The 57,360-nt window shown below is 61.8% G+C and carries 49 protein-coding genes and 1 tRNA gene (2 of these 50 running past the window's edge); 23 read left to right on the plus strand and 27 right to left on the minus strand.

Translation table 11 applies throughout. The features are described from left to right. The 3 genes in view from AB5Y81_RS13645 to AB5Y81_RS13655 are tightly spaced (at most 45 nt apart) and all read left to right on the plus strand, a layout consistent with a single transcriptional unit that may run on beyond the window. Positions 1–327: the 3' portion of an HBL/NHE enterotoxin family protein gene (locus AB5Y81_RS13645; protein ID WP_095592553.1), read on the plus strand. 792 nt of this gene lie to the left of the window's left edge; the window shows 327 of its 1,119 coding nt (coding positions 793–1,119); its start codon lies beyond the left edge, outside the window; it ends in the stop codon at positions 325–327. A 24-nt stretch (positions 328–351) separates the two neighbouring features. Further along, complete coding sequence (locus AB5Y81_RS13650; protein WP_005302109.1) at positions 352–1,431, plus strand: HBL/NHE enterotoxin family protein; 1,080 nt, start codon at positions 352–354, stop codon at positions 1,429–1,431. 45 nt (positions 1,432–1,476) lie between these two features. Next, complete coding sequence (locus AB5Y81_RS13655) at positions 1,477–2,277, plus strand: hypothetical protein (protein WP_095592552.1); 801 nt, start codon at positions 1,477–1,479, stop codon at positions 2,275–2,277. A 91-nt stretch (positions 2,278–2,368) separates the two neighbouring features. Here the strand turns inward: AB5Y81_RS13655 and AB5Y81_RS13660 are convergent, their stop codons facing one another. Both AB5Y81_RS13660 and ycfP read right to left on the minus strand, forming a co-directional pair. Beyond that, entirely contained in the window at positions 2,369–3,661 is a 1,293-nt protein-coding gene (locus tag AB5Y81_RS13660) for an NAD(P)/FAD-dependent oxidoreductase (RefSeq protein WP_010633673.1), read from the minus strand. 78 nt (positions 3,662–3,739) lie between these two features. Next, positions 3,740–4,279 (minus strand): alpha/beta hydrolase YcfP, encoded by a 540-nt coding sequence (gene ycfP / locus AB5Y81_RS13665; protein ID WP_005302119.1) that lies wholly within the window; start codon positions 4,277–4,279, stop codon positions 3,740–3,742. A gap of 468 nt (positions 4,280–4,747) precedes the next feature. Here ycfP and AB5Y81_RS13670 point away from each other — a divergent pair, with 468 nt between their 5' ends. Next, entirely contained in the window at positions 4,748–6,163 is a 1,416-nt protein-coding gene (locus AB5Y81_RS13670; RefSeq protein WP_279484197.1) for a nucleobase:cation symporter-2 family protein, read from the plus strand. 52 nt (positions 6,164–6,215) lie between these two features. Here the strand turns inward: AB5Y81_RS13670 and AB5Y81_RS13675 are convergent, their stop codons facing one another. The 4 genes from AB5Y81_RS13675 to AB5Y81_RS13690 all read right to left on the minus strand — a co-directional run bounded on the left by AB5Y81_RS13675 (position 6,216) and on the right by AB5Y81_RS13690 (position 11,136). Then, positions 6,216–8,024, minus strand: a complete 1,809-nt coding sequence (locus tag AB5Y81_RS13675; RefSeq protein WP_279484196.1) for a M3 family oligoendopeptidase — start codon at positions 8,022–8,024, stop codon at positions 6,216–6,218. 92 nt (positions 8,025–8,116) lie between these two features. Beyond that, the gene (locus AB5Y81_RS13680) at positions 8,117–9,895 is read right to left on the minus strand and encodes a M3 family oligoendopeptidase (RefSeq protein WP_279484195.1); all 1,779 of its coding nucleotides are present in this window, start codon (positions 9,893–9,895) and stop codon (positions 8,117–8,119) included. A 181-nt stretch (positions 9,896–10,076) separates the two neighbouring features. Beyond that, the gene (locus AB5Y81_RS13685; protein ID WP_017778848.1) at positions 10,077–10,994 is read right to left on the minus strand and encodes a DUF808 domain-containing protein; all 918 of its coding nucleotides are present in this window, start codon (positions 10,992–10,994) and stop codon (positions 10,077–10,079) included. Between the two features lies 1 nt (position 10,995). Next, a complete protein-coding gene (locus tag AB5Y81_RS13690) occupies positions 10,996–11,136 on the minus strand; it encodes a hypothetical protein (protein ID WP_017778847.1) in 141 nt (46 codons plus the stop codon). 204 nt (positions 11,137–11,340) lie between these two features. Between AB5Y81_RS13690 and AB5Y81_RS13695 the strand changes: the two genes are divergently transcribed. Beyond that, positions 11,341–11,943 (plus strand): DUF924 family protein, encoded by a 603-nt coding sequence (locus AB5Y81_RS13695; RefSeq protein ID WP_017778846.1) that lies wholly within the window; start codon positions 11,341–11,343, stop codon positions 11,941–11,943. A gap of 49 nt (positions 11,944–11,992) precedes the next feature. Here the strand turns inward: AB5Y81_RS13695 and AB5Y81_RS13700 are convergent, their stop codons facing one another. The 10 genes from AB5Y81_RS13700 to hinT form a co-directional block, all read right to left on the minus strand. Beyond that, positions 11,993–13,612 carry a methyl-accepting chemotaxis protein gene (locus AB5Y81_RS13700; RefSeq protein WP_017778845.1) on the minus strand — a complete coding sequence of 540 codons (1,620 nt, stop codon included), beginning with the start codon at positions 13,610–13,612 and terminating at the stop codon, positions 11,993–11,995. A gap of 315 nt (positions 13,613–13,927) precedes the next feature. Further along, positions 13,928–14,842: a protein translocase subunit SecF gene (secF, locus tag AB5Y81_RS13705; protein WP_005302136.1), complete on the minus strand. Its 915-nt coding sequence runs from the start codon at positions 14,840–14,842 to the stop codon at positions 13,928–13,930. A 112-nt stretch (positions 14,843–14,954) separates the two neighbouring features. Beyond that, positions 14,955–16,757, minus strand: coding sequence for a protein translocase subunit SecD (secD, locus tag AB5Y81_RS13710; protein WP_279484194.1), 1,803 nt, complete (start codon positions 16,755–16,757; stop codon positions 14,955–14,957). A 147-nt stretch (positions 16,758–16,904) separates the two neighbouring features. Beyond that, positions 16,905–17,411 (minus strand): hypothetical protein, encoded by a 507-nt coding sequence (locus tag AB5Y81_RS13715; protein ID WP_279484193.1) that lies wholly within the window; start codon positions 17,409–17,411, stop codon positions 16,905–16,907. A gap of 67 nt (positions 17,412–17,478) precedes the next feature. Then, positions 17,479–18,336, minus strand: coding sequence for a DUF6279 family lipoprotein (locus AB5Y81_RS13720; RefSeq protein WP_005302145.1), 858 nt, complete (start codon positions 18,334–18,336; stop codon positions 17,479–17,481). Between the two features lie 62 nt (positions 18,337–18,398). Continuing rightward, on the minus strand, positions 18,399–19,253 hold the full coding sequence (locus AB5Y81_RS13725) for a phosphotransferase (RefSeq protein WP_279484192.1): 855 nt from the start codon (positions 19,251–19,253) through the stop codon (positions 18,399–18,401). After that, positions 19,243–19,839, minus strand: coding sequence for a penicillin-binding protein activator LpoB (gene lpoB / locus AB5Y81_RS13730; RefSeq protein ID WP_005302153.1), 597 nt, complete (start codon positions 19,837–19,839; stop codon positions 19,243–19,245). The genes AB5Y81_RS13725 and lpoB overlap by 11 nt, the downstream gene beginning before the upstream one ends. Next, entirely contained in the window at positions 19,839–20,237 is a 399-nt protein-coding gene (locus AB5Y81_RS13735; protein ID WP_010633660.1) for a YcfL family protein, read from the minus strand. The genes lpoB and AB5Y81_RS13735 overlap by 1 nt, the downstream gene beginning before the upstream one ends. Positions 20,238–20,305: 68 nt before the next feature. After that, positions 20,306–21,739, minus strand: coding sequence for a hypothetical protein (locus AB5Y81_RS13740; protein ID WP_279484191.1), 1,434 nt, complete (start codon positions 21,737–21,739; stop codon positions 20,306–20,308). After that, positions 21,739–22,089: a purine nucleoside phosphoramidase gene (gene hinT, locus AB5Y81_RS13745; protein WP_010633658.1), complete on the minus strand. Its 351-nt coding sequence runs from the start codon at positions 22,087–22,089 to the stop codon at positions 21,739–21,741. The genes AB5Y81_RS13740 and hinT overlap by 1 nt, the downstream gene beginning before the upstream one ends. A gap of 262 nt (positions 22,090–22,351) precedes the next feature. Here hinT and AB5Y81_RS13750 point away from each other — a divergent pair, with 262 nt between their 5' ends. After that, a complete protein-coding gene (locus AB5Y81_RS13750; RefSeq protein WP_279484190.1) occupies positions 22,352–24,352 on the plus strand; it encodes a methyl-accepting chemotaxis protein in 2,001 nt (666 codons plus the stop codon). 69 nt (positions 24,353–24,421) lie between these two features. On the opposite strand, the gene AB5Y81_RS13755 is transcribed toward AB5Y81_RS13750, so the two are convergent. Continuing rightward, on the minus strand, positions 24,422–25,306 hold the full coding sequence (locus tag AB5Y81_RS13755; RefSeq protein ID WP_054544684.1) for a 6-carboxytetrahydropterin synthase: 885 nt from the start codon (positions 25,304–25,306) through the stop codon (positions 24,422–24,424). A 79-nt stretch (positions 25,307–25,385) separates the two neighbouring features. Between AB5Y81_RS13755 and AB5Y81_RS13760 the strand changes: the two genes are divergently transcribed. The 4 genes from AB5Y81_RS13760 to AB5Y81_RS13775 all read left to right on the plus strand — a co-directional run bounded on the left by AB5Y81_RS13760 (position 25,386) and on the right by AB5Y81_RS13775 (position 29,112). Next, the gene (locus AB5Y81_RS13760; protein ID WP_017764225.1) at positions 25,386–26,729 is read left to right on the plus strand and encodes a dihydroorotase; all 1,344 of its coding nucleotides are present in this window, start codon (positions 25,386–25,388) and stop codon (positions 26,727–26,729) included. Between the two features lie 226 nt (positions 26,730–26,955). Further along, positions 26,956–27,032 (plus strand) — tRNA-Pro (locus AB5Y81_RS13765). Positions 27,033–27,170: 138 nt separating this feature from the next. Continuing rightward, positions 27,171–27,647, plus strand: coding sequence for a hypothetical protein (locus AB5Y81_RS13770; RefSeq protein ID WP_042007789.1), 477 nt, complete (start codon positions 27,171–27,173; stop codon positions 27,645–27,647). Between the two features lie 205 nt (positions 27,648–27,852). Then, positions 27,853–29,112: a dicarboxylate/amino acid:cation symporter gene (locus AB5Y81_RS13775; protein ID WP_042007652.1), complete on the plus strand. Its 1,260-nt coding sequence runs from the start codon at positions 27,853–27,855 to the stop codon at positions 29,110–29,112. Positions 29,113–29,184: 72 nt separating this feature from the next. Here the strand turns inward: AB5Y81_RS13775 and AB5Y81_RS13780 are convergent, their stop codons facing one another. Then, the gene (locus AB5Y81_RS13780; RefSeq protein ID WP_279484189.1) at positions 29,185–29,631 is read right to left on the minus strand and encodes an isoprenylcysteine carboxylmethyltransferase family protein; all 447 of its coding nucleotides are present in this window, start codon (positions 29,629–29,631) and stop codon (positions 29,185–29,187) included. 190 nt (positions 29,632–29,821) lie between these two features. On the opposite strand from AB5Y81_RS13780, the gene alr reads away from it, so the two are divergent. Then, complete coding sequence (alr, locus tag AB5Y81_RS13785; RefSeq protein WP_011706424.1) at positions 29,822–31,048, plus strand: alanine racemase; 1,227 nt, start codon at positions 29,822–29,824, stop codon at positions 31,046–31,048. A 188-nt stretch (positions 31,049–31,236) separates the two neighbouring features. Here alr and AB5Y81_RS13790 read toward each other — a convergent pair whose 3' ends face one another. From AB5Y81_RS13790 to AB5Y81_RS13820, 7 genes are all read right to left on the minus strand, one after another. Further along, a complete protein-coding gene (locus AB5Y81_RS13790) occupies positions 31,237–32,181 on the minus strand; it encodes a TerC family protein (protein WP_011706425.1) in 945 nt (314 codons plus the stop codon). A 296-nt stretch (positions 32,182–32,477) separates the two neighbouring features. Then, complete coding sequence (gene oppF / locus AB5Y81_RS13795; RefSeq protein WP_005302185.1) at positions 32,478–33,473, minus strand: murein tripeptide/oligopeptide ABC transporter ATP binding protein OppF; 996 nt, start codon at positions 33,471–33,473, stop codon at positions 32,478–32,480. Further along, on the minus strand, positions 33,474–34,454 hold the full coding sequence (locus AB5Y81_RS13800) for an ABC transporter ATP-binding protein (RefSeq protein WP_005302188.1): 981 nt from the start codon (positions 34,452–34,454) through the stop codon (positions 33,474–33,476). Positions 34,455–34,572: 118 nt separating this feature from the next. After that, on the minus strand, positions 34,573–35,484 hold the full coding sequence (oppC, locus tag AB5Y81_RS13805; protein WP_005302192.1) for an oligopeptide ABC transporter permease OppC: 912 nt from the start codon (positions 35,482–35,484) through the stop codon (positions 34,573–34,575). A 14-nt stretch (positions 35,485–35,498) separates the two neighbouring features. Next, a complete protein-coding gene (gene oppB, locus AB5Y81_RS13810; RefSeq protein WP_005302198.1) occupies positions 35,499–36,419 on the minus strand; it encodes an oligopeptide ABC transporter permease OppB in 921 nt (306 codons plus the stop codon). Between the two features lie 97 nt (positions 36,420–36,516). Beyond that, the gene (locus tag AB5Y81_RS13815) at positions 36,517–38,136 is read right to left on the minus strand and encodes an ABC transporter substrate-binding protein (RefSeq protein WP_279484186.1); all 1,620 of its coding nucleotides are present in this window, start codon (positions 38,134–38,136) and stop codon (positions 36,517–36,519) included. 279 nt (positions 38,137–38,415) lie between these two features. Further along, positions 38,416–39,051 (minus strand): YchE family NAAT transporter, encoded by a 636-nt coding sequence (locus AB5Y81_RS13820; RefSeq protein ID WP_005302204.1) that lies wholly within the window; start codon positions 39,049–39,051, stop codon positions 38,416–38,418. A 269-nt stretch (positions 39,052–39,320) separates the two neighbouring features. On the opposite strand from AB5Y81_RS13820, the gene AB5Y81_RS13825 reads away from it, so the two are divergent. From AB5Y81_RS13825 to AB5Y81_RS13875, 11 genes are all read left to right on the plus strand, one after another. Then, positions 39,321–39,953, plus strand: a complete 633-nt coding sequence (locus tag AB5Y81_RS13825) for a 2OG-Fe dioxygenase family protein (protein WP_026139035.1) — start codon at positions 39,321–39,323, stop codon at positions 39,951–39,953. A gap of 295 nt (positions 39,954–40,248) precedes the next feature. Next, positions 40,249–42,912 carry a bifunctional acetaldehyde-CoA/alcohol dehydrogenase gene (gene adhE, locus AB5Y81_RS13830; protein WP_005302211.1) on the plus strand — a complete coding sequence of 888 codons (2,664 nt, stop codon included), beginning with the start codon at positions 40,249–40,251 and terminating at the stop codon, positions 42,910–42,912. A 109-nt stretch (positions 42,913–43,021) separates the two neighbouring features. Next, positions 43,022–44,257, plus strand: coding sequence for an HD-GYP domain-containing protein (locus tag AB5Y81_RS13835; protein WP_005302214.1), 1,236 nt, complete (start codon positions 43,022–43,024; stop codon positions 44,255–44,257). A 353-nt stretch (positions 44,258–44,610) separates the two neighbouring features. After that, positions 44,611–46,281, plus strand: a complete 1,671-nt coding sequence (locus tag AB5Y81_RS13840; RefSeq protein WP_017782973.1) for a sensor histidine kinase — start codon at positions 44,611–44,613, stop codon at positions 46,279–46,281. A 52-nt stretch (positions 46,282–46,333) separates the two neighbouring features. Then, entirely contained in the window at positions 46,334–47,038 is a 705-nt protein-coding gene (gene btsR / locus AB5Y81_RS13845) for a two-component system response regulator BtsR (RefSeq protein ID WP_279484185.1), read from the plus strand. A gap of 140 nt (positions 47,039–47,178) precedes the next feature. Continuing rightward, entirely contained in the window at positions 47,179–48,600 is a 1,422-nt protein-coding gene (locus AB5Y81_RS13850; protein ID WP_010633644.1) for a carbon starvation protein A, read from the plus strand. Between the two features lie 288 nt (positions 48,601–48,888). Beyond that, the gene (locus AB5Y81_RS13855) at positions 48,889–49,221 is read left to right on the plus strand and encodes a DUF3302 domain-containing protein (RefSeq protein WP_005302225.1); all 333 of its coding nucleotides are present in this window, start codon (positions 48,889–48,891) and stop codon (positions 49,219–49,221) included. 2 nt (positions 49,222–49,223) lie between these two features. Continuing rightward, a complete protein-coding gene (locus AB5Y81_RS13860; protein WP_005302227.1) occupies positions 49,224–50,261 on the plus strand; it encodes an HlyD family secretion protein in 1,038 nt (345 codons plus the stop codon). A 113-nt stretch (positions 50,262–50,374) separates the two neighbouring features. Further along, the gene (locus tag AB5Y81_RS13865) at positions 50,375–52,135 is read left to right on the plus strand and encodes a DEAD/DEAH box helicase (protein ID WP_279484184.1); all 1,761 of its coding nucleotides are present in this window, start codon (positions 50,375–50,377) and stop codon (positions 52,133–52,135) included. Between the two features lie 124 nt (positions 52,136–52,259). After that, the gene (gene dacB / locus AB5Y81_RS13870) at positions 52,260–53,696 is read left to right on the plus strand and encodes a D-alanyl-D-alanine carboxypeptidase/D-alanyl-D-alanine-endopeptidase (RefSeq protein WP_010633641.1); all 1,437 of its coding nucleotides are present in this window, start codon (positions 52,260–52,262) and stop codon (positions 53,694–53,696) included. A 142-nt stretch (positions 53,697–53,838) separates the two neighbouring features. Then, the gene (locus AB5Y81_RS13875; protein ID WP_010633640.1) at positions 53,839–54,102 is read left to right on the plus strand and encodes a GrxA family glutaredoxin; all 264 of its coding nucleotides are present in this window, start codon (positions 53,839–53,841) and stop codon (positions 54,100–54,102) included. A 57-nt stretch (positions 54,103–54,159) separates the two neighbouring features. Here the strand turns inward: AB5Y81_RS13875 and AB5Y81_RS13880 are convergent, their stop codons facing one another. Beyond that, on the minus strand, positions 54,160–54,372 hold the full coding sequence (locus AB5Y81_RS13880) for a DUF1653 domain-containing protein (protein ID WP_005302238.1): 213 nt from the start codon (positions 54,370–54,372) through the stop codon (positions 54,160–54,162). 380 nt (positions 54,373–54,752) lie between these two features. On the opposite strand from AB5Y81_RS13880, the gene AB5Y81_RS13885 reads away from it, so the two are divergent. Next, positions 54,753–55,967, plus strand: coding sequence for a pyridoxal phosphate-dependent aminotransferase (locus AB5Y81_RS13885; RefSeq protein ID WP_005302243.1), 1,215 nt, complete (start codon positions 54,753–54,755; stop codon positions 55,965–55,967). A gap of 130 nt (positions 55,968–56,097) precedes the next feature. Here the strand turns inward: AB5Y81_RS13885 and AB5Y81_RS13890 are convergent, their stop codons facing one another. Continuing rightward, positions 56,098–57,360: the 3' portion of a mechanosensitive ion channel family protein gene (locus AB5Y81_RS13890; RefSeq protein WP_201891342.1), read on the minus strand. 369 nt of this gene lie beyond the right edge of the window; the window shows 1,263 of its 1,632 coding nt (coding positions 370–1,632); its start codon lies off the right edge, out of view; its stop codon occupies positions 56,098–56,100.

Below are 57,360 nucleotides of genomic sequence, written 5' to 3' on the forward strand. Positions count from 1 at the left end.
GACAAGCTGGCCGAGGCCTACCAGGCGCTGGCCGCCACCAACACCCTGCTGACCGTGGCCAAGTCGGTACAGGCGCAAAACCAGCTGTTTGTCGACACCTACAGCCGGGTTGCCGATGCCGTCACCCAGCTGCCTGCTGGCTGGCAGAAGGTGGCCGATGCCTACCAAGGGGCGGTGCCCGTGGTCGCCGACCTCAACAGCCCCGACGACGTGCGCCAGCTGCGGCGCACCGTGGCGCTCAACACCCAGTCCTGGCTGCTGCTCGCAGGCCAGGTTGACGACATCAAGGCAGCCTACGCCGGCAACGGCATCCTGCCCGACGCTTAATCCCACCACGCAAGGACACGCCAAATGACCAACGCAACAACCATCACCATGGACCAGGGTATGGCCAACCAGGCTTCCCAGGCCCTGCAGATCCAGACCTACTGCAACAGCGTCAAGCAGCAGGTGCCGGTGGACTTCAGCCAGTTCCCGAACCTCAAGGACAACCAGACCCAGATCAACCAGGGGCTCGATCTGGCGAAGGGGCACGCCGACCTCTATCTCAATACCGTCCAGCCGCAGATCATCACCAACATCAGCAACATCTCCAACTACTTTGCCCTGCAAAACGCCATTCCGGCCGTGCTGCCGCCCGGCTCCACCAAGGCGCAATGGCTCAGGCAACTGAGCGTCATCAAGGAGCAGGCCACCGAGTATCAACGGCTCTCCGCCGACACCCGGCTGGTGATCGTCAATCTCAACAACAACCTCATCACCGACTCCAGCAACTTCCAGGGCATAGTGGTGAACCTCAACAGCAAGGTGCAGGGGGACAACGGGGTACTCGCCCAGCTCAACGGTGACATCGACAAGGTGAACGCGGCCATCGACGGCGCCATCGCCGGCATCGTCGCCGGGGGGCTGCTGGTGATTGGCGGCGCCTTCGTCACCGCCATCGGCGCCGTGGCGGACTTCGTCACCGCCGGCACCTCGACCCCGGTGGTCATCGGCGGGGTCGCCATGATGGTGGCCGGGGCCGGCGGCATCACGGCTGGCGCCATCGTGCTGCACAACTCCCTCGGTACCCGCCAGGATCTGTACCAGAAACGCAGCAACCTCAACAGCGAGGTGCTGATCGCCACCCAGATCGGCAACGGCTACAAGGGGTTGCAGGTGCAGGCGCAAAACGCCGTCACCGCGGCCACCCAGATGAGCAACGCCTGGGACGCCCTCACCTCCGATCTGGGCAGCCTGATCACCGATCTGGACAAGGGGATCACCAGCGGCGACGACATCCGCCAGCTCTGGCTGACCGCCGCCGACACCACGGTCAAGACGGTGCTCACCGACGTGACCACCATCAAGGCCCAGATGGCCGGCGTGAGCCCGCTGCAAGTGCCGCAGACCGACACCATCGCCAACTTCGTGGCGCGCCTGGCCGCCTAACCCCCGGGAGGGCGGCCTGGCCGCCCTCTTTCATAAGGAGACCCCATGAGCAACGGCATTCTTTCCCAATCCATTGCCAACATGCAGCAGGCCGAAGCGACCATTCAGTCCTTCAGCGGGTTGCCGCAAAACGCCGTCAACATCCAGCAGAACGTCGGTGAGGTGGTCGCCGCCCTGCTGCCCCAGGTGCAAACCATGCAGCAACAGGTGCTGGCGTTTGCTGGCCACCTGGAGACACAACTGACCCAGCAGCTGGCCAATAGCGGCCCCTTCAACCCCGACGCCCTCAAGGCGTTCGTCGATCAGGTCCAGCAGGAGATCGCCCCCATCCAGACCCTGACCGCCCAGACCCTGACTGCCAGCCAGGCGGCCAACGATCGCATCACGCAGGACAACATAGCGTTGCAGCGGATCGGCGTGGAGCTGCAGGCCACCATCGCCGGGCTGCAGTCCAACCTGGCCGGCGCCCGGCAGGAGCTGGACTCCCTCAACAAGAAGAAGCTCTACCTACTGGGGCTGGGACTGCTGGGGCTGCCTGGCCTCATCGCCCTGGCCGTCACCCTGACGCAGACCCAGAACAAGGTGAGCAGTCTGGAGGGACAGGTGAACCAGATTGAGGGGCAGATCCAGCGCCAGCAGGGCTTCCTCGGCCAGACGACGGCCTTCTCCCAGCAATTTGGCTCCCTCATCGATCGAGTGAGCAAGGTGGGCAACACCATCACCCTGCTCGGCGGCGACATTGCCAACGTCGCCCGCGATGCCGGGCAAGGGGATCCGGAGCTGGCGCGGCTCTTCTTCACCGCCGCCCTCACCGAGGTGCGCACCCTGCAGGTGGACGCCTCCTGATACGACCGCAACAAAAAAGGAGAGGCCAAGGCCTCTCCTTTTTCATGGTGCACGTGGTCATTGTAGTCCCGGCACGTTTGCCCCAGGCTGCTTAGTGCAGCTTCAGGGTCGGGCGCAGCACCCGGTTGATGCGGCCCACCAGCATGATGAGGCCGGTCTTGATGTAGCCGTGCAGAGCAATCTGGTGCATCCGGTAGAGCGAGATGTAGACCAGACGGGCGATATAGCCCTCCACCATCATGGAGCCGCGCATCAGGTTGCCCATCAGGCTGCCCACGGTGGAGAAGCGGCTCAGGGACACCAGCGAACCGTGGTCGTGGTAGAGGTAGGGCTTGAGCTCGCCACCGTTCATCTTGGCCAGGATGTTCTTGAACGCCTGGGTCGCCATCTGGTGGGCAGACTGGGCGCGCGGCGGCACGAACTTGCCGTCCGGCTGCGGGCAGGCGGCGCAGTCACCGATGACGAAGATGTTCTCGTCGCGGGTGGTCTGCAGGGTCTCTTTCACCACCAGCTGGTTGATGCGGTTGGTCTCAAGACCGGCGATATCCTTCATGAAGTCCGGCGCCTTGATACCGGCCGCCCACACCATCAGATCCGCTTCAATCAGCTCGCCATCCTTGGTGTGCAGACCATCGGCGGTCGCTTCGGTGATCATGGTGGCGGTACGCACGTCCACGCCGAGCTTGACCAGCTCCTGATGGGCGGCGCCACTGATGCGCTCCGGCAGAGCCGGCAGGATGCGGGGGCCCGCTTCCACCAGGGTCACCTTCAGGCTGTCGGTGGTGAGGTTCTTGAAGCCGTAGGCGTAGAGCTGCTCCACCGCGTTGTAGAGCTCGGCAGAGAGCTCGACGCCGGTGGCGCCGCCGCCGACGATGGCAATCTTCACCTTGTCGCCCGGCTGGTATTCGGTGGCGAACTGCAGGAAGCGGTTCATCATGCTGTTGTGGAAGCGGTGCGCCTGGGAGGGGCTGTCCAGGAAGATGCAGTGATCCTTGATGCCCTTGGTGTTGAAGTCGTTGGAGACGGAACCGATGGCCATCACCAGGTAGTCGTAGGGCAGCTCGCGCTCGTTGACCACGATGTCACCGTTCTCGTCGACGATCTTCGCCAGCACGATGCGTTTCTCGTCGCGCTTGATGTCGGTGAGGGTCCCGAGCTGGAAGTCGAAACCGTGGTTCTTGGCGTGGGACTGGTAGCTCAGGGCGTCGATGCCCGCGTCCATGGAGCCGGTGGCCACTTCGTGCAACAGGGGTTTCCACAGGTGGGTGCGGTTGCGATCAACCAGGGTGATCTTGGCCTTGTTCTTCTTGCCCAGCTTGCGGCCCAGGCTGGTAGCCAGCTCCAGACCGCCGGCACCACCGCCGACGACAACAATATTGGTCATGGTTAATTACCTCGGTTCCATTAAAGCGAAGGGAGCCATCGGCTCCCTTGATAGTTGAATCCATGACGTGACGATCAATCAGGCCTCTTTGAAAGCCTTCATCTGCTGCAGGTGATGAGAGATGTTCTTGAACTTGTGCGTCTCTCGTTCATCCCACACGATGTTGTAATAATTCTTCAATTCACGCTCAGTTTCGCCATTATCGCGCACTTCATCCTGAACGGAAAGGATGCAGAGGCAATTTCCTGAATTTTTACTACGAAACTCAGACACACATTTGGTGCCGATATCTTCGTACTCTTCCGGCCGGTCGATCTTGCCCTGCATGTTGATCTCGGGGTGCAGGTTGGGGTTGAAGATCACCTGCTTGATGCCGCACAGAAAGCCGATGCGCTCGCTCCAGTAGCCACCCAGTCCCACCCCGCAGATGAGGGGCTTGGGATCGGTACTCATGTCGAGCTGCTTCTTCACTTCCTTGAGCAGGTGGCTCATGTCGTGACGGGGGTGAACCGTGCTGTAGTGCACGAAACGTACATCATCATCGATAAACTGCAACTGCAGCACTTTCTCGTGATTGCCGGGGCTGGTGGCATCGAAGCCATGCAGATAGATGATCATGGATAAGACCTCAGGATCTGTGTCGGTTTTATCGAAACTACCCCAGCGGCAGGACCCTGCGCCACCAAAACATCCAACTTTCTTGCTTTGGATCACGCCCTCTGTTGCTGATGAAACCAGAGCGGCGGGGCCGGCTCGCCATCGGCTATCAATCTGAGAGCCAGACCGACCGAAATGATAACCGGGCTACCAATCTGACAGCCCTCCCCCGCCGGCAGGAAAACGATTGGCAGCCATCGATGCTGTCAAGCGTGATCCCGCCTGCAAAAATGCGCATGAACAGGGCCAACAGGCCCCATGCATGCCGACCGAGCACGGTTCCTGCACTCCCCCTGTGATGCAGCGCGAAGGCGACCTTCGTCTGCGTGGCCGGATCCTGGTCGACCCGGTCCTCATCCATGAACGGGACAGCCAGCCTGCCCCATCTTGCCCGGCCAGAGCCGCCGGGTCGCAAGGAGTGATCTGTTCATGCACCAGACCCAGCCCCCCGGGGCGGCCAAGGGCCGCGCCATCGACGAAGTGGAGCGCCTGCTCCCCCCCGGCCAGCTCTTTACCCTCGGCCTGCAGCATGTGCTGGTGATGTATGCCGGCGCCGTGGCGGTGCCGCTGGTCATCGGCGGCAGCCTGGGGCTGCCCAAGGATCAAATCTCGTATCTCATCAGTTCGGATCTCTTCTGCTGCGGCATCGTCACCCTGCTGCAGTGCCTTGGCATCGGCCGTTTTGCCGGGATCCGCCTGCCGGTCATCATGTCGGTCACCTTCGCCGCCGTCATGCCCATGCTGGCCATCGGCGCCAACCCGGCGCTGGGGCTGACCGGCATCTTTGGCGCCACCATCGCCGCCGGCATCCTCTCCACCCTGCTGGTGCCGCTCATCGGCCGCTTGATGCCACTCTTCCCCACCGTGGTGACCGGGGTGGTGATCACCTCCATCGGCATCAGCATCATGCAGGTGGGCATCGACTGGATGGCGGGGGGCAAGGGCAACCCCGAGTACGGCAGCCTGCGCTACATCGGCACCAGCTTTCTGGTGCTGGCCTTCATCCTGCTGGTGACCCGCTTCACCAAGGGCTTTTTCAGCAACATCTCGGTACTGCTCGGCATCCTGTTCGGCTTCGGGGTGGCCATCGCCATGGGGGAAGTGAGCCTGGACGGGCTTGGCGAGGCGGCCTGGTTCGCTCCCATAGTGCCGTTCGCCTTCGGCTGGCCCACCTTCGATCCCATCTCCATCGCCACCCTCACCGTCATCATGCTGATCACCTTCATCGAGTCGATGGGGATGTTTCTGGCGCTCGGCGACATCGTCGGCCACCCGGCCAGCCGGGGCGACATAGTGCGCGGCCTGCGGGTGGACGGCATCGGCACCATCATAGGCGGCATCTTCAACAGCTTCCCTCACACCTCCTTCTCCCAGAACATCGGGCTGGTGAGCGTGACCGGGGTGTCGAGCCGCTGGGTCTGCGTCATGTCGGGGGGGATCCTGCTCGCCTTCGGCCTGGTGCCCAAGATGTCGGTGCTGGTCGCCTCCATCCCCCCCTTCGTGCTCGGCGGCGCCGGTATCGTGATGTTCGGCATGGTGCTGGCCACCGGCATCCGCATCCTGGCCAGGGCCGACTACAACAGCAATCGCCACAACCTCTACATCGTCGCCATCAGCTTAGGGATAGGCATGATCCCCACCGTCTCCGGCGCCTTCTTCCAACACTTCCCCGCTGCCCTGCAGCCGTTGTTTCATAGCGGCATCCTCTTGGCCACCCTCAGCTCGGTGCTGCTCAACCTCTTTTTCAACGGCTACCAGCCGGACCTGCGCCACCAGCCGAGGCCCCTGCTGGTAGGGCCGGTGCGCCCGCCTGCTCAGCCGCAGCCAGGCAAAACCGCCCCATAAAAAAACCGCCGGACAGCATGGCTGCCCGGCGGTTCCATTCAGCAAGCCAGTGTTAACCGCGGGTCTGGGCGAAGCGCTCCACCGCCGCTTCCACCAGCGCCAGGCTCCCCTGCCAGAAGGCGGGCTCGCGAATGTCCTCCTCCAGGTGCTTGGCCACCAGCTCTTCTGCGCTCATGCGGCCGGTATCGCGCAGCAGGTCGCGGTAGGCCTGGGCCACATTCTGTTCTCCCGCCTTCTGGCGATGCATCAGCTGCTGATAGACGCCGAGGCTGAACAGATAGCCGAACAGGTAGGGGTAGTTGTAAAAGCCAAACCCGGCGATGGAGAAGTGCGCCTTGGCCGCCCAGAACAGGGGGTGATAGCGGCACAGACTCTGCTCGTACCAGCGGCCCCAGGCCTCGTCGGTCAGCGTCTTGAGCCGGGCCGGCGAGACATAGCCAGACGCCCGTTCCGCCACCAGGGCGCGCTCGAAATCGAAGCGGGCCGGGATGTTGACCAGGAAGGTGGCGGCGCCATCGGCTTCGGCCCAGGCGATGGCCTGCTGCTCTTCCGAGCTTTGCGCCTGCTCGAACAGGGCGCTGCGCACCAAGGTTTCGGCGAAGATGGAGGCGGTCTCCGCCAGCGTCATGGGGTAACGACGCTGGCTCATGGGCAGATCGCGAATGAGCCAGTTGTGCCAGGCGTGGCCCAGCTCGTGGGCGAGCGTGATGACGTTGTCCATGGTGCCGGCATAGGTGATGAAGACCCGCGGCTCCACCGGCTCGGCAAACTTGGTGCAGTAGGCCCCGGTGCGCCGGTTGGGGGTGGGCGCAGCATCGATCCACCCCTTTTCGGCCATCATTCGGGCAAATTCCCCCATCTCGGGATCAAAACAAGAGAACGCATCGGCGATGATCTCGATCGCCTCCTCGAACGGGATCTCGCGGCTCACCGCGGCCGGCGGCGGGGCAAACAAATCCTCCGGCCCCAGCTCCTTGATGCCGAGGCGCTCGGCCATCAGCCCCAGCGCCCGCTGACCCAGCCCGCGTGCGCGCCAGGTCTCCTGCATCAGGGTATCCAGGGTCGCCCGCTCGATGTGGCTCTGGTGACAGGAGAGGTCGAGCGCATCGAGCTGGCGGCTGCGGCCGCGCTGGCGCGAAAGCTCAAGCCGCCAGCCATTGAGGGCGTTCAAGATGGCGGCCACCGTCTCCTGCTCCCCCTCCCAGCCGGCGCTGATGGCATCGAACGCTTCCCGGCGCAGGGCCCGCAGCGGGCTGGAGAGCAGGTTGCTCGCCTCGGCCAGCCCCATCTCGCGGCCATCGATCAGCAGCCGGATCTTGCCCACCAGATCGTTGTAGAGATTGCCCCAGGCGTGCAGGCCGTCGGTGCCAAGGCCGATCACCAGCTGCTCCGCCTCCACCGGCAGGCGCTGATCCTGCAAGAGGCGCTCGTGGCGCAGCCGGTACGCCTCCTCCCCCAGCAGGGAGTCGGCCATCAGCTGTTCAAATTCGGGTTCCGGCAGGGCCAGCATCAGATCCTCGACCGGCGCCAGGGTCTTGAACAGATCGGCATTGAGGGCGCGGGCACGGGAGGCCAGCTGCTTGGCCAGCTCGTCGCGGGCATCCTGACTGCCACGGCAGGCCGCCAGCACGGCCAGGTTCCAGCCAATGTTGTGAATGTCCCGAGTCCGCAGCCGCACCTCGCGCAGGAAATCCTGCAGCGCCTGCGCATTGGCCCGGGCGGCGCCAAGCCCCTCGATAAACTGGCCGAGCTCGTCCAGACTGGCGCGCGCCAGGGCGAGATCCGCGCTCACCTGCGGGCAGTCGAGGGCGGGATAGATATGCTGGTTTTGCCACTGTTGTGGGTAGATTCGTTGCTGCATCAAACGCTCGTCATCAGGTTGCGGGGCCGGGCCCCGTTGAATGCGCGTGGCGAGCCACAGGCCCGCCACCAGGATAAAAACGGCCGGGCTGCCTACACCAGCCGCTCGAGGCGGGCGACCGCCTCTTCCACATAATCGAGGCTCTCCTGCCAGAAGGCGGGCTCACGAATGTCGACCCCCAGGTGCTTCTCCACCAGCTCTTCTGCACTCATGCGGCCGGTGTCGCGCAGCAGCTCCCGATAGGCGTGGACGAACTCGCGCCCCGCCCGCGCCTGCTGGGCATAGAGCCCCAGGCTGAACAGGTAGCCAAACAGATAGGGGTAGTTGTAGAACCCGAGCTCGGCGATGGAGAAGTGGCCCTTGCTGGCCCAGAACAGCTCGTCATATTGACTCAGGGTGTCACCATACCACTGCTGCTGCGCCGATTTCATCATCTGCCGCAGCTGGCCGGCCCCCACGTAGCCCTCCTCCCGCGCCGCCACCAGGGCCCGCTCGAAGGTAAAGCGGGCCGGCACGTCGAGCAGCAGGCTGGCGGCCCGCTCCCCATCCAGCCAGGCGATGGCCCGGCGCTGCTCCATGTTGTCGGTGGCCGCCAGCAGGGCATCGCGCACCAGCGCCTCGGCAAACAGGGAAGCTGTCTCCGCCAGCGTCTTGGGGTAGTCACGCTGCTCCAGCGGCAACTCCCGCATCAGCCAGCTGTGCCAGGCGTGCCCCAACTCATGAGCAAGCGTGATGACGTTGTCCAGGGTCCCCTCGAAGGTGAGAAACACCCTTGGCTCGGGCGGCTCGGCATACTCGGTGCTGTAGGCGCCGCTGCGCCTCTGTTCGCTCGGGGCGGCGTCAATCCAGCCATTGGCCGCCATCATGCGGGCAAACGCCCCCATCTCGGGATCAAACCCGGCGAAGGCATCGGCCACCAGGGTCAGCGCCTGCTCGAAGCTGATGAGGCTGCTCGCCCCGACAGGCGCCGGGGCATAGAGATCCCAGGGGGCGAAGTCGTTGATCTGCTGGGCGCAGGCCATGGCACGCAGGGCGCGCCGCCCCAGCTCCTTGTGCTCGCCGGCCGCCGTCATCAGGGTCTCCAGGGTGGCCCGCTCCAGGTGCCCCTGATGGCAGGAGAGATCGAGCGCATCCCACTTGTGTTCCTTGCCGCGCTGGCGAGCCAGCTCGTTGCGCCAGCCGTTGATGGCGTTGAGGATGGCGGCCACCGTCTCCTGCTCCGCCCCCCAGGCCGCCTGGATGGCGTGCCAGGCCGCGGCGCGCCGAGACCGCTGCGGGTGGGCCAGCAGGTTGTCCGCCTGGGCCAGCCCCATGGGCTGCCCCTCCACCACCGGCCTGAGCCTTCCTACCAGGCCACCGTAGAGATCCCCCCACCCCTGCAGGCCATCCACGCTCAGCCCCGCGATCAACTGCTCGCTCTCGAGCGACAACCACTGATCCCGCTGGCGCCGGTCGTGGCGAATGGCGTAGGCGAGCTCGAACAGCTCGGGATCCTGCAACAGGGAACGCACCTGCTCCTCGGGGGCACGCACCCAGAACAGGGCCACCGGTTTGCAGAGCTGGGCCAGGCTTGCCTGCAACTGCTGGCCGCGGGAGAGCAGCAGCCGGGCCGCCTCGTCGCGCCCGTCCCGGCTGAGCCGGTTGTAGCCGTAGGTCTGCCAGTTCCACTCCAGCTGGCGTACCTCGCGCCAGCAGGCCCGGATGGCCCGCAGCAGATGGCGCAAGGCATTGATGTCGTTGGTCTTGGGCAGTTCATCCAGCAGGGGTTGCAGGCGCTTCATGGCCTCGCGGGCACGCTGAAAATCGGCGTCGATCGCCGGGCAGTCGGGGGCGGCATAGATGTGATCATCCTGCCAAACGGGTGGTTTCATGACGTTCCTTGTCTGTTTGCATCCATGTGGGTTGACCCCGCCTCTGTGAGCGGGTGTCAACCGGATAGTACGAAAGGAGGCCGGCCCTTGCCTAGCCCCCATCCGAGGCAACAGACGAGACAGTATCTGACGGGATGACCCGCTATCGCGGAAATGCCTACCGACAATCAGGTCACTGGCACTATTTGGCGGGCTTGAGCTTGCTCACCAGGGTCATGGCCAGCACCAGCACCAGCCCGGCCACCACGCCGGCCACGGCGTTGAGCAGGGTCGGCGTCACCAGTGCGAGGGCGGCGCCGACCGCAGGCAGGGTGGCCACGGCAGCGGCAGCCCCTTCAATCAGGTGGTGCACGAAAGGCCAACCATGCACCAGGATGCCGCCCCCCACCATGAACATGGCGATGGTGCCGACCAGCGCCAGCAGGTGCATCAGCCGTGGCGCCGTCACCAGCAGCCCCTGCCCCACCGCCCGGCGCAGGGCGCCACCATCGGGCTTTTGCAGCAGGTGCAGGCCGATGTCGTCGAGCTTGACGATGAGCCCCACCAGGCCGTAGACCCCCACTGTCATCAATACGGCAATGCCCGCCACCACCGACAGTTGCAGTGCCAGGCTGGCTCCCTGCACGGTGCCGAGGGCGATGACGATGATCTCGGCCGAGAGGATGAAATCGGTGCGAATGGCCCCCTTCACCTTCTGCTGCTCAAAGGCAACCAAATCATCGGGAATGAGTGCAGTGTGCGCCTCCCCCTCGCTCGCCTCATGGGGCAGAAACTTGTGGGCCAGCTTCTCGGCCCCCTCGAAACAGAGGTAGGCGCCCCCCAGCATCAGGAGCGGGGTGATGAGCCAGGGCACCAGGGCGCTGATGGCGATGGCAGCAGGCACCAGAATAAGCTTGTTGCGAAACGACCCCTTGGCCACCGCCCACACCACCGGCAGCTCCCGCTCGGCGCGCACCCCGGAGACCTGCTCGGCGTTGAGGGCCAGATCGTCCCCCAGCACCCCGGCGGTCTTCTTCGCCGCCACCTTGGTCATCAACGCCACATCGTCGAGTACGCTGGCAATATCGTCAATCAGGGCCAACAAACTGGTTCCGGCCATATCAGAGAATCCTTATGTCAGTAGAAGAGAGCTTCCCGCAGCACACCACGCCCTTGTTGGCCACGACGTTGGTCATCAGCGCCACGTCGTCGAGTACGCTGGCAATATCGTCAATCAGGGCCAACAAACTGGTTCCGGCCATATCAGAAAATCCTCATCAGGGTAGTCAGGGTCCCACGGTTCACCGGCAGCAACTGCCGATGTCGAGAGCGATGCCGGCCGAAGGGGGATCCCTATTGCGGGAAAAGATGGCACAGTGTAACCAGAAGCCGCCCGTTCGGCAGCAACCACATCAGGGTCATTTGGCCTTGATTCATCCGGTGCCCGCAGGCCCAAGGAGTGTTCCATGCAACCCTGGCAACCGCTGCTCACATTCTGGTTTGGCGAAGAGAGTGACGACGTCACCCGCGCCAAACGCCAAGCGCCCCTCTGGTGGGGCAAAAACAGCGCCACCGACGCCCTGCTCGCCAGCCGCTTCGGTGACCAGGCCGCAGCAGCAGCCGCTGGCGAGCTTGCCCACTGGGCCGAATCGGCCGAGGGCCGGCTGGCCCTGATCCTGCTGCTGGACCAGCTGCCGCGCAACATCCATCGGGGCACCCCGGCCGCCTTTGCCCAGGATGCCAAGGCGCGGGATCTCTGCCTCAAGGGGCTCTCGCTGGGAGCGGATCTGGCGCTGCCACCGCTGGAACGGGTCTTTTTCTACCTGCCGCTGGAGCACGCCGAATCCCGCGAGCAGCAGGCCAGAAGCGTGACCCTGTTCGAGGGACTGGCGGCCGAACAGGCTGACGGCCCGGCGCGGGAGACCTTCGCCGGCTTTGCCGACTTTGCCCGCCGCCATCAGGTGATCGTCGAGCGTTTTGGCCGCTTCCCCCACCGCAACGCCATCCTGGGCCGCGCGAGCACAGAGGAAGAGGCAGCCTTCCTGCTGCAACCGGGGTCAGGTTTCTAACCCATAAAAAAATCCCCGCCATGTGGCGGGGAGCTGGCACCCATCGTGATCACTGGATGCGATAACGAGAGATCTGCTGGTGAATATTCTCGGTGGTCACATTCAACTCTTCCGCCGCAGCCGATGTCTCTTCCGCCGTGCTGCTGGTCTGCTGGACCACCTGGGCAATCTGCTCCACCTGATGGGCAATGGACTCCGCCGCCGAGCTCTGTTCGCGAATCGCGATGGTGATCTCACCGACCTGATCCATGACGCGATGGGAAGCATGACGGATCTGAGTAATGATCTCCCCGCTTTCAGTGGCCATGGCCACCCCCTGCGCAACCTTTTCTTCCACCTGAACCATCTTGGTCACCGTGAGCTGGGAGCCCTGTTGAATCGCCTCCACCGTCTCCGAGATCTCCCTGGTTGATTGGGCCGTCCGCTCCGCCAGTTTGCGTACCTCATCAGCCACCACGGCAAAACCTCGACCCTGTTCACCCGCTCGCGCGGCTTCAATGGCCGCATTCAACGCCAGCAAGTTGGTCTGCCCCGCCACATCGCTGATCACGTTCACCACGCCACCGATCCGGGAAATGCCATCACCCAATGCCGACACTTCACTGGAAGCCTGACGAATGGCCTCTGCGATCTCGTTGATGGCTTTCACCGTTCTGTCTATCGTGGTCCCCCCATCGCTGGCGAGCTTGCCGGATTCATTGGTGATGCGGCTGGCCTCCTGGGTTCGCTGGGAAATATCCGTGATGCTCACCGTCATCTCTTCCACCCCGGCGGCAATGAGACTGGTGGCATCGTTGGCCTGGCTCGCCGACGAGGCAAGGTGATGAGCCGCCTGGGAGAGCGACTCGGCCGTGCTTTTTATCTGCAGGCTGCCCACTGAAAACTCGGTAAAGGTTTGCTGCAAGGTGTCCAGCAGACGGTTGACGGCCGAGAGGGTCAGGCCAATCTCATCTTGCTGGGCCACCTTGGCCCGCAAGGTAAAGTTCAAATTGTGCTGAATATCGGAGAGCGTCGCCATTGCCAGTCGCAGTGGATTGGCGACCTGTCTGAACAACCAGATAAACAGCACCAGGGTCAATATTCCGGTACCGCAAGAAATAAACAGCATGGTCTGGAGGCTATTGTCGTAGTTCTTTTCACCCTGCAGTTTGACTGCCGCCCCCAAATCAATGTTGAATTTCACATGTTTATCTATGGCCTTGGAAAACTTCTCGAACAGTGGCATGACATTGCTGGCGATAAAGTCTCTGGCCTCGGTGTTTTTATTATCGCGAGACAATATCAGGACCTTTTCTATCTCCTGATAATATTGCTCGATGATGCGCTGATCATCCGTCGTCAGTTGCCGATCCTCTTCATTGGAGAGCATCTCTGCTTGGTATTTTTGCAACAGAGAGCGGATTTCAGTACGCAGATCTGCAATGCCCGTCTCAATCTGATTCATCTTGCTGTTGTCGGTATTGAGCACATGGGTCTGGATCAAGGCATGCAATGCGTAAAAATCGGCTTGTACCTGTTTGATGAGGGAGATGCTGGGCACCGTATTGTCGGTGACATAACCGAGATCAGTGTCGGCAGCAGAGAGTCGATTGATGCTGAACCAGCTGAGAAAGGTCAGGGCCAGCATAACCAGCAGGGCAATGAGTTGAAGCCGGCGAGCAATGTTCATAAAGGCATACTCCGTTAATAAACTCCATTGCAGTGTAGACGATGGGCAACCTCCGGATGGCCCGTAAAATGTGCGCTTCCTTGCACATCTGTCACTGCTGTCAGCCCTCGCGTTTCACCCGCTGCCGATGGTCAGATCCAGGTCCGAAAATAACCTCGCTGGCTGAATGTGAATGCGAAAAAGACCCGGCTACGAGGATACGGCTGTGCCGGCCAGCCAATAAAAAAGAAGGAAGACATGTCGTCTTCCTTCTCGCTATTTATCTTCGCTCGGGATGACCCGGCAGGCCCACAGTTTGGTGGCCGTCGATAAAGGTCACGCCGCCTCCGCCAGCTCCTCTTCTTTTTTCTGGTAAGCCTGCGGCGTGAGCCCCAGCAACTCCTGCACGGTGGAGGCCACCGTAATGGAGGAGATGGTGCCCACCAGGATGCCGGCGAACAGGGTGAAGGAGAAACCGTAGAGGGCATCGCCGCCGAACAGCAGCAGGGCCCCCACCGTGAACAGGGTGGTGCCCGAGGTGATCATGGTGCGGCTGAAGGTAGCCTTGATGGCCACGTCCGAGCAGTCGTGGATCCCCATCTGGGTGCGCGAGCTGAGCAGGTCCCGCAAGCGGTCGGAGATGACGATGCTGTCGTTGAGGGAGTAGCCGATCACCGCCATCAGGCCGGCGATGACGTTGAGATCGAACTCGATGTTGAACAGCGCCAGCAGCCCCAGCGCCACCAGGCCGTCGTGCAGCACCGACACCAGGATGCCGATGGCTTGGCGCCACTCGAAGCGCACCGCCAGGTAGGCGGAGATGGCAAGCGAGGCCACCAGCACCGCCAGCATCCCCTGCTGGAACAGCTCGGCGCCCACCTGGGGGCCGACGATGGTGGTGCGCAGCAGCTCCACCGGCAGGTTGAGCTGCTGACCCAGCATCACCGCCAGCTCCTCGGCCGGCCAGGGCAGCTCGTGGGGCGGCAGCTTTATCAGCCACTCGCCGGGCACACCGGCGCCATGCAGCTCGACTACGCCCGCCAGGGGGGCCGTCAACAGGGCGTTGAGCTCATGGGCCTCCTTCAGGGTCTGGATGCGAAACTCCAGCAGGATGCCACCGGTGAAGTCGAGACCGAGGGAGAGGCCGTTGATGGCAAGCACCGCTATGCTCGCCACGGTCAGCAGCACGGAGGCCCACAGGCCGATGTAACGCCAGCGGGTCAACCCCATGGCAATGATCATTCTCAGCATTCTTCTTCCCTCGACAGCAGATGGCTCTGGCTTCCCGCAGGGAAGCGCGTGACGCGGGCGCGGAGCAGGCTCGAACGCGCGGCGCGATGACACAGGTGGTGATCCGTCATGGTCACACCCTCAGCAGCTTGGCGCTGCTCTTGCCCCACAGGGGGTTGATGATGGCGCGCGTGCCCCAGATGCCGGTCACCATGCTGGAGATGAGACCCAGGATCAGGGTGATGGAGAAGCCCTGCAGCGGCCCGGAGCCAATGGCATAGAGCACCACGGCGCAGATCAGGGTAGTGATGTTGGCATCGAAAATGGTGCGAAACGCGGAGCGATAACCAAAATCGATGGCGTTGGCCAGCGAGCCCCCTTCCCGCAACCGGTCCTTAATCCGCTCAAAAATGAGCACATGAGTATCCACCGCCATGCCGACGGTGAGCACCAGGCCGGCGATCCCCGGCAGGGTCAGCACGGCCCCCGGCAGCACTGCCAGCATCCCAACCTGCATCAAGAGGTTGGCGATGAGCGCGGTGATGGCGACCCAGCCGAACTTGCGATACCAGGCCATCATGAACAGCATCATGCCCGCCATGCCGAACGCCAGCGCGGTGAAGCCCGCCTCGATGTTCTGCAGACCCAGGGTCGGGCCTATGCTGCGCTCTTCCAGGATCTTGAGGGGCGCGGTGAGGGCGCCGGCCCGCAGCAGCATGGCCAGCTCCTGAGCTTCCGGTACGCTGCCAATCCCGGTGATGCGGAACTGGTTGCCAAGGGCGGTCTGGATGGTGGCGACGTTGATCACCTCGCTCTGGGCCCGCAGCTTGCCCTGGGCGTTGGTCTTGTACTCGGTGAAGACGGTGGCCATCGGCTTGCCCACGTGCTGGCGGCTGAACTGGTTCATCTTGCTGCCACCCAGGCCGTCGAGCACGATGTTGACCTGGGGTTGCCCCATCTCGCCCATGTTGGCGCGGGCATCGACGATGTGCTCACCGGTCAGCACCGGCTTGCGAGCCAAGCCAATCGCCTGGCCGCTGCGATCCGCCATGAAGAAGCGGCTGTCGGCCTGGGCTTCGTAGAAGGCCAGCGAGGCGGTGGCCCCGATCACCTCTTTCGCCTGCTTGGGATTGTGCACCCCCGGCAGTTCGATGCGGATGCCGTCCTGCCCCTGGCGCTGGACCGAGGCCTCGACGATGCCAAGCTCGTTGATCCGCTTTTTCAGGATCGACAGGTTCTGGGTCACCGCGTTGTTGGCCAGCAGGGTACGCTCGGCCTCGCTCATCACCAGCCGCAGCTCGTTGCCGCTGCGCTTGAGGGTCCACTGATCCTGGCGGGTGCCGGCGGAATCCTTGATGATGGTGAGCCAGGGCGCCTGATCGGCCACCTCAGGCAGAGTTACCCTCACCTCCCCTTCGCTCACCCTGGCCACGTTGGCGCCGCGCAGGCGCGCCTCGCGAAACTGGGTGCGCAGCATGTCCACCAGGTTCTTGGTCTGGTTGTCGATAACGAAGCTCAGATCGACCCCGATCAGCAGCTGGGAGCCACCGCGCAAGTCCAGCCCGAGCTTGATGGGGGCGGCGCCGAGCTGGCTGATCCAGCCCGGGGCGTTGGAGTAGAACTCCAGGGTCAGCGCCGAGCTGTCATAGCCCTGCTGCTCCAGCAGCTGCTTGGCGCGCTGCTGCTCGGCCTGGCTGGCAAACACCAGCTCGACCCGCTCGCCCTGCTGCACCTGCTTCTGCGGCTCGATGCGGTTGTCGGCCAGCAGGGTACGCTGCGCCTCGGTCAGGCTGGTCTGGCCGTGCAGACCGAGGGAGGGCTGCTCGCCGAAGAAGGTGGGCAGGGAGTAAAAGGTAAAAGTGAGCAGCATGAGCAGCAGCAGGGCGTACTGCCATCTGTTCATGCGGTTCAAGGTGATACGACTCTTTTTTCTCATGAAATCAGCCTCTGTCAGGAGAAGGCGGCGCACTCGCCACGCTGGCGGCACGCAAAAAAACAGGAATGAGACAGTGGCCCGTTCACGCGCGGTGATCAGGCATCAGGCGGCGATGAGGTGGTACGAAAGGACCTGACCCCATCGGGATCAGGCGAGGTAACTCTGACAGAAACGGTATTGCAGGTGCTGGCGTTGCAACCGGTGCCGATGGATGGTGGCAAACCGATCGCGGAAACTGTGTTTGCGATAGAAAAGAGCGGCATAGAACAGCAGGCCGCACAGCAGCAGCAGGATAGCCTGCTGGGACCAGCTGGTAACAAGCTCGTACACCACGCTGCCGGGCTGATGATCGCTGCGCAGGGAGTGTTCGAGCCGCAGCAGGTAATTCTGGTGGGAGCTGACAAACTTGACGATGCCGTCGTCGCTGTCGCTGGCACTGTGGATCACCTGGTCGCCATCGGACGGCGCCGCGGCGTCATCCATCAACTGACCATGCTGGGCGTGATACTGGGATACGGGCAGGGAAAACCCCTCCACCGGGAGGGTGGAGAACAACAGAGCGAGGGTGATGAGCAGGCTCATCAGCGCCAGTTTCACTTTGTCGGTCAGGTTCAAAAAGTTAATTCCCGCATAATAGAAAGGGCAAACTACCACAGGGGGCCCGTTGGAACAAGGATGAAGGGGGTCGCCAACCCCCTTCCCCACAGGCTGGCCGCAACCATTACCCCTCAGACATCTGCCTGAAATCGCGGGCATATCCCTTGAGCAGGCTGTAGAGATGGGCCCGCTGGGAGATGTCCAGCGACTGGCTGAGATCGCTCAGCCAGTTGACGGTGCGCTGGCGCGACTGATCGGTGTAACCGGTGAAGCGGCCATCCATCAGGCCGTCCCCCTGTTGCAGCAGGGCGGTGAGCTGGGCGCCGAAGTCCTGGCTCTGGCGCTGCTTCATCAGCCGATCCAGCTCTTTGGTCCAGGCGGTCTGAAACTCAAGCCAGGGGGCCTGCAGTTCGTACTGCCACTGGGCCCACTGGGCCACCAGCGGGGCCTGGGCCGGCTTAACCTCGCCAATCCAGAACACCAGCCGCTCGTTCATCTTGTCGCGAAACTCCTTGAGCATCTCCTCCCTGGGCTTGTCGGCAAACTCCTTTTCCCGCTCTGCCTGACGGGTCAGCCTGTCCTTCATGAACATGGCCACCTGCGCCTCGGTCAGGGTGCGCGCCAGCCGCACCGCCCGCGGCACCGTGTCTTCCAGAGTGCGAGTCAGGCTCTGCTGGGCCGCATCCAGATGGCGGGAGACCTGGGCCGGGGTCATGGGGCTCGCCACCGCCTTGGCCAGCGCATCGAGATCCTTGGCGTAGCGCGGCACCTCATGCTGGCGGTGCCAGGCCATCAGCCCCTTCACTTCGTTGTCCAGCAGCCGCTTCTGGCTGCGATCCAGCGAGAAGTAGTCGTCCAGCTGCCAGACGATGGCCACGTCGAGCCAGTAATAGACGACCCGGGTGGAGCAGCCGGCCAGCAGCAGACAGAGCAGCAGCAGACTCCAGCTACTGGGCTTGCGCCAGGAAAAGGTGGTCACCATGCAGGGCTCCAATGTTGATGAAACAGGGTTGTCGATACGAATGATTCACAATGCCTGACCCTCTACTCCAGCCGCTGCCGGTTGAGATCGATCAGCGCCTGGTAGTCAGGCCCCGGCTGCTGTTCGGCCATCAGCAGCGCCCACAGCAGCCCTATGTAGTCGACCCAGGGCAAAAAGGCCCGGCTCTGAAAGCCGCGCGGGCCGACCGGCTGCCCTGCCCGCTCGCAGTAGGCCTGCTCCAGCGCCTCGCGCTGGGCCTCCTGCCAGTTGTGGGTGCGCTGGATGCTGGCCACCTCGAAACCGGGATGCCCGGCGGCGCCATACTCCCAGTCGATGACCCAGGGCCGGCTCCCCAACAAATTAGCCGGATTGAGATCATGATGGCAAGGGAGCCAGCAATCGGCGGGCTCGCGGCTGGCCAGCAGCCCCCGCTCCAGCGCCGGCAGCCAGGTCGGCACTCGGGCCAGCCGGCCACGATAGCCGGCACTGTGGGCCCGCACCGCCATCACCACGGTCGGCACCGGCAACCGGTGCAGCCTCGTCAGCACCCCGGCCAGCAGCACTGGCTGCAACGCAGCCGGGGGCGGCGCCGCCAGCCAGTTCGGCTCGTCGCACCAGTCCAGCAGCATCAGGCCAGTGGCGGGATCGCTGTGATGGCAGGGCAAAGCCAGCCCCTGCCCCACAGCCCCCTGATAGAGCTGCCATTCGGTGGCCCGGTCGATGCCAAGGCGCACCGGATCGGGGTGGCCCTGGCGCAAAAAGTGACTGCGCCCCGAGGGGAGGCGCAGTCGATAGTTGCAGTTGGTCAGGCCGCTGGCCAATGGCTCCAGCTGGCCCGCGCGCCAGGGTGGCGGCAGGCGGGCCAGCAGGGCGCGCTCGGCGGCCGCCAGAGAGGCCTCGCTCGACTTACCAGCCAAAGGTGGACTTCTTGGCCTGCTTGCGGATCTCTTTCTGATCGGCCCACAGCAGTTCGCCGTTTTGCAGATCCATCAGGTTCATGGTCATCTGGTAGTAGACATCCTTCACCTTGCCGTTGTCCTTGACGATGCTGGCGAGGTTGCCATAGACCATGTAGCGAGCGCCGGTCTGCTTGCCCAGGCGCACCATGGAGGCAGGATCCACCATGCCGCTGCTCTGCTGGTATTCAAGCTGCTGCTTGACCGCCGCCACCTTGCTCATGTCGACGAAGCGGAACTTGCCGGCGCGCAGCAGCTTGGTGCGGATGGTGTCGGTGATGGCCTCGGTGTCGATGTGCTCGGAGGTCTTGTTGCGGATGGAGTCCATGAACATCACCGGACGGCCGCCGGCGGTGATCTCGCTGGTGGCCGGCGACGCCAGCATGGAATCCGCCATCTTGTCGGCGATGGCCTGCAGATCGCTTGAACCGTAATCGACGGTCACCGTCTCGGTTTCGGTCGGATCGCCATAGCTGACGGTGGTGCTGGAGCAGCCGCCCAACAGCAGGGCGCCGGTCAATATCAGCAGGGCATGATTCATTTTCATCAGTAGGATTCCTCAATCACTTCGCGTACGTAAATCCGGTAGCCCCGGGCGGCCGGGCTCGGCGCCAGGGCAGACAGGGTGCGGGTCTGATAGCCGTGCAGCTTGAGCGGCGTCCAGCCGCGGCCATCGCTGGCCACCTCCTGCCCCGCCTCATCATACCAATAGAACAGGTATTGCAGCTTGTTGTCACCGCGCTGGGTGCTGGCCGCCGCCACATTGACCTGCAGCAGGCCGTTCTGTTCGCGCCGGCTGAGCTCGGTCAGGGTGACATTGACGTTTTGATGCTGCTCCGCCACTGGTGCGGCGCCCGCCGCCCCATAGAGCGCCACGCCGGAGGTATTGGTGGCGCAGCCTGCCAGCAGCAGAACCAGGCCCAGAGCCAACCCGTGTGCTTTCATCTTGCTCTCCTTGCCGGCGACCCCGAGGGGCCCGACCGGTCACTCATGTGTATTGCCATCGTTCGCCGTCACAGCGGCATCACCCGGGTCGTCAGCCCGGCACCGAGGTGCTGCACCCACACCAGGGTGGTGCGTCCCTTGTGGATGGTGAGCGGCAATTGCCGCTGCGCTGCCCCCGCACCCAGGGTAAGGTTCACGTCACCCGCCGGCAGCATCCCCTGCCAGCTCGATGCCTGCGCCGGCAGCGTCAGCCAGCTGCGGGTGTCAGCCCGCTCCGAGAGGGTATTGAAGATGCCGACCAGAATGTTGCCCACATCGCCCCCCTCCTTGGCGGCGGTGCGCCGCACCTGCTCCTTGGCCACCAGCCGCAGCGCCTGGCGGGTCAGCATGCCGGGCAGCCGCTCCTGCAGATCTTTGGCCGCCAGCGCCTCCAGCCTGACCAGCTCGCTGGTCTGCTCGACCCGCTTGCCCACCGACACCGTGAGCGGCCCGGTGTCGCTGGCCCGATTATCGTAATAGGGGATGGCGACGGTAAAGGTGCGAAAATCACCGCCGGAGGTGGCGATGGGCAGCGGCAGGAACAGCTCGCGCCGTGCCGGGATCAGCCCATCTTCAAACAGTACCACCAGCTGGCCCTGATCCTTGGCCAAGGGCGGTGCCTTGCGGCCCACCTTTTTCTCGGTTTCGCGGATCTCGTCCGCGGCACCACGAAGCACAGCCAGGCGCAGCAAGGCATCCTGCAGGCTCCGGTTGTCCGGTGCTATCTGGTAGCCACGCTGATAGTCGACCCAGGCATCGTTGAGATCGCCGGCCGCCTCATAGAGCACGCCGGAGAAATAGAAGGTATAGGCGTTCTGGAAACCGTTCTTGACCCGCCCGATCAGCCGGTCGAGCTCGGGGGCGCCGCGCGACATCAGCTGGCGCATCTCCCCTTCAGTTGCGGTATCCGCCTCGGCCTCTTCGCTCTTTTGCTTTGCCTTGTGCACCTCGTCGGCCCGCCGTTTGAGGGCCTGCTCCTGCACCTGGTTGGCGCGACGCACCTCCACCAGGGCGCCCTCGGCATCCCCGCGCTGCAGGTAGTTGAGAGCCAGATAGTGGTGCAGCATGGTGCGCTCGTAATCGGGCGCCCGGTAGGCCATGGTCTGGTCGTTGGTGAGCAGGCTGCCCGCCTGGGCCAGCCCCTGGCTGACCCGGTACTCGGCCTGATTGTCTTCCCACGCCAGCCGGCTGTCGGCGGCGGCAAAGGCCTGCTTGCTGGCGGCGTCCTGACTCGCCAGCCAGGCGATACGTCCCTGCTCCAGTCGGTCCAGCACATAGGTATCGTCCCCCGGCGTGGAGTCACGCACCTCGGGCAACGCCTCGGCGGCATGACCCAGCAACAGCTGGTTGCGCAGCGGCACCATCTGATCGGAATAGGAGACGAACATGTCTTGCCAGTGGGAGGCGCAGCCCCCCAGCAGGGAACCGACCAGCAGCAGACCGGCCAGTGGCAGGCGCGGCATCACAGGCTGAGCAGGGGTCCCAGCGGCTGGCCGCCGACCAGATGCAGGTGGATGTGGTAGACCTCCTGCCCGCCGTGGCGGTTGCAGTTCATGATGAGGCGGTAGCCATCCTCGGCAATGCCCGCCTCGCTCGCCAGCTTGCGGGCCACGGTGAACATCCGGCCCAGCGCCAGCTCGTGATCCGGCTCCACGTCGTTGACGGTGGGGATCAGCACGTTGGGGATGATCAGGATATGGGTCTTGGCCTTGGGCTGGATGTCGCGAAAGGCGGTCACCAGGTCGTCTTGATAAAGGATGTCGGCGGGGATCTCTTTGCGGATGATTTTGCTGAAAATGGTTTCTTGCGCCATGGATAACTCCTTTATATGAAAAAGAAAATTCAATGCCTGTCTCAAGCGGTTCCAACGCCCGTCATCAAGGCCCGGCAAGTGTGACACAAGCCGACATTTGACACAGCCGTTGTCCCATTCTCTTCAGTTATTGTTAAAAATACCGATAGCCGGAAGACGTCTGCCGACGTTGCTCGCCCACAGTGGTAGCAGGGTATCAAATGGACGGGGTATTCAGGCAAGGGACTTTTGCATATACAGCGGGACAATAATGAAACAAACAATGTCAGACCTCTCCATCTTGCAGAGGGTCTATCTTGGCTTTGCCATCCTGGTGGCCGTGATGGCGGCCACCTCGGTACTCACCTTCCGCAGCCAGAGCGAGCTCAATCAGGCGCTGGATCAGGTCACCCGGCAGACCATGCCGCTGGTGATCGCCAGCAGCCAGACCCAGATCAGCCTGCTCAGCGCCAACAAGTGGCTCACCGACGTGCTGACCGAGCAGGATCTCAAGCAGATCCCGGCCGAAGTGGCCGAGCTGCAGCAGGCCAAGGCGCAGGTCGACCAGACTCTCGCCACCCTTGCCCAACAGGCGGCGGAACACCCGGAGCTGCAGGGGGAGCTCGGCGCGCTCAACCAGCTGGTCAAGGACTACCTGCAGCTGACCGAGACCCTGCCCACCGAACACCAGGCCCTGCTCAGCCGGCTCTACAAGGTGAACCAGGCCAAGGGCCAGTTCCAGGTCAGCCTGCCCCAGTTCAAGAAGAACCTCGGCGACATGATGATCACCATCGACGACAGCTTCATCAAGATGCTCTCCGAGACCCTGACCACCAAGCTCTCCGCCATTGAACTCTCCACCATGGATGCCCTCAACCAGAGCATCCCCGCCCCCATCGAGGCGGCGCTCAAGCGCAACAAGATGCAGATCGAGGGCTTCAACAGCACCATCAAGGATCTGCAGGGGGAGCTCAAGGAGTTCGACAACAACATGGGCCACTACGTGCACGGCTTCGTGCGCGACACCACCGCCAGCGACGGCGTGCTGGCCCAGTACCTGGCGCTGATGCAGCAGCAGGAGCGGATGCGCGAGCAGAGCAAGCAGGCCGGCAAGCTCATCGTCAACATCCAGAGCAAGCTCGAGCAGATCACCGCCCAGAGCCAGCAGCTGATGAACAACAGCATCCGCGCCTCCGGCAAGGTGCAGACCCAGAGCACCCTCACCCAGGGGGTGGCGCTGGTCATCGCCATCACCATCGCCATCCTGGTGGCCTACACCCTCGGCAAGGCCATTCGCCGTCCGCTCAAGGAGCTGCTGCGGGTGCTGACCGAGGTGACCCAGGGCGACATGACCCAGCGCATCGGTTTTCGCAGCAACAACGAATTCGGCCGACTCGGCAGCCAGGTCAACCTGCTGATCGAGCAGATGGGCGAGGTGCTGAGCCAGCTATCCCAGGCCTCCAACCAGCTCAACAACGCCGCCCATGACAACCGCCACACCACCGAGTCGGTGCGGGCGGATCTGGAGAAACAGCGCCAGGAGACCGCCTCGGTCGCCGCCGCCATGACCCAGATGGAGGCCTCGGTGCGCGAGGTGGCCCAGGCCGCCAACCAGACCCTGGAGCGGGTGATGGACGTGGAGAAAGCCTCCGAGACCGGCCGCAAGGTGATGGCCGGCAACATCACCACCACCCACCAGCTGGCGGGCAAGCTGCAGCAGACCGGCAAGGTGATTGGCGACGTGAGCGCCATGAGCGGCCAGATCGGCAACATCCTCGACGTCATTCGCGGTATCGCCGAGCAGACCAACCTGCTGGCCCTCAATGCCGCCATCGAAGCGGCGCGGGCCGGCGAGCAGGGGCGTGGCTTTGCGGTGGTGGCCGACGAGGTGCGCAGCCTGGCCGGGCGCACCGCCCAGTCCACCAGCGAGATCCAGACCATGATCGAGAACCTGCAGCAGGGGGTCGCCAAGGCGGTGACCGTGATGCAGGAGTGCTCCCGCGAGATGGACAGCTGCATGGATCAGAGCTCCCACGCCAACAACGCCATGGAGGAGGTGCAGGGCATAGTGGTGCTCATCAGCGACATGTCGAGCCAGATAGCCTCTGCCGCCGAGCAGCAGCAGGCCACCAGCGCCGACATCGCCACCAACCTCAACCGCATCTCCGATATCTCGGATCTCAACTACCAGGGGATCGAGCGGGTGGCCGAGACCAGCCAGCAGCTCGATTCGCTGGCCGAGCAGCAGGAGAGCCTGGTCAAGCGCTTCCGGCTCAGCGCCTGACGCCAACCCCAGCAACGACAAGGCCCCGCAGATGCGGGGCCTTGTTTTTTACTGGCAAGCGGTGGGGGATCAGGCGTAGGCGATGGCGCCCTTGCCCACCCCTTCATAAGCCACGATCTTGACGAACTTGTCGCCCACGCTCTTCTTCACCTCGCGGGCGATGTAGTGGGCCAGCAGCTCTATGGTGGTGTCGGTGTCGATCATCTCCACCTCCGCCGCCGGCATGGCCAGCTGGAACAACCCTTGCGGCGCCACATACTTGAAGCCGACGTAGTGTTCGCCAGCCTCTTGCAGGATGGCCTTGGCCTGCTCGCTCAACGCGAGATCGCCGAGGGCCACCCGATCCTCGTCGGTCCCCAGGTAGATGTCGGCCCAGCGCTCGGCCCAGTTGAGCTCAAGCTCCTGGTCACGCTCGCCGTCCACGTGGATCTCGATGGGAGAGCGGTGGCCGTGGGCGATACGCTGGCAGTTGCCGTCGTGCTTCTTGAGGCCGTGGCTGTAGTGATAGAAGGCGCCGTCGATGGCCTCCTGGCGCAGGGTCAGCGACAGATCTTTGATGTTGCCAGGCAGCCGCTTGGCCAGCACCGCCAGCAGATAGCGGGTGACGGACTCCTTGTCCACCTGGGGCGCCGGAATGAAGGCAAAGCCCTGGCTCGGGCAGCGCAGGTGGATGGAGCGACCCGGGCGCAGCAGATCGACGGTGCTCTCGTCACCGTCCAGCTGGGCCACCTGCACCAGGGGGCACTCGGTCGGCACCAGCAGCTTGTGATCCACTTCGTCGTCGATGATCGACTTGATCAGCTTCTTGACCCGGCCGAAGTCCAGCAACATGCTCATCTCGTTGAGCTCGCCGCTCATTTCGATGTCCACCAGCCAGCTCTCCCCCACCATACCGCGGCGTTCGCACAGGTAGCTGGAGTCGATCACGGTCAAATCTTTTACAAATAACTTCATCAGTCAGGCCTTGCTACAGAGAAAGGGCGGTTTGCGCTATTATGACCCGCGATTATCGGCAAAGGAACTGGAACCCCCCATGAACAAATTGCTTATCAAGAATGCCACCCTGGTCAACGAAGGCCGCATCTATGCCTCCGACGTGCTGATCGAGGGGGAACGGATCGCCCGCATCGCCCCGGATATCCAGGCGCCCGATGCTGTGGTGATCGATGCCGCGGGCCGTCATCTCATCCCAGGAATGATCGATGATCAGGTCCATTTCCGGGAACCGGGGTTGACCCACAAGGGGACCATCGCCAGCGAATCCCGGGCCGCCGTGGCCGGTGGCACCACCAGCTTCATGGAAATGCCCAACGTCAATCCCCAGACCACCACCCTCGATGCCCTCGAAGCCAAATACCAGATAGCCGCCAACTCCTCCGCCGCCAACTACAGCTTCTACCTCGGCGCCACCAACGACAACCTGGAAGAGATCAAGAAGCTCGATCCGAAACAGTCCTGCGGCATCAAGATCTTCATGGGTGCCTCTACCGGCAACATGCTGGTGGACAACCAGGAGACCCTGGCCGCCATCTTCCGCGAGAGTCCGGTGATGATCGTCACCCACTGCGAGGACACCCCCACCATCAAGGTGCTGGAAGACGAAGCCCGCGCCAAGTGGGGCGAAGATGTGCCGATGCGCGAGCATGGCCGCATCCGCAGCGCCGATGCCTGCTACAAATCCTCCAGCCTGGCGGTCTCCCTGGCCAAGCAGTACGGCGCCAAGCTGCACGTGCTGCACCTGACCACGGCGAAAGAGCTGTCGCTCTTCACCGCCACCCCGGATCTGAAGGATCTCAAGGACAAGAACATCACCGCCGAGGTGTGCGTCCACCATCTCTTCTTCAACGAAGCGGACTACGACACCCTGGGCAGCCAGATCAAGTGCAACCCGGCGGTGAAGAGCGCCGCCGACCAGCACGCCCTGCTGGATGCGGTACGCAATGACGTGCTCGACATCATCGCCACCGACCACGCCCCCCACACCTGGGAAGAGAAGCAGAACAGCTACTTCAAGGCGCCGTCCGGCGTGCCGCTGGTGCAGCACTCCCTGCTGGCCCTGCTGGAGCTCTACCACAACGGGGTATTCTCGCTGGAGACCATCGTCAAGAAGACCTCCCACGCGGTGGCCGAGCGTTTCCAGGTGCAGGATCGCGGCTACATCCGCGAGGGTTACTTCGCCGACCTGGTGCTGCTGGATCTGGGCAAGCCCTACGTGGTCAACGACAGCAACCTGCTCTACCTGTGCGGCTGGTCGCCCTTCAACGGCTACCGTTTCCACAGCACGGTGGAGATGACCCTGGTCAACGGCCAGATCGCCTGGCAAAACGGTCAGGTCACCAACGAGGTGCTGGGCAAGCGGCTCACCTTCAACCGCTAATCCCTCTCAATCGGTGCCACCGTCACCATCACAGGCCGCCCACCCGGGCGGCCTGCTTGTTTTAAGGGGTTCTCAACCCCGCGATGGGCGGTTTTTGGGCAAGTGGCGGCACTTTAAGCGCCGATTGTTCGCAAAGCAGGCGAACGCACCGCCGCCGCGGTTTCCTTGTTGACAGGTCGGGTCCATCTCCATAAACTCAGCCCCCGTCAGCTCAGACTGACTTCGTCGGCGTGTAGCGCAGCCAGGTAGCGCACTGTCATGGGGTGTCAGGGGTCGGAGGTTCAAATCCTCTCACGCCGACCATCATTCCCCGAGAAAGGCCTTGTCAAACGACAAGGCCTTTTTTCTTTCAGGCGCGCCATCGTAGGAAGCGGCCCCCCGATTGTGCCCCCCATGGCTTTGTGCTGTAGTGAAGCCCTCTGCTGCCAACCGGTGATCGAGATGCCCTCTCCCCGTCCCTCTGTGCTCGTCCTGCTGCTGGCCTGCCTCTGCGCTGCCCTGCTGCTCGGCTGTGCCACCCCCTATCACAGCAAGCCCTCGTTCTGGAACGGCCAGACCGGCTTCTCCCAGACCCGGCTCGGGCCGGACAAGTGGCAGCTGGAGTTTGTCGGCAACGATCTGGTGAGCCGGGAAACCGCCCGCAAGTACGTGCTGAAACGGGCGGGCGAAGTGGCGCAAGCCGAAGGTTATCAGTGGCTTGAGGTCAACGAGTTGACCTTGCAGCGGGATGCGGTCAGGGTGACACCGAGTCGCCCCCTGTTCGGGTTTGATGACGACGAGCCAGATCCCTTTCTGGATCAGCGCACCGTGGAGCATCGCATCTCGGCGCTGCTGGTCTTCACCCTCGCCAAACGGGCAAGAAACGACCAAAGCCTGAAAGCCGATTATCTTGCCAACATCAAAATAAACAGCGATTAATATAGACAAATTGCAAGATCCATATCACATACACCTAATAGCAAGATAAAATTCTGCTACAAGGCGCTGGATTTACCCCCCCGGATTAGGCATGCTGCCAGCACACCGGCTGTCAGGAATCTACGGCTCGGATCACAAAAACGGACTGAAGTGGCACCCTTGCCGCTTGAAATGCTCTGCACTTATCAAAACTGGGACCCACCCCATGAAAATGAACAAACTGACGGTTGCCATCCTCATCGCAATGCTGGTTGGCATCCTCACCGGTCAGGGTTATCGGATGTTTGCCCCTGACCAGGCCGCCGGCTTTGCCAGCGACATCACCCTGCTGACCGACATCTTCCTGCGTCTCATCAAGATGATCATCGCCCCCCTGGTGTTCACCACCCTGGTGGTCGGCATCGCCAAGATGGGCGACACCCGCACCGTGGGCCGCATCGGCGTCAAGACCCTCGGCTGGTTCATGCTCGCCTCCCTGCTGTCACTGACCCTGGGACTGGTGATGGTTCACCTGATGCAGCCTGGGGTGGGGCTCTCCCTCTCCCTGCCCGATGACACCGCCAGCTCCGGCGTGGTCGCCAGCGCCATCTCCCTCAAGGACTTCGTCACCCACGCCATCCCGAAAAGCGTGGTCGAGGCGATGGCCACCAACGAGATCCTGCAGATCGTGGTGTTCTCCCTCTTCTTCGGGCTGGCCGCCGCCGCCCTGGGGGACGCCGCCAAGCCGGTGGTGATGCTGATGGCCAGCGGCGCCGAGATCATGCTCAAGGTGACCGGCTACGTGATGAACTTCGCGCCGTTCGCGGTGTTTGGCGCCATCGCCGCCATGGTCGCCAAGGAGGGGCTCGGTATCCTCGCCACCTACGGCACCTTCATGGCCCAGTTCTACCTGGCACTGGGTTGCCTCTGGCTGCTGCTGATCGCCATGGGCAGCCTGTTCATCCGCCGCCGCATGCTGACTCTGCTGGCCCTGATCCGCGAGCCCATCCTGCTGGCCTTCTCCACCGCCAGCTCCGAGGCCGCCTATCCCAAGACCCTGGATCGGCTGGAGAAGTTCGGTTGTGACAAGCGCATCGCCAGCTTCGTGCTGCCCATGGGCTACTCCTTCAACCTGGACGGCTCCATGATGTACTGCACCTTCGCGGTGATGTTCATCGCCCAGGCCTACGGCATCGAGCTCTCCATGGCCCAGCAGATCACTATGCTGCTGTTGCTGATGGTCACCTCCAAGGGGATGGCCGGCGTACCGCGCGCCTCTCTGGTGGTGATTGCCGCCACCCTCAACCAGTTCCAGATCCCGGAAGCGGGCATCCTGCTGCTGCTCGGCATCGATCACTTCCTCGACATGGGTCGCTCCGCCACCAACGTGCTGGGCAACGCCATCGCCGCCAGCGTGGTGGCCAAGAGCGAAGACAGCCTGGGGGAAACCGCACCGCTCGGCGAGGTGGATACCGCCAAGGCGTGATCCTCGCCCTCCCATCAAAACGGCCCGCATCTGCGGGCCGTTTTCTTATGCCTCATGGCAACAGCACAATCCCTAGCACCAGCGCCGCACCCTCCGGCAGTAATTCGCATAGGCCTCACCAAAGCGCCCCTGCAGCGCCCGCTCCTCCGGTACTATCTGCCAGCGGCTGAGCCAGCCCCACAGCAGCAGCGGACCGAGCCACACCAGCAGCCCACCCAGATAACAGGCCAGCGCCATGGTCCAGCAGAGCAGCCCCAGGTACATGGGATTGCGGCTGACACGAAAGATCCCCCCGGTGACCAGCGCACTGGCCTGCTCAGGGCGCAGCGGCGTGACCGTGGTGCCCTGGCGGCGAAAGCGCAGCACGCCTCCCAGCCCGAACAGGCTGCCGAGCATGGCCAGCAACAGGGCCGGTAGCGGCCAGCCACCGTTCACGTCACCCGCGCCCCATCCCAGCATGGCCGCCACGATCAGGCCAAACAGCAGCAACGGTGGTACCCGACACTCAAGACTCATCATCTATTGGCTCCCGGAAGGTGCCACGATCGGCACCTTGCGTTACACTCCCCGGCGGGAAAGCGCCGTGGAAAATTGACAAAGTTCATAACGATAACAATGCCTTGGCTACACTTTATCCCATCTGCATGAAAACGGTCAGCCGCTGACCGTCATGCGCCTCAACCCAAACAATAAAGAAAGGAACCACCCCATGCACAAGAAGACACTGCTGGCCACCCTGATCCTGGGCCTGCTGGCCGGTCAGGCCGTCGCAGCCCCCTATCTGCCGCTCGCCAGCGATCACCGCAACGGCGAAGTGCAGACCGCCAGCAATGCCTGGCTGGAAGTTGATCTCGGCGCCTTCGAGCACAACATCCAGACCCTCAAGGATCGCCTCGGCGACAAGGGGCCGAAGATCTGCGCCATCATGAAGGCGGACGCCTACGGCCACGGCATCGACCTGCTGGTCCCCTCGGTGGTCAAGGCGGGCATCCCCTGCATCGGCATCGCCAGCAATGAAGAGGCCCGTGTGGCCCGCGAGAAGGGCTTCACCGGCCGCCTGATGCGGGTGCGTGCCGCCACCCCGGCCGAAGTGGAACAGGCCCTGCCCTACAAGATGGAAGAGCTCATCGGCAGCCTGGTGAGTGCCCAGGGCATCGCCGACATCGCCCAGCGCCACCACACCAATATCCCGGTGCACATCGCGCTGAACTCCGCCGGCATGAGCCGCAACGGCATCGATCTGCGTCTGGCTGATTCCAAGGAAGACGCGCTGGCCATGCTAAAGCTCAAGGGGATCACCCCGGTCGGCATCATGACCCACTTCCCGGTGGAGGAGAAAGAGGACGTCAAGATGGGTCTGGCCCAGTTCAAGCTGGACTCCCAGTGGCTGCTGGAAGCGGGCAAGCTGGATCGCAGCAAGATCACCATCCACGCCGCCAACTCCTTCGCCACCCTGGAAGTGCCGGACGCCTACTTCGACATGGTGCGCCCGGGCGGCCTGCTCTACGGTGACTCCATCCCCTCCTACACCGAGTACAAGCGGGTAATGGCATTCAAGACCCAGGTTGCCTCCGTCAACCACTACCCGGCCGGCAACACCGTCGGTTATGACCGCACCTTCACCCTCAAGCGCGACTCCTGGCTCGCCAACCTGCCGCTGGGCTACTCCGACGGCTATCGCCGGGCGCTGAGCAACAAGGCCTATGTGCTGATCCAGGGCCAGAAGGTGCCGGTCGTCGGCAAGACCTCCATGAACACCATCATGGTGGACGTGACTGACCTCAAGGGGGTCAAACCCGGTGACGAGGTGGTGCTGTTTGGCCGCCAGGGTGAAGCCGAGGTGAAACAGGCGGATCTGGAGGAGTACAACGGCGCCCTCTTGGCGGACATGTACACCATCTGGGGCTACACCAACCCCAAGAAGATCAAGCGCTAAGTCACTCTTTGCCATAAAAAAAGGGCTCCCGCGGGAGCCCTTTTGCTTGTTTGCCAATTATGCCGTTTTCTTGCGGGTCACCCAGAGGCTCAGCCCCATGGAAGCCAGCAGGATCAGCGCTACTACGCTCAGTGCGATACCACTCAGGTGGATCTTGAACAGATCCCCCCAAATTATTCACAGCGCCTTCAAGCGGTCTTTTTACGAGTCACCCAGAGGCTTAGTCCCATGGAGGCCAGCAGGATCAGTGCAACCACGCCCAATGCAATGCCGGTGGGGATCTTGAAGATATCCAGCAGCAGCATCTTGACCCCGATAAACATCAGGATCAGCGCCAGGCCGTATTTCAGCAGAGCGAAGCGCTCGGCCACGCCAGCCAGCAGGAAGTACATGGCACGCAGACCCATGATGGCGAAGATGTTGGAGGTCAGCACGATGAAGGGATCCGTGGTCACCGCGAAGATGGCCGGGATGCTGTCCACCGCGAAGATGAGATCGCTCACCTCCACCAGCACCAAAATAAGCAGCAGCGGCGTGGCGTAACGCACGCCATCGCGCCAGACGAAGAAGTTCTCCCCCTCCAGGGTCTCGGTCACCTTGAAGCGGCGACGCATCCAGCCCAGCAGCGGGTTGTTGGCGAGATCCGGCTCCTTGTCGGCCGCCCACAGCATCTTGACCCCGGTCAGCAGCAGGAAGGCGCCAAACAGGTAGAGGATCCAGTGGAACTGCTCGATGAGCCAGCTGCCGGCGAACACCATGCCGGCCCGCATCACGATGGCACCCAGCACCCCGTACAGCAGCACCCGGCGCTGCAGCTCGGCCGGAATGGCAAAGTAGCCGAACAGCATCAGCCAGACGAAGACATTGTCCACCGCCAGCGCCTTCTCGATGAGGTAGCCGGTGAGAAACTCCAGCCCCTTCTGGTTGGCAATCTCGCGCCCGGCACTGTGATCCAGCCAGAACCAGATGGCCAGGTTGAACAAGAGCGCCACGCTGATCCAGATGAGGGACCAGATCCCTGCCTCTTTCAGCGACACCTTGTGCGCCTTGCCACCGCCGACAAAGCGGATATCAATCCATAACAGGACCAGCACTATGCTGAAGAAACCGGCCCACATCCACCATTCACCCATTTTTCACTTCTCCCAAAAACGACAAAACCCACGGCCGGGAGGCAGTGGGTTCGCGTCTGGAGCAGATACACCTTGCCTCTCGGCAAGGTCTCACTTACAGCCGACTTGCGTCAACTGCCCGGCTGCCGGGTGCACTGCAGGATATGGGTGCACCGTAATGACGACAAACCGGCGAGAAGTTACTCCCCTTGTTGCGCGGATAGTAACAGCGGAAAAAGATAACGCCAAGAGGCATCTTCATGCCGGCTGCAAAAAAACAGGGCGCCACCCGGGTGCCCTGTTCTGCCTGCTCATCCTCAGAGCGGATCCGCCTTGAGGCAGGAGACCGCATGGTCGAAGTTGCCCTCGAGTTGCGGCCGGGTCTTGGCACACTCAGGGCCGGCCACCGGGCAGCGGGTGCGGAACACGCAGCCTGACGGCGGGTTCATCGGCGATGGCAGCTCCCCTTCCAGGATCTGGATGGTCTTGCTGCGCTCCAGATCCGGATCCGGAATGGGCACCGCCGACATCAGCGCCTTGGTATAGGGGTGCAAGGGGTTGGCGAAGATCTCCTTGCCGGTCCCCAGCTCCACCGCATTGCCCAGATACATCACCAGCACCCGATCCGAGATGTGCTTGACCACCGACAGGTCGTGGGCGATGAAGATGAGCGACAGCCCCATCTCCTTCTGGATGGACTTGAGCAGGTTCACTACCTGGGCCTGGATCGACACATCCAGCGCCGACACTGGCTCGTCACAGATGATCATCTTGGGCTCGAGGATCAGCGCCCGGGCGATGCCGATGCGCTGGCACTGACCGCCGGAGAACTCGTGGGGGTAGCGGTTGACCAGGTTGGGCAAGAGCCCCACCTTGCTCATCATGGCGCGCACCTTCTCCTTCACCTCCTCTTTCGGCAGGGCCGGGTAGAAGGTGATGAGGGGCTCGGCGATGATGTCGCCTATGGTCATGCGCGGGTTGAGGGAGGCCAGCGGATCCTGGAAAATCATCTGGATCTCCTTGCGTTTTTCGCGCAGCGCCTTCTGGTCGAGCTTGGTCAGATCATTGCCAAGCCACACCACCTTGCCGTCGGTGGCCGGCACCAGGCCGATCAGCGCCCGGGCAAAGGTGGACTTGCCGCAACCCGACTCCCCCACCACGCCCAGGGTCTCCCCTTCGTAGAGGCGCAGGGTCACCCCGTCCACCGCCTTCAGGGCGGAGGGTTTGGCCCAGGGCCAGGCTTTGTCACTCTTGATGCTGAAGTGGACCTTGAGGTCGGACACTTCCAGCAGCAGTTTCTTGTCAGTCCCCATTTAGTTCACTCCCTTGATGATGGCATCCGATACCCAGTGGCAGGCCCGCTCCCGGCCGTCGTTGAACGGCGTCAGAACTGGGGATTGCCGGCCGCAAATTTCGCTCACCCGGTGGCAGCGCTCCTGGAAGGGGCAGCCGGTGGGCAGACGCAGCAGGTTGGGCGGATTGCCCGGGATGGTGGGCAGCACTTCCCCTTCGGTATCGAGGCGGGGAATGGCGCGCAGCAAGCCTTCGGTATAGGGGTGGCTCGGGCGATAGAAGATGTCGTTGACCTTGCCGTACTCCATGGTACGGCCGGCGTACATCACCAGCACCTTGTCGCAGATGCCGGCCACCACGCCAAGGTCATGGGTGATCATGATGATGGCGGTGTTGAACTCGCGCTTGAGCTCGTTCATCAGGGTCATGATCTGGGCCTGTACCGTCACGTCCAGCGCCGTGGTCGGTTCATCGGCGATGAGCAGTTGCGGCCGGCACAACAGCGCCATGGCGATCATCACCCGCTGGCGCATGCCGCCGGAGAACTCGTGCGGATACATCCCCATCCGCTTGCGCGCCTCGGGGATCTTCACCGCATCCAGCATGCGCACCGACTCCTCGAACGCCTCGGCCTTGCTGACCCCCTTGTGCAGCATCAGCACTTCCATCAGCTGATCCTTCACCTTCATGTAGGGGTTGAGCGAGGTCATAGGGTCCTGGAAGATCATGGCGATCTTCTCGGAGCGGATCTTGTTGAGCTTGTGCTCCGGCAGATTGAGGATTTCGTCGCCCTGAAACTTGGCAGACCCTGTGATGATGCCGTTCTTGGCCAGCAGCCCCATGATGGCGAACGCGGTCTGGGACTTGCCCGAACCGGATTCCCCGACGATACCCAGGGTCTCGCCGGCAGAGAGAGAGAAGTTGAGGTCGTTGACCGCCACCACATTGCCGTCTGGGGTCTTGAACTCGACCCGCAGATCTTTTACATCCAGTAACTTCATAAAAACTCCTTATCGATCTTTCGTGACGTTTTCCTGTCGATCCGATGCGCTGTCCGCCCGATTGAGCCGCACTGTGCGGCCCTTCGGCGCGTTGTTCCAACGCTCTTTCGCCGCTTTATCAGCGATCCTTCGGATCGAGGGCGTCACGCAGACCATCCCCGAGGAAGTTGAAGCAAAACAGGGTCACCACCATGAAACCGGCGGGGAACAGGAGTTGCCAGATAGCCACTTCCATCGACTTGGAGCCTTCATCCAGCAGGGCCCCCCAGCTGGTCATGGGCTCTTGTACACCCAGCCCCAGGAAACTCAGGAAGGATTCGAACATGATCATGCCCGGCACCAGCAGGGTGGCGTAGACCGCCACTATCCCCAGCACGTTCGGCACGATGTGACGGGTGATGATCTTCCACTTGGAGACGCCGCAAACATGGGCCGCCTCGATGAACTCCTTGCTCTTGAGGCTCAGGGTCTGGCCGCGGACGATCCGCGCCATGTCGAGCCAGCTCACCGCACCGATGGCGATGAAGATGAGCGCCAGGTTGCGGCCGAAGAAGGTCACCAGCATGATCACGAAGAACATGAAGGGGAAGGCGTTGAGGATCTCAAGGACCCGCATCATCAGGCTGTCGACCCGACCGCCGATGAAACCGGATGCCGCGCCATACAGGGTGCCGATGATGACGGCCACCATGGCTCCCATGATACCGACCATCAGCGAGATGCGCCCGCCAAGCAGGGTGCGCACGAACAGATCGCGCCCCAGGCTGTCGGTGCCGAACCAGTGGCCGGTCTCCATGTCGGGGCCGGTCTGCATGGCGCCCCAGTCAGGATCGTCAAAGGTGTACTGGGACAGATGGGGCCCCACTATCACCGCCAGGCCGATGATGGAGAGAATGATAAGGCTGGTCAGGGCCGCCTTGTTGCGCAGGAAACGGCGACGGGCATCCTTCCACAGGGAGCGTCCTTCCACCACTTCCACTTTCTGGGCGAACGCCTCGATGGCTTCGCGTTTTTCAGTTGTGACAACCATGATGTACTCCCGACTTAGTAACGGATCTTGGGATCGATAAAGGCATAGAGAATATCGACCACGGCGTTAAAGGTGATGGTGAGGGCGCCGACCAGAATGGTCAGACCGAGCACCATGGAGTAATCACGGTTGAGGGCACCGTTGACGAACAGCTGGCCAATCCCCGGCAGACCGAAGATGGTCTCGATCACCACGGAACCCGTGATGATGCCGACGAACGCCGGGCCCAGGTAGGAGACCACCGGCAGCATGGCCGGGCGCAGCGCGTGTTTCAGGATGATGTGGCGCAGCGGCAGTCCCTTGGCGCGGGCGGTACGGATGAAGTTGGAGTTCATGGTCTCGATCATGCTGCCCCGCATGATCCGCGAGATGGCGGAGATGTAATACATCATCATGCCGAACACCGGCAGCACCATGAACTGCACGCCACCCCCCTGCCAGCCACCGGCCGGGAACCAGCCCAGATGGATACTGAAGAACAGCACCAGCAGGGGCGCCAGCACAAAGCCCGGGATCACCACCCCGGCCATGGCCGACGACATCAACAGGTAGTCGATGACGGTATTCTGTTTGAGGGCGGCAATGGTGCCGAAGGTGACCCCCAGCGTCACCGCAAACAGAAAGGCGAAGGAACCTATCTTGGCGGAAACCGGCAGTGCCTGGCTCACCAGATCATTGACGGTGAAGTCCTTGTACTTGAAGGAAGGACCGAGATCCCCCTGTACCAGGTTGCCCAGATAGGTGAGATATTGCACCCCGATCGGCTTGTCGAGGCCATATTTGGCTTCGATGTTGGCCATCACTTCGGGTGGCAGGGTGCGTTCGCTGCTGAAGGGGTTACCCGGCGCGAAACGCATCATGAAGAAGGAGACGGTGATCAAGACCAGCAGAGTCGGGATCGCTTCCAGTAGACGTTTAAAAATGAATTTCAACATAGACAATTCCTGTCCTGTACTGCTTCCAAAGGGTCGCGGTTGTAATAAAGGCCCGCCGTCTGGCGGGCCCTGCTTGTTATGCGACTTGTAACGAAAATCAGTGGGCGATGATGTACATGTCTTTGCTGTACAGGTTGTCCAGCGGGTTGGCCGGATAGCCGCCCACGTAGGGCTTGACCATACGGGAAGTCACGTACTGATAGATGGGGGCGATCGGCATGTCCTTGGCCAGGATCTCTTCAGCCTGGACGTAGAGCTTGTTGCGCGCCTCGGCATCCACCTGGTTGCGCGACTCGTTCATCAACTTGTCGAACGCCAGGTTGGAGTATTTGCCGTCGTTGTTGCCGTGGGTGGTCTGCATCAGATCCAGCATGGAGGAGGCTTCGTTGTAGTCGGCGATCCAGCCGGCACGGCCCACGTCAAACTGACCCTGTTTCTTGGTCTCCAGGTAGGTTTTCCACTCCTGGTTGACCAGGCTCACCTGCACGCCCAGCTTCTTCCACATGGAGGCCACGGCAACCGCCACCTTCTTGTGGTTGTCGTCGGTGTTGTAGAGCAGCTCGAACTTGAGCGGCTTGCCCGGGCCGAAACCGGCTTCGGTCAGCAGCTCTTTCGCCTTGGCATCGCGCTCTGCCTGGGTCAGCTTGGACCAAGCCGGCGCCACCGGCTTGAAGCCATCCACGAAATCAGGGACCAGGGTGTAGCCCGGAGTTTCCCCCTTGCCCATCACCTTGTCGGCGATCACGTTGCGGTCGATGGCATAGGAGAGCGCGGTACGCACCCGTACGTCATCAAACGGCTTCTTCTTGAAGTTGTACTGGTAGTAGTAGGTACCGACGTAGCCGCTCACCTTCACCTCGTTCGGCAGATCCTTCTTCATCTGCTTGAAACGCTCGATGGGCATGTTGTAGGTGAGATCCACTTCGCCGGCCAGGTAGCGGTTCAGCTCGGCGTTGGTGGACTGGATCGGCAGATAGGTCACCTTGTTGATGACGGTATTGGCGTCGTTCCAGTAGTTTTTGTTGCGCTCGACGTCGACGCGCTCGTTGACCACCCAATCCTTCAGCACATAGGCGCCGTTGGATACCATGTTGCCGGGCTGGGTCCACTTGTCACCGAACTTCTCGACCACCTTCTTCGGCACCGGGTAGGTGGTGGTGTGGGAGAGCATGCTGACGAAGTAAGGCACCGCCTTCTCCAGCTGCACCTCGAAGGTGTAGTCGTCCACCGCCTTCACGCCCAGCGTATCTGACGGCTTCTTGCCGGCAATGATGTCGGAGGCGTTGACGATGGTCGGGATCTCCAGATACCAGGAGTAGGGAGAGGCGGTTTTCGGATCGACGGCCCGTTTGAAGGCATATTCGAAGTCGTGGGCAGTGACCGGATCACCGTTGGACCACTTGGCGTTTTTGCGCAGGTGGAAGACGAAGTGTTTGTTGTCCTTGGTTTCCCAGGACTCGGCCATGGCGGGGAGCACTTCACCCTTGGGGCCGGAGGAGACGAGACCTTCGAACAGGTCACGCAGAATATTGGATTCAACCGTTCCTTCGGTTTTATGCGGGTCGAGGGTTGCGGGCTCGGAGCCGTTGCCTTTCACCAGCTGCTGAACCTCAGCCAGCTTGGTACCTGCGGGCACATCGGCGGCTTGTGCCGCGTTGACACCGCCAAACAGAGCTGCCACCAATAGGGTATTAATCATTGTTTTTTTATGAGTCATTTCCATACTCCACAAGAACATTCCATGCATTTTTCCATCAACGAGATAAGTACCCCGCTGCCAGCATAATTCCCTGACATTTCTGATAATGCAATAGATATCGTCAGGCAGGACTGGACTTCATGGTCAAAAAAGCAGCTTTTGACCAATTATTCAGAATTTAAATATCCCGTGATGGACGTTTTTTATACAAACCCGCTCGATTCTAGGAAATGACCAACAAAAAAGAAACAATAAAAAGCCGGTCACAAGGACCGGCTCCAACAAAACAGACCTGAATCACATCAATCCGGGGAAGACCCCCTTGATCCCCGCCACCATGATCTCGATACCTAGCGACATCATGATGAGACCCATGATCCGGGTCACCACGTTGATGCCGGTGTTGCCCATCACCTTGAACAGCAGGGGGGCGGCGCGGAATATCAACCAGGAGCAGAAGGCAAACACCATCACCACCAGCGACATGCCCAGCATCTGGGACCAGGTGCTCTGGCTGGCGTAGACGATGGAAGAGGAGATGGCACCGGGGCCCGCCATCAACGGCAGCGCCAGCGGCACCACAGCGACAGATTCCCGCGCGGCCAGTTCCCCTTTCTCCTGTTTGTTGTGCTTCACCTCCCCCAGCTTGCCCTGCAGCATGGACCAGGCGATCAGGGTGATGAGCGAGCCGCCGGCGATGCGAAAGGAGGCCAGCGAGATGCCAAACCCGTCCAGGATCAGTTGCCCCATGGACATGGAGACCAGCAGGATGATCATCACCGCAATGTTGGCGGTGGTGTTGGTCTTCATCCGCTCTTCCGGCGTCTGATGGCTGGTCAGGCTGACGAACACAGGCAGCAAGCCGAGCGGGTTGATGATCGCAAACAAACCGATGAAAAACTTCAGATATAAAGAGACGTCAATCGCTGCCATAGGCGCCATCCAGAAGTAGTACGAGGCCCTGTGGGCCACCCCGATAAACCGAGCGTAAATTTACATCATGCCCGAAACCTTCACCAATCAAATAATCTCACCCTTTCCGTGGCTTTTCAGTTAGTTCCTCTAATGCATCGACAAAATTCGACAGATTGAGTTGTTAATAAAGATTGTCGCAATTTAACACTCTGATAAAATCGCTTCGAGTTTTATCTGGCCATGGAGTTTGGCCGCAACATTTCATCTCAGCAAACAAGGATTTCGTGATGATTGATACGGACATCAAGTTGCAGTGGCACCTGGATGCACTGCCCGCAGGCACCCTGAACCCATTGCTTAGCTTCTTCGGGCGACTGCCGGTTGATCCCTACATTCAGGGCAGCTTTCGCCAGCGCCGCTACGGCCGGGTGGAGAAGGAGGGCTCCCGCTTTCAGCCCCTCGACAACGGCGTCTTCTTTCAGGCGGCCGCCATCAACAAGTTTCTGGGGGATGTGCCCAGAACCTATGCCGAGCTGGAGCCTGCCTTCGTCGCTCATCCCTCCTTTATACAGCTGCTGAAACTGTTCGCCCGCCACACCCGGCTGGAAGACGGTCAGGCCATCGGCATTCACCAAATGCGCATCGTCACCGGTGAAGGAGAGAGCGTCCCGCCCGCGCCGGAGGGGGTGCACCAGGATGGCTTTGACTTCATCGGGGTCTTCTTCTGCGGCAGCGAAGGGGTCAGCGGCGGCGCCTTGCAGCTCTATCATGGATTAAAAGAACAACCATTTTTCCAACAACAATTAAACGTCGGTGAGTATCTGATCCTGGATGATCGCCGTTTCTATCACAATGCCGCCCCCATTCTGCCCCTGGGCACGGACCGGGGACATTGGGACGTGATCGTGCTAACTGCTTGAAAAATGGCGCGTGAGCCCCTGTTCACGCACCATTCATCCCGCCTCTGGCTCACTAAACAACTGCGCAACATCTGGCAAACATGTATTGTGAAACAAAATTTCTTTTGTTCTTTTGTTACACATGATCCAGATCAAGTTTTTCTGAGTCAGCCCCGCTCTATAATCGACTCAGAAAGCGATTTAGTAAGGCATGTAAATACCCCGTTGTGGTGATTCTGTTCTTGACAGGGCATCTATAATTGCCGGGCATTGCCAAGGTCTTACTAAACAGTTTTCAAATCATCAGGAGATAAACATGGCAGTAACCAATTTGGCTGAACTGGATGCACTGGTTGCCCGCGTCAAAGAAGCGCAGCGTGAATTCGCCAGCTTCTCGCAAGAGCAGGTAGACAAGATCTTCCGTGCCGCCGCCCTGGCCGCCAACAACGCCCGTATCCCCCTGGCCCAGATGGCCGTGGAAGAGTCCGGTATGGGTATCATCGAAGACAAGGTTATCAAGAACCACTTCGCCTCCGAATACATCTACAACAAGTACAAAGAAGAGAAGACCTGCGGCATCCTCAGCGAAGATGACGAGATGGGCACCATCACCATCGCCGAGCCGGTAGGCATCATCTGCGGTATCGTACCGACCACCAACCCGACCTCCACCGCAATCTTCAAGTCCCTGATCTCTCTGAAGACCCGCAACGCCATCATCTTCTCCCCGCACCCCCGTGCCAAGAACTCCACCAATACCGCAGCCAAGCTGGTACTGGATGCAGCCATTGCCGCCGGTGCTCCGAAAGACATCATCGGCTGGATTGACCAACCCTCTGTTGAGCTCTCCAACGCCCTGATGAAGCACAACGACATCAACCTGATCCTGGCCACCGGTGGCCCGGGCATGGTGAAGGCCGCCTACTCCTCCGGCAAACCCGCCATCGGCGTAGGTGCCGGTAACGTACCGGTCGTCATCGACGAAACCGCCGACGTGAAGCGTGCCGTCGCCTCCATCCTGATGTCCAAGACCTTCGACAACGGCGTGGTCTGTGCCTCCGAGCAAGCCGCCATCGTGGTCGACTCCGTCTACGACCAAGTGAAAGAGCGTTTCGCCACCCACAATGGTTATGTGCTGTCCAAGGAAGAAGCCGACAAGGTCCGCAAGGTCATCCTGATCAACGGCGCCATGAACGCCAACATCGTGGGTCAGCCTGCGGTCAAGATCGCCGAAATGTCTGGCGTCACCGTGCCTGCCAACACCAAGATCCTGATCGGTGAAGGCGTGAAGATCTGTGAAGAGGAAGAGTTCGCTCACGAGAAGCTCTCCCCGACCCTGGGTCTGTTCCGTGCCAAGAACTTCGAAGAAGCCGTCGAGATGGCCTGCGACATGGTCAACCTGGGTGGTATCGGCCACACCTCCGGTCTCTATACCGACCAGGATCGCAACGCCGACCGCATCAAGTACTTCGGCGACAAGATGAAGACTGCCCGTATTCTGATCAACACCCCGACCACTCAGGGTGGTATCGGTGACCTGTACAACTTCGCGATGGCACCGTCTCTGACGCTGGGCTGCGGCTCCTGGGGTGGCAACTCCATCTCCGAAAACGTGGGTCCCAAGCACCTGATCAACAAGAAGACAGTCGCAAAACGGGCAGAAAACATGCTGTGGCACAAACTTCCGAAATCCATCTACTTCCGTCGTGGCTCCCTGCCGATCGCCCTGGGCGACCTGGAAGGTAAGAAACGCGCCATGATCGTGACCGACCGCTTCCTGTTCAACAACGGCTACGCCGACGAAGTGGTTCGTCTGCTCAAGGGCCTGAAGATGGAAGTAGAAGTGTTCTACGAAGTCGAAGCCGACCCGACCCTGTCCGTGGTGCGCAAGGGTGCCGAAATGGCCAACTCCTTCAAGCCGGACGTGATCGTCGCTCTGGGCGGTGGTTCACCGATGGATGCGGCCAAGATCATGTGGGTAATGTACGAGCACCCGAACACCGCGTTTGAAGATCTGGCCATGCGCTTCATGGACATCCGCAAGCGTATCTACAAGTTCCCGAAAATGGGCGTGAAGGCCGAACTGGTCTGCATCACCACCACGTCCGGTACCGGTTCTGAAGTGACCCCGTTTGCGGTCGTGACCGACGACGCCACCGGCGTTAAATACCCGCTGGCCGACTACGAGCTGACTCCGAACATGGCCATCGTCGACGCCAACCTGGTGATGGGCATGCCCAAGTCCCTGTGCGCCTTCGGTGGTATCGACGCCGTGACCCACGCCATGGAAGCCTATGTTTCCGTGCTGGCCAACGAGTACTCCGACGGTCAGGCACTGCAAGCCCTGAAACTGCTGAAGGACTACCTGCCCTCCAGCTACCTGAACGGTGCCAACGACCCGATCGCTCGTGAGAAGGTACACAACGCGGCCACCATCGCCGGTATCGCGTTCGCCAACGCCTTCCTGGGTGTGTGCCACTCCATGGCCCACAAGCTGGGTGCCGAGTTCCACATCCCGCACGGCCTGGCCAACGCCCTGTTGATCAGCAACGTCATCCGCTACAACGCGAACGACAACCCGACCAAGCAGACCGCGTTCTCCCAGTACGACCGTCCGCAGGCTCGTCGTCGCTACGCCGAAGTGGCCGACCACCTGGGTCTGACCGCCGCCGGTGACCGTACCGCCGCCAAGATCGAGAAGCTGCTGGTATGGCTGGACGAGCTGAAGGCAACCCTGGGTATCCCGGCCTCCATCCGTGAAGCCGGCGTCGCCGAGGCCGACTTCCTGGCCAAGGTTGACCAGCTGGCCGTGGAAGCCTTCGATGATCAGTGCACCGGCGCCAACCCGCGCTACCCGCTGATCAGCGAGCTGAAAGCCATCCTGCTGGACACCTACTACGGCCGTCCGTTCACCGAGGAGGCCCAGGTTGCCGCCAAGGTTGATGCCAAAGTAGAAGGCAAGAAGAAGTCCAAAGCCTGATAAGCTGAGTCGACTCGAGAGCCCGCGCACATGCGCGGGCTTTTTTGTTTGTCTATCTGCTTAATTTTGCTAGCTTGTTCATAGGCATTCATGAAATGCGAGCGAGCGTATGGCGCTGATACAGGCATCCATAGAACAGTTGCGGGTCGGTCACTATATCCATCTTCCCACGGGATGGACCAATCACCCTTTTATGTTCAATGCCTTCAAGATCAAGGATCAACAGCAACTCGACATCATCCGCCACCTTGATCTCAATCTGCTGATGGTCGACCCCGACAAGAGCGACCTCCCTCTCGAGCCCCTGTTGCGTGGCGATATTCCGAGCCCAGGCCCCGACCTCTCCGTTGTCGAAGAGCCGGAGGATAGCGGCCCTCCCCCGTTTGACGAGAAGGCATTTCGCCGCTCCCTGCGCGCCGCCGACAAGGCCTTCGGCCAGTCCATGTCCGAGCTGCGCGATGCCCTGGGCGCCCTCAACCTCAAGCCGGACGAAGGGCTCGCCAACACGGCGCAGATAGTGCGCAACGCCGCCGCCCGCATCAGCGCCCACGAGGGCCCCCTCGGGCTGCACCTCATTCGCAGCCCCCATACCGACATCCTGCTGCAGCACAGCCTGAACGTGGCCTTCATCGCCATGTTGATGGCACGGGAGCTGGGCATGACACCCATCGAGATCGAGGAGACCGGCCTGGCCGGGCTGGTGCACGACATTGGCGAGCTGAAGATCCCGACCCAGATCACCCAGAAGCGGGGGGAACTCAACAAGTCGGAGCAGAACTTCCTCAAGATGCACCCCCAGTACGGACTGGAGATGCTGACCCAGTTGCAGGCCTTCGAGCCCAAGATCCGTCAGGTGGCCCACCTGCATCACGAGCGGCTCGACGGCAGCGGCTTTCCCCTTGGCATCAAGGGGGGCGAGATCCCGCCGCTGGCACGGATCATCGGGTTGGTGGATTACTATGACGAGTTGTTGCACCCGCGCAACAGCGCGACACCGGCGGCGCCGAGCCAGGCCATCAGCCAGCTCTACAAGCTGTCGCAAAAGAAATTCGACCAGGATCTGGTCAAGCTGCTGATCAAGGTACTGGGGGTCTATCCGCCGGGCTCGCTGGTGCTGCTCTCCGACGACTCGGTGGCCCTGGTGCTCTCCACCGAACCCACCATGCCCCTCAAGCCCAAGGTGTTGCCCTACATCAAGGCACAACGACCGGAAGGGGTGGCCATGGTCGACCTGCGGGAGGATGAGCGCACCATCAAATCCTTTCTCAAGCAGGAAGATCTGGACGAAGGGCAGCGGCTGTTTTTCAACCTGACCCGACGCTTCTGTTACTATTTTGCATTCTGAGTTATCCCCAGAAGCTGGGGATAACTCATTGGACAAACCTGAATAATTGCCCGATTACCCTCAAAATGGTTTGCCACGTCCCCTGGATAAAAAACGCCCGACCTGCTGGTCGGGCGGAGCATGCCACCTCCGTGTGGCGTATCCAACGGATACATTCATGCTCAATTCAGCAATATCAATCCTTGGGCAATTACACAAATATCAATTTAACATGCTGATTTTATATGGTTTTATTCCGCGTTTCTGGCACACTTCGCCGGCGTTCTGGCCAGAATGGCCCACAGAACAAGATCCTGATCACATTTATTCAAGACTGCCGCTTTTTTCGGCACGGACTCTGAGGAACGTTTTTTATGCAGTTGGTCCTCTCCCTGCTTCAACAGATGAGCGTCAGTCTGGTCATCGCCTACCTCTTTTCCAAGAGTCCGCTGCTGCGCCCACTGACCAACTATTCGGTCAGGCTGCCCCACAAGGTGCTGATTTACCTCATCTTCTCCTGCTTCTGCATTCTGGGTACCTATGTGGGACTGGATATCGACGATGCCATCGCCAATACCCGCGCCGTGGGCGCCGTGCTGGGGGGACTGCTGGGAGGCCCGCTGGTGGGATTTCTGGTGGGACTGACCGGCGGGATACACCGTTATACCCTGGGGGGATTCACCGATCTCGCCTGCGCCATCTCCACCACCTGCGAAGGCTTGCTGGGCGGACTGGTGCACTGGCGACTGATGCGGGCAGGCAAGATGGATGCGCTGTTCGAGCCGCGCATCGCCTTCTTCACCACCCTCTACGCCGAGATCATGCAGATGGTGATCATCCTGCTGGTAGCCAGCCCGTTCGACAAGTCCCTGTTGCTGGTGCGCACCATCGCCACCCCCATGATCCTCGCCAACTCCTGCGGTGCGGCCCTCTTCATCAGCATGATCCGCGATCAGCAGCGAATGTACGAGAAGTTCTCCCGGGTCTTCTCCGCCAAAGCGCTCACCATCGCCAACCGCACCGTGGGGATCATGAGCCAGGGGTTTACCCCCGAGGCCAGCACCCGCATCGCCCAGATAGTGCAGGAGGAGACCGGGGTCGGAGCGGTCGCCATCACGGATACCGACAAGATTCTCGCCTTCATCGGCATCGGCGAGGATCACCACAAGCCGGGTACCCCCATCACCTCCGCCATCACCATGCAGGCCATCGCCCAGAACAAGGTGCTGTTTGCCGACGGCAACAGCCAGCCCTACCGCTGCAGCATCTCGCCCCAGTGCCAGCTCGGCTCTGTGCTGGTGATCCCGCTGCACGGTGACGAGGGGGTGATCGGCACCATCAAGCTCTATGAACCCAAGAAGCGGCTGTTTCTCAAGATCAACCACACCCTGGGGGAAGGGATCGCCAACCTGCTCTCCCAGCAGCTGCTGACCGGCCGGCTGGAGCAGCAGCAGCGGCTGCTGGTGCAGTCCGAGCTCAAGCTGGTGCAGGCCCAGATCAACCCCCACTTTCTGTTCAACACCCTCAACACCATCAGTGCCATCACCCGGCGCGAGCCCGAGCGGGCGCGCCAGCTGCTGCTCCACCTCTCCCTGTTCTTTCGCAAGAACCTCAAGCGCCAGAGCGGGCTGGCCACCCTGCAGGAGGAGCAGGAGCACTGCCAATCCTATCTGGAGATCGAGCTGGCCCGCTTTGGCGACCGGCTGACGGTGCAAAACGACATCCCGCCCGACCTCGCCGGCCTCAAGCTGCCGAGCTTCACCCTGCAGCCACTGATTGAAAATGCCATCAAGCACGGCATCTCCACCCTGCTGGAGCAGGGGCGCATTCGCCTCTACACCGAGCAGACGACGGATCGGGTTACCATTCACGTCGAGGACAATGCCGGCACCTGGCAGGAGAAACCGGCCGGTGACGGGCTCGGCATGACCCTGGTGGATCGGCGCCTCAAGAGCGCTTTTGGCAACCGCTATGGCTTGAGCGTCAGCTGCGAGCCCGACTGCTGGACCCGGGTCTCCGTCACCCTGCCCAGGGAGGCGTCATGATCCGGCCGTCACACCAAGCCAGTTTTGCCCCCCAGTCACGCAGGAGAACACCATGATCCGCACCCTCATCGTCGATGACGAGCCGTATGCCCGCGACGAGTTGATGCAGCAGCTGGCCGCCGAGCCCGATATCGAGCTGCTGGGGACGGCCGCCAACGCCATCGAGGCGCTGCCGCTCATTCAGCGGCTCAGACCCGACGTGGTGTTTCTCGACATCCAGATGCCCAAGCTGAGCGGCATGGAGCTGGTGGCCATGCTCGATCCCCTGCCCCGCATCGTCTTCGTCACCGCGTTTGACGACTACGCCATCCAGGCGTTCGAGGAGAACGCCTTCGACTACCTGCTCAAGCCGGTGGAGCCGGCCCGCCTCGCCAAGACGCTGGCGCGGTTGAGACAGGATCTCAGCCCGCAGCCCATGACAGCGATCGCCCCCGCCATTCGCCACATTCCGGGCTACCTGCACAACCGGGTGCGGCTGCTGCCCATCGAACAGGTGGAGTACGCTTTCTCCGATCTCGGCGGCGTGCACGTCGCCAGCCAGGGCGAGCTGTTTCACACCCAGCTCACCCTCAAGTCCCTGGAAGAGAAGACCCCGCTGCTGCGCTGCCACCGCCAGTACCTGGTGGCCCCGACCGCCATCTTCGAAATCCGGCTGCTGGAGAATCAGCTGGCGGAGATAGTGACCCCGAGCGGTGCCCAGGTGCCGGTCAGCCGCCGCTACCTGAAGGAGTTGAAGGAGCAGCTCGGACTGGAGTGAGCCGCGCGGTGTGAGCTGGATCACGAGCGCCAACCGCTCGGGTCGCCATACGGCCGCTCGCCCCTTTTTACCTGCCGTTAACAGTGCAAGCCCCTACACTGGCCGCGCACACCAAAAAATAACAAAGCAGGAGCGTAGCAATGATCTGGTTCTTCCTCTGTGTCGGCTTGCTGATAGCCGGCTACTTCGTATACGGCAAATTCATCGAGCGGATATTCGGGCCAAAACCCGAGCTGAAAACCCCCGCCATCACCATGGCGGACGGGGTGGACTATGTCCCCATGTCGGACAAGAAGGTCTACCTGGTGCAGCTGCTCAACATCGCAGGCGTCGGCCCCATCTTCGGCCCCATCCTGGGTGCCCTCTACGGCCCGGTCGCCATGCTGTGGATCGTGTTTGGCTGCATCTTCGCCGGCGCGGTTCACGACTACTTCTCCGGCATGCTGTCGGTACGCGCCAAGGGCGCCTCTGTACCGACCGTGGTCGGTGAGCACCTGGGCACCGCCGCCAAGCACTTCATGAACCTGTTCGCCGTGGTGCTGTTGATGCTGGTGGGCGTGGTGTTCGTGCTGAGCCCGGCGGGCCTCTTGGCCAACCTCACCTCCACCGACCTGGTCTACTGGATTGTGGCCATCTTCGCCTACTACATCCTGGCGACCATAGTCCCCATCGACAAGATCATCGGCCGCTTCTACCCCATCTTCGGCGCCCTGCTGGTGTTCATGTCGGTCGGCCTCATCATCGGCCTCATCGTCTCCGGCAAAGGCTTCTACAACACCGGGATGGACTTCTCCAACCTGCACCCGACCGAGCTGCCGCTCTGGCCGCTGCTGTTCATCACCATCGCCTGCGGCGCCGTGTCCGGCTTTCACGCCACCCAGTCCCCGCTGATGGCGCGCTGCATGCAAAACGAGAAATCCGGCCGCTTCATCTTCTACGGGGCCATGATCGGTGAAGGCATCATCGCCCTCATCTGGTGCACCCTGGGGCTCTCCTTCTACGACAGCACAGAAGCGCTCAACGCCACCCTGGCCAGCGGCGGCCCCTCTGCCGTGGTGCACGAGGTCTCCACCAGCCTGCTCGGCACCGTTGGCGGCATCCTGGCTATCCTCGGCGTGGTGATCCTGCCCATCACCTCCGGTGACACTGCGTTTCGCAGCGCCCGCCTCATCGTGGCGGACTTCCTGAACCTGACCCAGAAGCCGATGGCCAAGCGACTGCTCATCGCCATCCCCATGTTCATCCTCGGTTTCATCATTTCCAAGGCCGAGTTCGGGGTTATCTGGCGCTACTTCGGCTGGGCCAACCAGACCACCGCCGTGATGATGCTGTGGGCTGCCGCCGCCTACCTCGCCAAAGAGGGCAAGCTGCACTGGGTCTGCACCCTGCCGGCCATGTTCATGACCGCCGTGGTGTTCACCTATCTGGCCAACGCCCCCATCGGGTTCGGACTGGAGATGGGCGTCTCCACCCTCATCGGTCTGGCCAGCACCCTGGTGGTGACCGTCGCCTTCCTGATGAAGTTCAGACCCGCCCTGATCGGCAAGGCCAGCGAAAGCTGATCCACGCCAAACATGTCAGAAAAGGAGCCATAAAGGCTCCTTTTTTTGCTGCTAATTTCCCCTCACTGATGCCATACTCCCTGCGTAAGTCCTTGTCATGGATACGACTTTATGGACTCGCCCCAATAATACCGTCATCTATCTTGACGATTTCGAAGCCACTTAAGCTTCAGTACAACAAGATTGCTTAAGATTTCGGGCCCAACAGGATGGAAACCCGGTTGCTGGTTGTGTTGCAGAACCCGGGATCCAATGACAATGCTGTGCGTCACGCCGGTGGAGGCATAAATGACACTCGATTATTTTGCTCTTGGTCTGCTTTTTTTTGTGGGTTTGGTCATCTTTTACGGGGTCATCGTCATTCACGACATTCCCTATGAAATAGCCAAGCATCGTCAGCATCCCCATCAGGATGCCATTCACGTGGCCGGCTGGGTCAGCCTGTTTACCCTGCACGTGCTGTGGCCCTTCCTATGGATCTGGGCGACCCTCTACCGGGAGGATCGGGGCTGGGGCTTTACCCAGCGTATCGAGCGCGACGAGAAGCATCTCGCCGAGCTCAAGGATGAGGTCGCCGCCCTGCGCAGCCGCCTCGATCAGCTGACCCAAGAGAAGGAGTGATCATGGATCTCTTGCTGGTACTCACCTACACCGCCATCTGTGTAGCTGTCTTCAAAATCTTCCGCATCCCGCTCAACAAGTGGACCGTGCCCACCGCCGTGCTGGGCGGCGTGCTGCTCATCGGTACCCTCATCATGCTGATGAACTACAACCACCCCTACTCCGAGATGGCGCGCAACTACTACGTCTCCACCCCCATCGTTCCCCTGGTCAAGGGCCGGGTCAGCGAGGTCGCGGTCAAGCCGGACCAGAAAGTGAAGAAGGGTGACGTGCTGTTTCGTATCGACGACGAGCCGTTCCGCCAGCGCGCCGCGAGCCTGGAGGCCAGGGTCAGCTCCAACGAGGAGCACCTAAAATCCATCGAGGCGCGCATGCGCTCGGCCAAGCTCGACCGGGATCGCGCCGCCGAGCTGATGCGCCGCGGCATCGGCAAGCAGCGCGATCTGGACGTGACCCAGGCCAATGTCGACGATCTGGTCGCCCAGCTCGATCAGCAACAAGCCACCCTGGACGATGTGCGGGCCCAGCTGCGCGAAGCCAAGTACCAGCTCGACCAGACCGTGGTCTATGCCCCGAGCGACGGCCATGTGGTACAGCTGGCCCTGCGTCCGGGCATGATCGCCACCCCCTTCATGTATCGCCCTGTGATGACCTTCATCCACGAGGACGACAACGCCTACGTCGGCTGGTTCTGGCAAAACAGCATGCAGCGCCTGGCGGTAGGGGACGAGGCCGAAGTAGTCATCGACGGCATCCCCGGCAAGATCTTCAAGGGTGAAGTAGAAGCGGTGATCCCCGCCATCGCCTCGGGCAACGTGCAGGCCAATGCGGCGCTGATCGACCAGAGCTCGGCGGTGATCCCCGGCCGCCTGCCGGTGCGCATCAAGATCACCGACCCGCGCTGGCAGGAGTATCAGGTGATAGCCGGCTCCAGCGGTCAGGCTGCCATCTACACCAAGCATTTCCATCACGTGGCCATCATGCGCAAGGTACTGCTGCGCATGGCCAGCTGGATGAACTACATCTTCCCCTTCCACTAAGCAGCAACGACGCAGCCAGCGGGCCGGCACCATGCCGGCCCGCTGTTTTTTGGCGCCAAGTTCCCTATAATGGCGCCACCCTGCTCCGCCCCTCGTCGACGTACCCAGCCTGCATGTTCGTTCTCAGACCCTACCAGACCGACGCCGTCAACGCCGTCATCAACCACTTTCGCAAGCACCCGGATCCCGCCGTGGTGGTGCTGCCCACCGGGGCCGGCAAGAGTCTGGTGATCGCCGAGCTGGCCCGCAAGGCGCGCGGCCGGGTACTGGTGCTGGCCCACGTCAAGGAGCTGGTGGAGCAGAACCACGCCAAGTACGAAACCTGGGGCCTCCAGGCCGACATCTTCGCCGCCGGGCTCAATCGCAAGGAGGCCAGCGCCCAGGTGGTGTTCGGCTCGGTGCAGTCGGTGGCGCGCAATCTGGACGCCTTCGATGGTGCTTTTTCGCTGCTCATCATCGACGAGTGCCACCGGGTCTCGCTCGATGATGACAGCCAGTACCATCAGGTGATCGAACACCTCAAGGCCGCCAATCCGGCCCTCAAGATCCTCGGCCTCACCGCCACCCCCTATCGGCTGGGGCTGGGCTGGATCTACCGGCGCCACTACCACGGCATGGTCAAGAGCCACGGCGAGCGGCTGTTCGGCGACTGCGTGTTCGAGCTGCCGCTGCGCTTCATGGTCAAGAACGGCTACCTGACGCCGCCGCGCATGGTGGATGCCCCCATCGTCCACTACGACTTCAGCAAGCTGGTACCGCGGGAGAATGGCCTCTTCAGCGAGGCGGATCTCAACGGCGAGCTCAAGCGTCAGGAGCGGGTCACCCCCCATATCCTGAGCCAGGTACTGGAGTATGCCCGCGAGCGGCAGGGGGTGATGATCTTCGCCGCCACCGTCGAGCATGCCCGGGAAATTCACGGCCTGCTGGGTGCCAGAGGGGAGCAGGCGGCTCTCATCACAGGTGACACCCCGGGGCCGGAGCGCGACGCCCTCATCAGCGCCTTCAAGGCGCGCGAGCTCAAGTTTCTGGTCAACGTGGCGGTGCTCACCACCGGCTTCGATGCCCCCCACGTCGACCTCATCGTGATGCTGCGCCCCACCGAGTCGGTCTCCCTCTACCAGCAGATCGTGGGCAGGGGGCTGCGCCTGTCGCCCGGCAAGACCGATTGTCTGGTGCTCGACTACGCCGGCAACAACTTCAACCTGTTTGCCCCCGAGGTGGGGGAGCCCAGGCCCCATGCCGGCACCGAGCCGGTGCAGGTGCCCTGCCCCGCCTGCGGCTTTGCCAACACCTTCTGGGGCAAGACCGACGAGGATGGCAAGGTGATCGAGCACTACGGCCGCCGCTGTCAGGGGCTGTTTGAAGATGACGAGGGCAACCGCGAGGAGTGCGACTACCGCTTTCGCGCCAAGATCTGCCCCGCCTGCGGCAGTGAAAACGACATCGCTGCCCGCCGCTGCCAGAGCTGCGATCAACTGCTGGTGGACCCTGACGACAAGCTCAAGGAGGCGCTCAATCTCAAGGATTGCATGGTGATCCGCTGCGCGGGGCTGACCTTGGCGGCCGGGCGCGGCAAACAGGGGGAGCGGCTGGAGGTGGTCTATCACGACGAGGATGGCCTCACCCTCAATGAGTACTTCGGATTTCACTCGGCAGGCGCACGGCGCTTGTTTCAACAGCACTTTGTGCGTCATCATTGGCCCGCCCCGGGGCTGGAGCCCGAATTTACCACCCTGGCGAGCGTGCTGGCGGTGGAACATCAGTTTCGCCACCCCGATTTTGTCATCGCCCGCAAGTCAGGGCGCTTCTGGCAGATCAAAGAGAAGATTTTTGATTATGACGGCCGCTATCGCACCGCCAATTCACTGGCGTGATGGCGACCGGCATAAGGCGTATGAATTGCGTTGCCACGGCCGAACAGGCATCGGCGGGTACAACAAGGTTTGAGTTATCAGGGCCGGCCCACTGCCGGGCCCCTTCGTCACGTTAGAGGATGTTATGCAGCGGCTGTTGATTGGTTTTTGTGCTCTCTTTTCCCTGGCGGCCCAGGCCGCCCCGCTGACGCCCCCCCAGGGGGGCCAGTACGCCATCGTGGTGCAGGGCAACAACGGCATCGAGTTTGCCCGCCATGCGGATCAGATGATCGCCCCCGCCTCCACCATGAAGGTGCTCACCGCGCTGGCGGCCCGTCTCGAGCTCGGCGCCGACTTCCGCTTCGCCACCGACATCCAGGCCCAGCCTGGCGCCAAGCAGGGCAACGTCATCAACGGCGATATCTGGATCAACTTCGTCGGTGACCCCACCCTGTCACGGATGGATCTGCTGGCCCTGTTCAAACAGCTCGGGGTCAACCAGATCAAGGGCAACGTCTACGTCAACACCGGCGCCTACAACGGCTACGAGCGCGGCAACGGCTGGTCCTGGGGGGATCAGACCCTCTGCTTCGCCGCCCCCGTTTCCTCGGTCATCATCGACAAGAACTGCGCCTACGCCACCATCACCGCCACCCAGATCGGCAAGCCGGCGGTCGGCAACGTGGCCACCGGGGTCCCCATCGGGGTCGGTGCCGACAACGTGGAGGTGATGAGCTATGGCGACATGGCGCGCCAGTTCTGTGCGCTGGAAGTGGACATGGCCAAGGGCAACTTCTACGAGCTCAAGGGCTGCATCACCCCGAACAAGGAGCCCCAGGGGCTGCGTTTCGCCATCCACGACGTGGAAGCCTGGGGCTGGGACAACATCCGCTGGGCCATGGACCGGGCCGGCATCAAGCATGACGGCCTGCTGCGCGTTACCCACAAGTCGCCGGACAATGCCGAGACCCTGGGTACCCACTACTCTGTCTCCCTGCCGGTGATGCTGGCCAAGATGTTGAAGAAATCGGACAACCTCTACGCCGATACCTTCCTCAAGACCGTCGGCCGCCACTACTACAACAAGCCGGGCAGCTATCGCAGCGGCACCATGGCGGTGCGCGCCATCCTGACCAAGAACGGCATCGATCTGGGCAACGCCACCCTGGCCGACGGCTCGGGCCTCTCCGCCCACAACCTCATCAGTGCCCGCCAGATGCTGTCGGTGCTCAACTTCATCCAGAAAAATGATGCGGAGCTCGGCCTCATCAAGCTGCTGCCAAGCTCCCAGGTGGACGGCACCCTGGCCTGGCGGCGCAGCGTTACCGCCCCCATGATGAAGAACAAGGTGCATGCCAAGACCGGCACCATCACCGGCACTTCCAACCTGGTGGGCTTCATCGACACCGCCGGCGGCCAGCGCAAGGCGTTCGTGATGTTCCAGCGCGGCCTGTCGCAGGATCCGGCCACCCACGAGCGCTACCGCGCCAGCAAGGCCCCCTGGCCCTGGACCGTGTTCGAGAAAGGGGTGCTGGAGAGCATCTACCAGCAGCAGCCGATCCAGATCGCCGATGAGGGTTGATCCGCTGCGAGGTGAGTGACGATGACGGCCGGCGCAGTGCGCCTTATCGAAGATGGCGAACGGCCGTATCGACAATTTCCACTTTGACTAGCCACGAGGCGGGGCTATCCTGTGCCCAGCCTCAAATGAATGGAGAGAGAACATGTTTGCAGTGATTTTTGGTCGTCCTGGTTGCCCCTATTGTGTCCGTGCCAAGCAGATCGCCGAGCAACTGGTCGAACAGCGTGACGATTTCAAATTCCGCTACGTGGACATCCACGCCGAGGGCATCACCAAGGAAGATCTGGCCAAGAGCGCCGGCAAGCCGGTCAATACCGTGCCGCAAATCTTCCTGGACGAGCAGCACATCGGTGGCTGCACCGATTTCGAAGCCTATGCCAAAGAGAACCTGGGTCTCTACCAGTAAGTTCACGTTGTAAAAAAGGCGCCATCAGGCGCCTTTTTTCATGGTCGTTCCCCGGCGTCACTCCGCCACCGGGCTGAAGCGGCTCACCACCCGACCCTGATGCTCGATCCACTCCATGAACATGACCACGGGACGGGCATAGACGGCGCCATCCTGCTCCGATTGATAGACCACCAGCTGCTCCCCGGTCTCGGTGTGCAGGGCCAGGGTCAGCACCTGATAATAACCACCCTTGAAGTGACGATAACGACCGGCGGCGGGGGCTTGCATGATGACTTCTCCATGGTGTGGGTACGGGGCCCGGACAAACCTGACAGCACGCGTCAGCTCCTGTTTTTGGCCGCCGTGGGCAAAAAGAACGGCATTTTTCACGCAAGCCAATCGTGCCAGCGAGCGTGAATATTTCAACACAGTCGGGTAGCTTTGTTAATGAGCCCCTCATCTTTCACTGGATAACCTTGGTTCACACAAACGATCGTGCTAAGTTTAACGTTTTGGCAACCCTGTTTCAGGGCTAAAAATCAGGGAATTCTACTAAAAAGAGGATTGTTCTAGCATTCAATTCTGTGAAGAATAGGGGAAAAGAAATTTGATACTAAAAACCGCCTTTTTCGCCAACGCGTCCCCATGGGGAAGGAATCACAGTCACCATGTTCACAATCGACAAGTCGCACAAGCTCGACGATGTCTGCTATGACATCCGCGGCCCGGTGCATAAAGAAGCTCGCCGTCTCGAAGACGAAGGCCACCGCATCATCAAGCTCAACATCGGCAACCCGGCCCCGTTCGGCTTCGAGGCGCCGGAAGAGATCATCAAGGATGTGATCCTCAACATGCCCCAGAGCCAGGGCTACTGCGACTCCAAGGGGCTCTTCTCCGCCCGCAAGGCGGTGATGCAGTACTACCAGCAGAAAGGGATGCGCAAGGTCGACATCGACGACATCTACATTGGCAACGGCGCCAGCGAGCTCATCGTGATGGCGATGCAGGCACTGCTCAACAACGGCGACGAGATGCTGGTGCCCTCCCCCGACTATCCGCTCTGGACCGCGGCAGTGACCCTCTCCGGTGGCCATGCGGTGCACTACCGCTGCGACGAAGGGGCCGACTGGTATCCGGATCTCGACGACATCCGCGCCCGCATCACCCCGCGCACCCGCGGCCTGGTGCTGATCAACCCCAACAACCCGACCGGCGCCGTCTACGGCAGCGAGTTTTTGCTGGAGGTGATCGAGATCGCCCGCCAGCACAACCTCATCATCTTCGCCGACGAAATTTACGACAAGATCCTCTATGACGACATCTCCCACACCAGCGTCTGCACCCTGTGCGACGATGTGATGGTGGTGACCTTCAACGGCCTCTCCAAGGCCTACCGCGCCTGCGGCTTCCGCCAGGGCTGGATGGTCATCACCGGACCCAAGGGGCGTGCCAAGGGCTATATCGAGGGGCTGGAGATGCTGGCCTCCATGCGGCTGTGCGCCAACGTGCCCATGCAGCACGCCATCCAGACTGCCCTTGGCGGCTACCAGAGCATCAACGAGCTGATCCTGCCGGGCGGGCGCCTGCGCCGCCAGCGTGACAAAGCTTGGGAGCTTTTGAACGAGATCCCCGGGGTCTCCTGCGTCAAGCCCAAGGGGGCGCTCTACATGTTCCCGCGCCTCGATCCCAAGGTGTATGACATTCGCGACGACCAGAAGATGGTGTTCGACCTGCTGCAGCAGGAGAAGCTCTTGCTGGTGCAGGGCACTGGCTTCAACTGGCCGGCGCCGGATCACTTCCGGCTGGTGTTCCTGCCCCGGGAAGAGGAGCTGGAAGAGGCCATCGGCCGCCTCGCCCGCTTCCTCAAGGGTTACAAGCAGTAACCGCAACGCGGCGTCTGCCCCGGCCTGCGGCTCGCCAGCAGCAGGCCGATCATAAAAAATCCGAAGCGGTCTGCACCGCTTCGGATTTTTTTATGGCGAGAGAGTCCCGTCGCAAGGCCCGCGTTGTGGGCTATTTCTCCCCGGTGGCCACTTCGACAGGCGGCACGGCGGGGGCCTGATACCACTGATCCCGAGGCACCAGCACCGCCTGCTCCGGCTGAGCCACGAAATTGGGGGACATGATCTGCACCCCGAACTCGTTGAACACATCCTGGATATGGCCGTGCAGCTCGGTTCTGACCGGGCCGGGCAACAGCCCCTCTTTCATCCGTACCTGCAGCTCGTACTCCACGTACCAGTCCTGCAGATTGAGCTGACGCACCAGCGGGGCCTGCTCCTGATTGATCAGCTGGCAGCGCCTGGCCGCCAGCTCCAGCATGGCGTGCACCTGACGCCAGGGGGTGTCATAGCCGATGGTGACCTTGGTGAGCAGGGCAATGCCCTTGTCGCTTGCCAGTCGGCTCAGGTTGGTCACCTTGCCCCCCACCACCACGGCGTTGGGCAGGGTCACCTCGTGATCGTGACGCGTCACCAGCTTGGTCGAGAGGGCGCTCAGTTCGGTGACGACCCCCTCCACCTCCCCAATCTGCACCAGATCCCCCGGCCGCAGGGCCCGCGAGTAGATCAGCACCAGGCCGCTCATGGCATGGTTCATGATCCCGGCCGAGCCCAGGGTCACCATCAGACCGAAGAAGACGCTCACCCCCTTGAAGGCGTCCGAATCGGCCCCCGGCAGATAGGGATAGGCGACGGTCAGGGCAAACAGCCAGATCACCACCGAGAGCAGACGGCGGGTCGCCCCTATCGTCTCGGAGTGCAGCCCCTGTACCCGGAAATGGCCGCGCTCGATGCGCGCGAAGATGACCGCCAGCATACGGATGAACAGCTTGGTCAGCACGAAGATGACCAGCACGGTCGCCAGTCCTGGCATGGCGGCGATGATCCCGCCCAGGATGTTGCTGCACAGCTCCAGCAGGGAGGAGCCTAGCTGATCGCTCCAGATCCGGGTATGCGGGAACAGCCCCAACACATAGGTGAGCCAGCCATAGGTAAGCAGCAAAATCACCAGCCAGGTGAGCACGCCGATGACGCGGATCTCCAGGTTGCCGAGCACCTGGCGCCATTGATGGGGGATCAGCCCCTTCTGTTGCAGCAGGTTGTTGGCGAACCAGCGACGTGCCCGCTGGTGCCCCCGTCGCAGCAGCTGCACCACCATCAGAAACAGCAGGGTCACCAGCAGCGTCTTGCCTGCCGCCTTGAGCAGGTAGGTGTTGGAGTGCAGCTCCAGCACCTTGACCCGCACATTTTCCAGCCGCAGCCGCACCCGCTCTGC

Source organism: Aeromonas sp. s2 (genome assembly GCF_040907935.1).
Taxonomy (GTDB): Bacteria; Pseudomonadota; Gammaproteobacteria; order Enterobacterales; family Aeromonadaceae; genus Aeromonas; species Aeromonas dhakensis.

Excerpts from the sequence above, each read along its gene's own strand:
- AB5Y81_RS13650 (WP_005302109.1), top strand. The coding sequence starts at position 352 with ATGACCAACGCAACAACCATCACCATGGACCAGGGTATGGCCAACCAG.
- AB5Y81_RS13655 (WP_095592552.1), top strand. The coding sequence starts at position 1,477 with ATGAGCAACGGCATTCTTTCCCAATCCATTGCCAACATGCAGCAGGCC.
- AB5Y81_RS13660 (WP_010633673.1), bottom strand. The coding sequence starts at position 3,661 with ATGACCAATATTGTTGTCGTCGGCGGTGGTGCCGGCGGTCTGGAGCTG.
- ycfP (WP_005302119.1), bottom strand. The coding sequence starts at position 4,279 with ATGATCATCTATCTGCATGGCTTCGATGCCACCAGCCCCGGCAATCAC.
- AB5Y81_RS13670 (WP_279484197.1), top strand. The coding sequence starts at position 4,748 with ATGCACCAGACCCAGCCCCCCGGGGCGGCCAAGGGCCGCGCCATCGAC.
- AB5Y81_RS13675 (WP_279484196.1), bottom strand. The coding sequence starts at position 8,024 with ATGCAGCAACGAATCTACCCACAACAGTGGCAAAACCAGCATATCTAT.
- AB5Y81_RS13680 (WP_279484195.1), bottom strand. The coding sequence starts at position 9,895 with ATGAAACCACCCGTTTGGCAGGATGATCACATCTATGCCGCCCCCGAC.
- AB5Y81_RS13685 (WP_017778848.1), bottom strand. The coding sequence starts at position 10,994 with ATGGCCGGAACCAGTTTGTTGGCCCTGATTGACGATATTGCCAGCGTA.
- AB5Y81_RS13690 (WP_017778847.1), bottom strand. The coding sequence starts at position 11,136 with ATGGCCGGAACCAGTTTGTTGGCCCTGATTGACGATATTGCCAGCGTA.
- AB5Y81_RS13695 (WP_017778846.1), top strand. The coding sequence starts at position 11,341 with ATGCAACCCTGGCAACCGCTGCTCACATTCTGGTTTGGCGAAGAGAGT.
- AB5Y81_RS13700 (WP_017778845.1), bottom strand. The coding sequence starts at position 13,612 with ATGAACATTGCTCGCCGGCTTCAACTCATTGCCCTGCTGGTTATGCTG.
- secF (WP_005302136.1), bottom strand. The coding sequence starts at position 14,842 with ATGCTGAGAATGATCATTGCCATGGGGTTGACCCGCTGGCGTTACATC.
- secD (WP_279484194.1), bottom strand. The coding sequence starts at position 16,757 with ATGAGAAAAAAGAGTCGTATCACCTTGAACCGCATGAACAGATGGCAG.
- AB5Y81_RS13720 (WP_005302145.1), bottom strand. The coding sequence starts at position 18,336 with ATGGTGACCACCTTTTCCTGGCGCAAGCCCAGTAGCTGGAGTCTGCTG.
- lpoB (WP_005302153.1), bottom strand. The coding sequence starts at position 19,839 with ATGAAAATGAATCATGCCCTGCTGATATTGACCGGCGCCCTGCTGTTG.
- AB5Y81_RS13735 (WP_010633660.1), bottom strand. The coding sequence starts at position 20,237 with ATGAAAGCACACGGGTTGGCTCTGGGCCTGGTTCTGCTGCTGGCAGGC.
- AB5Y81_RS13740 (WP_279484191.1), bottom strand. The coding sequence starts at position 21,739 with ATGCCGCGCCTGCCACTGGCCGGTCTGCTGCTGGTCGGTTCCCTGCTG.
- hinT (WP_010633658.1), bottom strand. The coding sequence starts at position 22,089 with ATGGCGCAAGAAACCATTTTCAGCAAAATCATCCGCAAAGAGATCCCC.
- AB5Y81_RS13750 (WP_279484190.1), top strand. The coding sequence starts at position 22,352 with ATGTCAGACCTCTCCATCTTGCAGAGGGTCTATCTTGGCTTTGCCATC.
- AB5Y81_RS13755 (WP_054544684.1), bottom strand. The coding sequence starts at position 25,306 with ATGAAGTTATTTGTAAAAGATTTGACCGTGATCGACTCCAGCTACCTG.
- AB5Y81_RS13760 (WP_017764225.1), top strand. The coding sequence starts at position 25,386 with ATGAACAAATTGCTTATCAAGAATGCCACCCTGGTCAACGAAGGCCGC.
- AB5Y81_RS13770 (WP_042007789.1), top strand. The coding sequence starts at position 27,171 with ATGCCCTCTCCCCGTCCCTCTGTGCTCGTCCTGCTGCTGGCCTGCCTC.
- AB5Y81_RS13775 (WP_042007652.1), top strand. The coding sequence starts at position 27,853 with ATGAAAATGAACAAACTGACGGTTGCCATCCTCATCGCAATGCTGGTT.
- AB5Y81_RS13780 (WP_279484189.1), bottom strand. The coding sequence starts at position 29,631 with ATGATGAGTCTTGAGTGTCGGGTACCACCGTTGCTGCTGTTTGGCCTG.
- alr (WP_011706424.1), top strand. The coding sequence starts at position 29,822 with ATGCACAAGAAGACACTGCTGGCCACCCTGATCCTGGGCCTGCTGGCC.
- AB5Y81_RS13790 (WP_011706425.1), bottom strand. The coding sequence starts at position 32,181 with ATGGGTGAATGGTGGATGTGGGCCGGTTTCTTCAGCATAGTGCTGGTC.
- oppF (WP_005302185.1), bottom strand. The coding sequence starts at position 33,473 with ATGGGGACTGACAAGAAACTGCTGCTGGAAGTGTCCGACCTCAAGGTC.
- AB5Y81_RS13800 (WP_005302188.1), bottom strand. The coding sequence starts at position 34,454 with ATGAAGTTACTGGATGTAAAAGATCTGCGGGTCGAGTTCAAGACCCCA.
- oppC (WP_005302192.1), bottom strand. The coding sequence starts at position 35,484 with ATGGTTGTCACAACTGAAAAACGCGAAGCCATCGAGGCGTTCGCCCAG.
- oppB (WP_005302198.1), bottom strand. The coding sequence starts at position 36,419 with ATGTTGAAATTCATTTTTAAACGTCTACTGGAAGCGATCCCGACTCTG.
- AB5Y81_RS13815 (WP_279484186.1), bottom strand. The coding sequence starts at position 38,136 with ATGACTCATAAAAAAACAATGATTAATACCCTATTGGTGGCAGCTCTG.
- AB5Y81_RS13820 (WP_005302204.1), bottom strand. The coding sequence starts at position 39,051 with ATGGCAGCGATTGACGTCTCTTTATATCTGAAGTTTTTCATCGGTTTG.
- AB5Y81_RS13825 (WP_026139035.1), top strand. The coding sequence starts at position 39,321 with ATGATTGATACGGACATCAAGTTGCAGTGGCACCTGGATGCACTGCCC.
- adhE (WP_005302211.1), top strand. The coding sequence starts at position 40,249 with ATGGCAGTAACCAATTTGGCTGAACTGGATGCACTGGTTGCCCGCGTC.
- AB5Y81_RS13835 (WP_005302214.1), top strand. The coding sequence starts at position 43,022 with ATGGCGCTGATACAGGCATCCATAGAACAGTTGCGGGTCGGTCACTAT.
- AB5Y81_RS13840 (WP_017782973.1), top strand. The coding sequence starts at position 44,611 with ATGCAGTTGGTCCTCTCCCTGCTTCAACAGATGAGCGTCAGTCTGGTC.
- btsR (WP_279484185.1), top strand. The coding sequence starts at position 46,334 with ATGATCCGCACCCTCATCGTCGATGACGAGCCGTATGCCCGCGACGAG.
- AB5Y81_RS13850 (WP_010633644.1), top strand. The coding sequence starts at position 47,179 with ATGATCTGGTTCTTCCTCTGTGTCGGCTTGCTGATAGCCGGCTACTTC.
- AB5Y81_RS13855 (WP_005302225.1), top strand. The coding sequence starts at position 48,889 with ATGACACTCGATTATTTTGCTCTTGGTCTGCTTTTTTTTGTGGGTTTG.
- AB5Y81_RS13860 (WP_005302227.1), top strand. The coding sequence starts at position 49,224 with ATGGATCTCTTGCTGGTACTCACCTACACCGCCATCTGTGTAGCTGTC.
- AB5Y81_RS13865 (WP_279484184.1), top strand. The coding sequence starts at position 50,375 with ATGTTCGTTCTCAGACCCTACCAGACCGACGCCGTCAACGCCGTCATC.
- dacB (WP_010633641.1), top strand. The coding sequence starts at position 52,260 with ATGCAGCGGCTGTTGATTGGTTTTTGTGCTCTCTTTTCCCTGGCGGCC.
- AB5Y81_RS13875 (WP_010633640.1), top strand. The coding sequence starts at position 53,839 with ATGTTTGCAGTGATTTTTGGTCGTCCTGGTTGCCCCTATTGTGTCCGT.
- AB5Y81_RS13880 (WP_005302238.1), bottom strand. The coding sequence starts at position 54,372 with ATGCAAGCCCCCGCCGCCGGTCGTTATCGTCACTTCAAGGGTGGTTAT.
- AB5Y81_RS13885 (WP_005302243.1), top strand. The coding sequence starts at position 54,753 with ATGTTCACAATCGACAAGTCGCACAAGCTCGACGATGTCTGCTATGAC.